This window comes from Massilia sp. Masssp94, assembly GCF_059491305.1.
Window position 1 is genome coordinate 1253691 of the sequence record NZ_CP168501.1, and the last position, 57671, is coordinate 1311361.

Annotated in this window: 48 protein-coding genes, 1 tRNA gene and 1 pseudogene (2 of these 50 cut by a window edge); 24 read left to right on the forward strand and 26 right to left on the reverse strand. The window is 66.9% G+C overall.

Annotated elements, in window-relative coordinates; all coding sequences use genetic code 11:
• The 4 genes in view from kdpB to kdpE are tightly spaced (at most 14 nt apart) and all read left to right on the forward strand, a layout consistent with a single transcriptional unit that may run on beyond the window.
• A protein-coding gene (kdpB, locus tag ACEN9G_RS05395) for a potassium-transporting ATPase subunit KdpB (RefSeq protein ID WP_483126459.1) crosses the window boundary here: on the forward strand, window positions 1–227 show its final stretch. 1891 nt of this gene lie to the left of the window's left edge; the window shows 227 of its 2118 coding nt (coding positions 1892–2118); the start codon falls outside the window, past its left edge; the stop codon is at window positions 225–227.
• Between the two features lie 14 nt (window positions 228–241).
• Window positions 242–817 carry a potassium-transporting ATPase subunit KdpC gene (kdpC, locus tag ACEN9G_RS05400; RefSeq protein ID WP_483126460.1) on the forward strand — a complete coding sequence of 192 codons (576 nt, stop codon included), beginning with the start codon at window positions 242–244 and terminating at the stop codon, window positions 815–817.
• Between the two features lie 10 nt (window positions 818–827).
• Complete coding sequence (locus tag ACEN9G_RS05405; RefSeq protein WP_483126461.1) at window positions 828–3521, forward strand: DUF4118 domain-containing protein; 2694 nt, start codon at window positions 828–830, stop codon at window positions 3519–3521.
• Complete coding sequence (gene kdpE, locus ACEN9G_RS05410; protein ID WP_483126462.1) at window positions 3514–4209, forward strand: two-component system response regulator KdpE; 696 nt, start codon at window positions 3514–3516, stop codon at window positions 4207–4209. The genes ACEN9G_RS05405 and kdpE overlap by 8 nt, the downstream gene beginning before the upstream one ends.
• On the opposite strand, the gene ACEN9G_RS05415 is transcribed toward kdpE, so the two are convergent.
• The gene (locus ACEN9G_RS05415) at window positions 4169–6052 is read right to left on the reverse strand and encodes a sensor domain-containing diguanylate cyclase (RefSeq protein WP_483126463.1); all 1884 of its coding nucleotides are present in this window, start codon (window positions 6050–6052) and stop codon (window positions 4169–4171) included. The two genes, kdpE and ACEN9G_RS05415, sit on opposite strands and share 41 nt — an antisense overlap.
• A gap of 446 nt (window positions 6053–6498) precedes the next feature.
• Between ACEN9G_RS05415 and ACEN9G_RS05420 the strand changes: the two genes are divergently transcribed.
• Entirely contained in the window at window positions 6499–10089 is a 3591-nt protein-coding gene (locus tag ACEN9G_RS05420; protein ID WP_483126464.1) for a GAF domain-containing protein, read from the forward strand.
• Here ACEN9G_RS05420 and hisN read toward each other — a convergent pair.
• A complete protein-coding gene (gene hisN, locus ACEN9G_RS05425) occupies window positions 10066–10857 on the reverse strand; it encodes a histidinol-phosphatase (protein WP_413345531.1) in 792 nt (263 codons plus the stop codon). The genes ACEN9G_RS05420 and hisN overlap by 24 nt on opposite strands.
• Before the next feature lie 42 nt (window positions 10858–10899).
• Window positions 10900–11700 (reverse strand): MBL fold metallo-hydrolase, encoded by an 801-nt coding sequence (locus tag ACEN9G_RS05430; RefSeq protein ID WP_413345529.1) that lies wholly within the window; start codon window positions 11698–11700, stop codon window positions 10900–10902.
• Between the two features lie 91 nt (window positions 11701–11791).
• On the opposite strand from ACEN9G_RS05430, the gene ACEN9G_RS05435 reads away from it, so the two are divergent.
• Window positions 11792–12775 carry a GlxA family transcriptional regulator gene (locus tag ACEN9G_RS05435; protein WP_483126465.1) on the forward strand — a complete coding sequence of 328 codons (984 nt, stop codon included), beginning with the start codon at window positions 11792–11794 and terminating at the stop codon, window positions 12773–12775.
• Between the two features lie 48 nt (window positions 12776–12823).
• On the opposite strand, the gene ACEN9G_RS05440 is transcribed toward ACEN9G_RS05435, so the two are convergent.
• The 8 genes from ACEN9G_RS05440 to ACEN9G_RS05475 form a co-directional block, all read right to left on the reverse strand.
• The gene (locus tag ACEN9G_RS05440; RefSeq protein WP_156403957.1) at window positions 12824–13288 is read right to left on the reverse strand and encodes a hypothetical protein; all 465 of its coding nucleotides are present in this window, start codon (window positions 13286–13288) and stop codon (window positions 12824–12826) included.
• The gene (locus tag ACEN9G_RS05445; RefSeq protein WP_413345253.1) at window positions 13285–13776 is read right to left on the reverse strand and encodes a BPSL0067 family protein; all 492 of its coding nucleotides are present in this window, start codon (window positions 13774–13776) and stop codon (window positions 13285–13287) included. The genes ACEN9G_RS05440 and ACEN9G_RS05445 overlap by 4 nt, the downstream gene beginning before the upstream one ends.
• A gap of 12 nt (window positions 13777–13788) precedes the next feature.
• Window positions 13789–14280, reverse strand: coding sequence for an Hcp family type VI secretion system effector (locus ACEN9G_RS05450; RefSeq protein WP_413345255.1), 492 nt, complete (start codon window positions 14278–14280; stop codon window positions 13789–13791).
• Between the two features lie 173 nt (window positions 14281–14453).
• Window positions 14454–17006, reverse strand: a complete 2553-nt coding sequence (locus ACEN9G_RS05455; protein ID WP_495605531.1) for a PAS domain-containing hybrid sensor histidine kinase/response regulator — start codon at window positions 17004–17006, stop codon at window positions 14454–14456.
• 106 nt (window positions 17007–17112) lie between these two features.
• Window positions 17113–17670, reverse strand: a complete 558-nt coding sequence (locus ACEN9G_RS05460) for a type II secretion system protein (protein WP_413345451.1) — start codon at window positions 17668–17670, stop codon at window positions 17113–17115.
• A gap of 118 nt (window positions 17671–17788) precedes the next feature.
• Window positions 17789–18001, reverse strand: a complete 213-nt coding sequence (locus ACEN9G_RS05465) for a tautomerase family protein (RefSeq protein ID WP_413345450.1) — start codon at window positions 17999–18001, stop codon at window positions 17789–17791.
• A gap of 120 nt (window positions 18002–18121) precedes the next feature.
• Window positions 18122–19159 (reverse strand): AraC family transcriptional regulator, encoded by a 1038-nt coding sequence (locus ACEN9G_RS05470; RefSeq protein WP_483126468.1) that lies wholly within the window; start codon window positions 19157–19159, stop codon window positions 18122–18124.
• Window positions 19135–19974: a GGDEF domain-containing protein gene (locus ACEN9G_RS05475; RefSeq protein ID WP_413345830.1), complete on the reverse strand. Its 840-nt coding sequence runs from the start codon at window positions 19972–19974 to the stop codon at window positions 19135–19137. The genes ACEN9G_RS05470 and ACEN9G_RS05475 overlap by 25 nt, the downstream gene beginning before the upstream one ends.
• 252 nt (window positions 19975–20226) lie before the next feature.
• Here ACEN9G_RS05475 and ACEN9G_RS05480 point away from each other — a divergent pair, with 252 nt between their 5' ends.
• The 6 genes from ACEN9G_RS05480 (at window position 20227) to ACEN9G_RS05505 (ending at window position 28353) form a co-directional block, all read left to right on the forward strand.
• Window positions 20227–22698 carry a TonB-dependent receptor gene (locus ACEN9G_RS05480; RefSeq protein WP_483126469.1) on the forward strand — a complete coding sequence of 824 codons (2472 nt, stop codon included), beginning with the start codon at window positions 20227–20229 and terminating at the stop codon, window positions 22696–22698.
• On the forward strand, window positions 22698–24485 hold the full coding sequence (locus ACEN9G_RS05485) for a phytase (protein ID WP_483126470.1): 1788 nt from the start codon (window positions 22698–22700) through the stop codon (window positions 24483–24485). Before ACEN9G_RS05480 ends, ACEN9G_RS05485 begins: the two co-directional genes overlap by 1 nt.
• Before the next feature lie 146 nt (window positions 24486–24631).
• A complete protein-coding gene (locus tag ACEN9G_RS05490) occupies window positions 24632–25432 on the forward strand; it encodes an alpha/beta hydrolase (protein WP_483126471.1) in 801 nt (266 codons plus the stop codon).
• Between the two features lie 7 nt (window positions 25433–25439).
• Window positions 25440–26120, forward strand: a complete 681-nt coding sequence (locus ACEN9G_RS05495; protein ID WP_413342232.1) for a GNAT family N-acetyltransferase — start codon at window positions 25440–25442, stop codon at window positions 26118–26120.
• Window positions 26121–26246: 126 nt separating this feature from the next.
• Complete coding sequence (locus ACEN9G_RS05500) at window positions 26247–27740, forward strand: PhoX family protein (protein WP_413342234.1); 1494 nt, start codon at window positions 26247–26249, stop codon at window positions 27738–27740.
• 22 nt (window positions 27741–27762) lie between these two features.
• Complete coding sequence (locus ACEN9G_RS05505) at window positions 27763–28353, forward strand: PEP-CTERM sorting domain-containing protein (RefSeq protein ID WP_413342236.1); 591 nt, start codon at window positions 27763–27765, stop codon at window positions 28351–28353.
• An 84-nt stretch (window positions 28354–28437) separates the two neighbouring features.
• Here ACEN9G_RS05505 and ACEN9G_RS05510 read toward each other — a convergent pair whose 3' ends face one another.
• Window positions 28438–29838: a GntP family permease gene (locus ACEN9G_RS05510; protein WP_413342238.1), complete on the reverse strand. Its 1401-nt coding sequence runs from the start codon at window positions 29836–29838 to the stop codon at window positions 28438–28440.
• Window positions 29839–30067: 229 nt separating this feature from the next.
• Here ACEN9G_RS05510 and ACEN9G_RS05515 point away from each other — a divergent pair, with 229 nt between their 5' ends.
• Together ACEN9G_RS05515 and fliD are read left to right on the forward strand one after the other, a co-directional pair.
• Window positions 30068–31000 carry a PAS domain-containing protein gene (locus ACEN9G_RS05515; RefSeq protein WP_413342239.1) on the forward strand — a complete coding sequence of 311 codons (933 nt, stop codon included), beginning with the start codon at window positions 30068–30070 and terminating at the stop codon, window positions 30998–31000.
• Between the two features lie 54 nt (window positions 31001–31054).
• Window positions 31055–32368 (forward strand): flagellar filament capping protein FliD, encoded by a 1314-nt coding sequence (fliD, locus tag ACEN9G_RS05520; protein WP_413342241.1) that lies wholly within the window; start codon window positions 31055–31057, stop codon window positions 32366–32368.
• Window positions 32369–32389: 21 nt separating this feature from the next.
• On the opposite strand, the gene ACEN9G_RS05525 is transcribed toward fliD, so the two are convergent.
• The 4 genes from ACEN9G_RS05525 to ACEN9G_RS05540 all read right to left on the reverse strand — a co-directional run bounded on the left by ACEN9G_RS05525 (window position 32390) and on the right by ACEN9G_RS05540 (window position 36827).
• The gene (locus tag ACEN9G_RS05525; RefSeq protein ID WP_483126472.1) at window positions 32390–34648 is read right to left on the reverse strand and encodes a putative bifunctional diguanylate cyclase/phosphodiesterase; all 2259 of its coding nucleotides are present in this window, start codon (window positions 34646–34648) and stop codon (window positions 32390–32392) included.
• Window position 34649: 1 nt separating this feature from the next.
• The gene (locus ACEN9G_RS05530) at window positions 34650–35303 is read right to left on the reverse strand and encodes a methylamine utilization protein (RefSeq protein ID WP_483126473.1); all 654 of its coding nucleotides are present in this window, start codon (window positions 35301–35303) and stop codon (window positions 34650–34652) included.
• The gene (locus ACEN9G_RS05535) at window positions 35300–35752 is read right to left on the reverse strand and encodes a nuclear transport factor 2 family protein (protein WP_413343408.1); all 453 of its coding nucleotides are present in this window, start codon (window positions 35750–35752) and stop codon (window positions 35300–35302) included. Before ACEN9G_RS05535 ends, ACEN9G_RS05530 begins: the two co-directional genes overlap by 4 nt.
• 109 nt (window positions 35753–35861) lie before the next feature.
• Entirely contained in the window at window positions 35862–36827 is a 966-nt protein-coding gene (locus tag ACEN9G_RS05540) for an HDOD domain-containing protein (RefSeq protein ID WP_413343411.1), read from the reverse strand.
• 229 nt (window positions 36828–37056) lie between these two features.
• Between ACEN9G_RS05540 and ACEN9G_RS05545 the strand changes: the two genes are divergently transcribed.
• Genes ACEN9G_RS05545 through ACEN9G_RS05570 form a run of 6 tightly spaced genes read left to right on the forward strand, consistent with a single transcriptional unit; the run spans window position 37057 to window position 42204 of the window.
• Window positions 37057–37776: a c-type cytochrome gene (locus ACEN9G_RS05545; RefSeq protein WP_413343413.1), complete on the forward strand. Its 720-nt coding sequence runs from the start codon at window positions 37057–37059 to the stop codon at window positions 37774–37776.
• A complete protein-coding gene (locus ACEN9G_RS05550; protein WP_413343415.1) occupies window positions 37773–39041 on the forward strand; it encodes a c-type cytochrome in 1269 nt (422 codons plus the stop codon). Before ACEN9G_RS05545 ends, ACEN9G_RS05550 begins: the two co-directional genes overlap by 4 nt.
• Before the next feature lie 12 nt (window positions 39042–39053).
• Window positions 39054–39233, forward strand: a complete 180-nt coding sequence (locus ACEN9G_RS05555; protein WP_160410615.1) for a hypothetical protein — start codon at window positions 39054–39056, stop codon at window positions 39231–39233.
• A 1-nt stretch (window position 39234) separates the two neighbouring features.
• Window positions 39235–39789 (forward strand): cupredoxin domain-containing protein, encoded by a 555-nt coding sequence (locus tag ACEN9G_RS05560; RefSeq protein ID WP_413343417.1) that lies wholly within the window; start codon window positions 39235–39237, stop codon window positions 39787–39789.
• A 16-nt stretch (window positions 39790–39805) separates the two neighbouring features.
• On the forward strand, window positions 39806–41410 hold the full coding sequence (locus tag ACEN9G_RS05565; RefSeq protein WP_483127728.1) for a cbb3-type cytochrome c oxidase subunit I: 1605 nt from the start codon (window positions 39806–39808) through the stop codon (window positions 41408–41410).
• Window positions 41407–42204, forward strand: a complete 798-nt coding sequence (locus ACEN9G_RS05570; protein ID WP_483126474.1) for a c-type cytochrome — start codon at window positions 41407–41409, stop codon at window positions 42202–42204. Before ACEN9G_RS05565 ends, ACEN9G_RS05570 begins: the two co-directional genes overlap by 4 nt.
• Here ACEN9G_RS05570 and ACEN9G_RS05575 read toward each other — a convergent pair whose 3' ends face one another.
• Window positions 42205–42948 (reverse strand): SDR family oxidoreductase, encoded by a 744-nt coding sequence (locus ACEN9G_RS05575; RefSeq protein WP_413345945.1) that lies wholly within the window; start codon window positions 42946–42948, stop codon window positions 42205–42207.
• Window positions 42949–43045: 97 nt separating this feature from the next.
• On the opposite strand from ACEN9G_RS05575, the gene ACEN9G_RS05580 reads away from it, so the two are divergent.
• Window positions 43046–43942, forward strand: coding sequence for an AraC family transcriptional regulator (locus ACEN9G_RS05580; protein WP_483126475.1), 897 nt, complete (start codon window positions 43046–43048; stop codon window positions 43940–43942).
• Between the two features lie 639 nt (window positions 43943–44581).
• Here ACEN9G_RS05580 and ACEN9G_RS05585 read toward each other — a convergent pair.
• On the reverse strand, window positions 44582–45262 hold the full coding sequence (locus ACEN9G_RS05585) for a dCTP deaminase domain-containing protein (RefSeq protein WP_413345146.1): 681 nt from the start codon (window positions 45260–45262) through the stop codon (window positions 44582–44584).
• A gap of 182 nt (window positions 45263–45444) precedes the next feature.
• Between ACEN9G_RS05585 and ACEN9G_RS05590 the strand changes: the two genes are divergently transcribed.
• Complete coding sequence (locus tag ACEN9G_RS05590) at window positions 45445–45921, forward strand: deoxycytidylate deaminase (RefSeq protein ID WP_483126476.1); 477 nt, start codon at window positions 45445–45447, stop codon at window positions 45919–45921.
• Between the two features lie 60 nt (window positions 45922–45981).
• Here the strand turns inward: ACEN9G_RS05590 and ACEN9G_RS05595 are convergent, their stop codons facing one another.
• From ACEN9G_RS05595 to ACEN9G_RS05620, 6 genes are all read right to left on the reverse strand, one after another.
• Window positions 45982–46518, reverse strand: coding sequence for an IS630 family transposase (locus tag ACEN9G_RS05595; protein WP_483126477.1), 537 nt, complete (start codon window positions 46516–46518; stop codon window positions 45982–45984).
• Window positions 46515–46982, reverse strand: a complete 468-nt coding sequence (locus tag ACEN9G_RS05600) for a helix-turn-helix domain-containing protein (protein ID WP_413346384.1) — start codon at window positions 46980–46982, stop codon at window positions 46515–46517. Before ACEN9G_RS05600 ends, ACEN9G_RS05595 begins: the two co-directional genes overlap by 4 nt.
• Window positions 46983–47160: 178 nt before the next feature.
• Window positions 47161–47694 (reverse strand): very short patch repair endonuclease, encoded by a 534-nt coding sequence (locus ACEN9G_RS05605; protein ID WP_413341331.1) that lies wholly within the window; start codon window positions 47692–47694, stop codon window positions 47161–47163.
• A gap of 152 nt (window positions 47695–47846) precedes the next feature.
• The gene (locus ACEN9G_RS05610) at window positions 47847–49289 is read right to left on the reverse strand and encodes an MvaI/BcnI family restriction endonuclease (protein WP_413341329.1); all 1443 of its coding nucleotides are present in this window, start codon (window positions 49287–49289) and stop codon (window positions 47847–47849) included.
• Between the two features lie 311 nt (window positions 49290–49600).
• On the reverse strand, window positions 49601–50989 hold the full coding sequence (gene dcm / locus ACEN9G_RS05615) for a DNA (cytosine-5-)-methyltransferase (RefSeq protein WP_413341327.1): 1389 nt from the start codon (window positions 50987–50989) through the stop codon (window positions 49601–49603).
• A gap of 1031 nt (window positions 50990–52020) precedes the next feature.
• A tRNA-Ser gene (locus ACEN9G_RS05620) sits at window positions 52021–52111 on the reverse strand.
• A gap of 171 nt (window positions 52112–52282) precedes the next feature.
• Between ACEN9G_RS05620 and ACEN9G_RS05625 the strand changes: the two are divergent.
• Window positions 52283–53604 (forward strand): annotated as a pseudogene (locus ACEN9G_RS05625) (ISNCY family transposase).
• Window positions 53605–53777: 173 nt separating this feature from the next.
• A complete protein-coding gene (locus ACEN9G_RS05630) occupies window positions 53778–56459 on the forward strand; it encodes a polysaccharide deacetylase family protein (RefSeq protein ID WP_413341325.1) in 2682 nt (893 codons plus the stop codon).
• Between the two features lie 71 nt (window positions 56460–56530).
• Here ACEN9G_RS05630 and ACEN9G_RS05635 read toward each other — a convergent pair whose 3' ends face one another.
• Together ACEN9G_RS05635 and ACEN9G_RS05640 are read right to left on the reverse strand one after the other, a co-directional pair.
• Complete coding sequence (locus ACEN9G_RS05635; protein WP_483126478.1) at window positions 56531–57442, reverse strand: lipase secretion chaperone; 912 nt, start codon at window positions 57440–57442, stop codon at window positions 56531–56533.
• On the reverse strand, window positions 57439–57671 hold the final stretch of the coding sequence (locus tag ACEN9G_RS05640) for a lipase family alpha/beta hydrolase (protein ID WP_413345341.1). Its footprint extends 694 nt past the window's final position; the window shows 233 of its 927 coding nt (coding positions 695–927); its start codon lies off the right edge, out of view; it ends in the stop codon at window positions 57439–57441. The genes ACEN9G_RS05635 and ACEN9G_RS05640 overlap by 4 nt, the downstream gene beginning before the upstream one ends.

A 57671-nucleotide genomic window follows, 5' to 3' on the forward strand; every position in this document is an offset into this window, starting at 1 on the left:
TGCATCTCGCGAGCCCGTCGTCGGCGATCATGTCCGCGCTGATCTTCAACGCGCTGATCATCGTGTTCCTGATCCCGCTCGCGCTGCGCGGCGTGCGCTTCCGCGCGATCGGCGCCACCGCCCTGCTGCGCCGCAACCTGCTCGTCTACGGCCTGGGCGGCATCGTCCTGCCGTTCATCGGCATCAAGCTGATCGACCTGCTGCTCGCGGCGCTGAACCTCGCCTGACCCTGGAGACCATCATGACATCCTTACTTCGTCCCACGCTCGTCCTGTTCGGCGCCCTGACCCTGCTGTGCGGCGTGCTGTACCCGGCCGCCGTCACCGGCGTCGGCCGCGTCGCCTTCGCGCACCAGGCCGGCGGCAGCCTGATCGAAGCGAACGGCAAGACCGTCGGCTCGACCCTGATCGGCCAGCCGTTCTCCTCGCCCGGCCACTTCTGGGGCCGCCCGTCCGCGACCGCGCCGATGGCCGACAACGCGGCCGGCTCGGGCGGCTCCAACCAGGGGCCGACCAATCCCGCGCTGCTCGACGCCGTCAAGGCGCGGGTCGACGCGCTCAAGGCGCTCGACCCCGGCAACGACGCGCCGATCCCCGTCGACCTCGTCACCGCGTCCGCCAGCGGACTCGATCCCGAGATCAGCGTGGCGGCCGCCGAGTACCAGGCCGCGCGCGTCGCCGCAGCGCGCAAGCTGCCCGTGGCGCAGGTGCGCGCGCTGATCGACCGCTACCGCCGGGACCCGGCCCTGGGCTTCCTCGGCGAGGCGCGTGTGAACGTGCTGGCGCTGAATCTCGCCCTGGACGGCAAGGCGCCATGAGGACGAACGCATGAGCGTGCCCGGCGACGAGGTACGGCGCGATCCGGACGCGCTGCTGGCCCGCGTGCAGGAAGAAGAACGGCGCGCCGCGCGCGGCCGGCTGCGCATCTACTTCGGCGCGTCGGCCGGTGTCGGCAAGACGTACGCGATGCTGTCGGCCGCGCGCCAGCTCGCGGCCGCGCGCACGGTGCTGGTCGGCGTCGTCGAGACCCACGGCCGCGCCGAAACGGAAGCGCTGCTGGACGGGTTGCAGGTGCTGCCTCGCCACCAGATCGCCTACCGCGGCAAGGTTCTGTCCGAGTTCGACATCGACGCGGCGCTGGAACGGCGCCCGGAACTGGTGCTCGTCGACGAGCTGGCGCATTCGAACGTCCCGGGATCGCGCCACCCGAAACGCTGGCAGGACATCGACGAGCTGCTGGCCGCCGGCATCGACGTGTTCACGACGGTGAACGTGCAGCACCTGGAGAGCCTGAACGACGTGGTCGGCGGCATCACCGGCGTGCGCGTCGGAGAGACGGTGCCGGACTCCGTGTTCGATGCGGCCGACGAGGTCGTGCTGGTCGACCTGCCCGCCGACGAGCTGCTGGCGCGGCTGAAACTCGGCAAGGTGTACCAGCCGGTGCAGGCCGAGCGGGCCGGCCGCAACTTCTTCCGCAAGGGGAATCTCATCGCCCTGCGCGAGCTGGCGCTGCGACGCACGGCGGAACGCATCGGCGACGACGTGCGCGCGTACCGGGTCGAGCAATCGATCGACACCGTGTGGCGCACCGGAACGACGTTCCTCGCCTGCGTCGGTCCCGGTCCCGGCGCGGAAGGCGTCGTGCGCAGCGCGGCGCGCCTCGCGGCCCAGCTGGGCGCGGACTGGCACGCCGTCTATGTCGAGACGCCGGCCCTGCAGCGCCTCGACGCGGGCCGGCGCGCGCGCACCCTGGACGCCCTGAAGCTGGCGCGCGACCTCGGCGCCGTCGCCGCCGTACTGTCCGGCGACAGCGTGGAATCGGCCGCGGTCGACTACGCGCGCAGCCACAACCTGGGGCGAATCGCGCTGGGCCGCGGCGACCCGCGCTGGCCGTGGCAGGCGACGCGCGCCCGGCGTATCGCGCGCCTCGCGCCGGACGTCGAACTGCTGGAAGTGGCCATGCCGCCGGCCTCCGCCGCACCGCCCATGCCGGCCGCGCGGCGCACGACCACCCGCATGGACATCGCCGCACACGGCGTGGCGGTGCTGTCGAGCGTCGGCATGGCGCTGGCGCTGACGCCCACCGTCGGCCACCTGGACCTCGCCAACATCGCCATGCTGTTCCTGCTGGTCGTGCTGATGGTGGCGGTGCGCCTGGGCCGTGGCCCGTCCGTCACCGCGACCTGCGTCAGCGTCGCGTGCTTCGACTTCTTCTTCGTCCCGCCGCGCTTCACGTTCGCGATCTCGGACGTCCAGTACCTGGTGGCGTTCGGCGTCATGCTGGCGGTCGGCCTGATCACGGGCCACCTTACGGCCGGCCTGCGCTTCCAGGCGCACGTGGCGGCGCGCCGCGAGAGCCGCACGCGCGCGCTGTACGAATTCGCCCGGGCCTTGTCGGGCGTGCTCCAGACGGACCAGATCCAGGAAGCGACGCGCGACGCGATCGGGCGCACGTTCGGCGCGCGCACCGTCCTGCTGGTGCCGGACGCCGCCGGGCGCGTGGCCGTGGCCGGCGACGACGCCATCGCCGCGCTCGACACCGGCATCGCGCAATGGGCGTTCGACCAAGGCGCCAGCGCCGGGATGGGCACCGACACCCTGCCCGGCAGCCCCGTCTTCTACCTGCCGCTCGTGGCGCCGATGCGCACGCGCGGCGTGCTGGCGATCGAGGCCGCGACGCCGCACTGGCTCACGGCGCCGGAACAACGCCAGCAGCTCGACACGTTCGCGGCGCTGGCCGCCATCGCGCTGGAACGGGTGCACTACATCGAGGTGGCGCAGGACGCCCTGGTGCGCATCGAATCGGAACGGCTGCGCAACTCCCTGCTGGCGGCGCTGTCGCACGACCTGCGCACGCCGCTCACGTCGCTGATGGCGCAGGCCGAGGCGCTGGCCGGCTCCACGCCGCCGCTGGCCGCGGGGCAGCGCGCGATGGCCGACGCGCTGCGCGAGGAAACGGTGCGCATGGGCCGCCTCGTGACGAACCTGCTCGACATGGCCCGCATCGAGAGCGGCGACGTCAAGCTCAGGCTCCAGTGGCAACCGGTCGAGGAAGTCATCGGCAGCGCCCTGGCGGCCAGCCGCGCCGCGCTGGCCGGCCACGTGGTCGCGACCCGGGTACCGGCGGACCTGCCGCTCGTGCAGTACGACGCGGTGCTGGTCGAACGGGTGCTGTCCAACCTGCTGGAAAACGCGGGCAAGTACACGCCGCCCGGCAGCACGGTGACCGTCGCCGCGGAGCAGCACGGACAGTGGCTGAACGTCGCCGTGACGGACGACGGGCCGGGCCTGCCGCCCGACCAGGAAGAAGCCGTGTTCGAGAAATTCACGCGCGGCGAACGGGAATCGGCCAAGCCCGGCGTGGGCCTCGGGCTCGCCATCTGCCGCGCGATCGTGGGCGCGCACGGCGGCACCATCCGCGCGGCCAACCGCCCGGGCGGCGGCGCCGCGTTCACGTTCACGCTGCCCGTGGGCACGCCGCCGGCGCCGCCGCCGGACGACATGGAGAACGACGATGAGTGATTTCACCGGTATCGCCCTGCTCGTGGAAGACGAGCCCCACATCCGCCGCTTCGTGCGCGCCGCGCTGGAACGGGAAGGATGGCAGGTCCACGAGGCGGCGACGCTCGAACGCGGCCTGACGGAGGCGGGCACGCGCAAGCCGGATGTCGTCATCCTCGACCTCGGCCTGCCCGACGGCGACGGCGCCGACTTCATCGCCGACCTGCGCACATGGTCCGCCGTGCCGGTGATCGTGCTGTCGGCGCGCGTCGACGAGGAGGAAAAAATCCGCGCGCTCGACCGCGGCGCGGACGACTACCTGACGAAACCGTTCGGCGTGGGCGAACTGCTGGCGCGCGTACGCGCCTCCCAGCGGCGCCAGCGCGGCCCGGCGACGGGCGGCGACGGCAAGGTGCGCTTCGGCGACGTCGTCGTGGACGTGCACAACCGCCAGGTGACGAAAGGCGGCGCCACCGTGCGGCTCACGCCGACGGAGCACCGGCTGCTGGCGGTGCTCGTCGCGAACGCGGGCAAGGTGATGAGCACGCCGCAGCTCCTGCGCGGCGTGTGGGGACCGAACCAGTCCGACCAGGCGCACTACCTGCGCATCTACATGGGCCACCTGCGCCACAAGCTGGAAGACAATCCCGCCCAGCCCCGCTACCTGGTCACCGAGACGGGTGTCGGCTACCGCTTCCAGCTGCCGTAGTCTCCTCGACGACGAGCACGGACACCGTATCGCGCCCCGCGTGCTTCGAGCGGTACAAGCCGTCGTCCGCCGCATGGGCCAGCGCGACCTGCTCCGGCCGTGCGCTCCACGCGATGCCGATGCTGCTGGTGACCGCGAGCGTGTGCCCGTCCAGCAGGAACGGCGCGCGGATCGCGTCGAGCAGCTTGGCCCCGATGCGTTCGCATTCCAGCGGCGAGCCGACCTGCTCCAGCACGATGACGAATTCGTCGCCAGCCAGGCGCGCCACCGTGTCGGTGGCGCGCACCGTGGCGCCGAGACGGCGCGCGAGCTCGCGCAGCACGGCGTCGCCCACCGCGTGGCCGAGGCTGTCGTTGATCTGCTTGAAGTGGTCGACGTCGAGGTAGGCCAGCGCCAGCGGCGTGGCGCCGCGGCGCGCGCGCGCGATGGCCTGCGCGAAGCGCTCCTCGTAGCTGCGCCGGTTCGGCAGGCCGGTCAGGTGGTCGGAATGGGCGAGCGCGTGCAGCTGGCGCTCGTATTCGCGCGCGGAGGTCGCATCGGTCGACAGCACGTAGATGCCCTGCACGATGCCGTCGCGGATGTGCGGCAGATAGGTCGAGCTGATCACGCGCGTGCGGCCGCGGCGCTGTTCCTCGATCTCCAGGTGCGACGCGTGCCCGGCCAGGCAGCGCTCCAGCGCTTCGCGGCGCGACGCGTAGAACCCCTCGCCCATCGCGTCGAGCACGGTCCTGCCGATCATGTCGGTCGTCTTCACGCCGAACCATTCGCGATAGCGTTCGTTGGCGAAGCGGTAGCGCAGGTCGGTGTCGACGTAGGCGATCAGCGCCGGCACGTTGTCGGCGATGGTGCGCAGCCATTCGCCGCTTTCGGCCAGGCGTGCGCGCGACGCATCCAGTTCCGTCACGTCCTTCATCGCGACGACGGCGCCCAGCGGCTCGCCGGTGGTGCCGTGCAGCGCGCGGCCGCTCGCGAGCAGGCGGCGCGGCGGCTCGCCCGCCACGTGGATCGTCATGCCGGCGTCCATCACGCGCTCGCCGCGCAGCGCGCGCACCAGCGGGATGTCGTCCGGCGCCAGCGGCGTGAGGCCGTCCTCGCCGTACAAATCGTAGTGCGCGGGCCAGGCGGCCTGCGGCAAGGCGCTGTCCGCGTCGAGGCCGTGGAAGGCGCGCGCGGCGCGGTTGAACAGCATCAGGTGGCCGTCGGCGTCGCACGCGACCACGCCCACGTCCACCGTTTCCAGCACGGCGTCCAGCAATTCCTGCTTCTGGCGCAGGGCCTGCTCGGCCGCCTCGCGCAGGCGCATCGTCAGTTCGAGGGCGGCGTTCTTGTCCTGCAGTTCGCGCGTGCGGTTGGCGACCAGCACGTCGCGGTTCAATTCGTCCTGCACCAGTTGCGCGAGGTCGCGCAGCATGCGCCGGTCGGCGTCGCCGAACGTGCGGGGACGCCTGTCGATGATGCACAGGGTGCCGAGCGGCTGGCCGTCCACGCTGTGCAGCGGCTGGCCGGCATAGAAGCGGATACGGGGCGTGCCCGTCACGTGCGGGTGCGCGGCGAACCGCTCGTCGAGGAGCGTGTCCGGGACGACCAGCATGTCGTCCAAAGCGATGGCATGGCTGCAGAAGGCGAGCGAGCGCGGCGTTTCGCAGTAGTCGAGGCCTGCCTGCGACTTGAACCACTGGCGCTCGCGGTCGACGAGCGACACGAGGGCGATCGGGACGTCGAACGCGGCGGTGGCGAGGCGGGTGAACCGGTCGAACCGGTCTTCGCGGGGCGTGTCGAGCAACCCCAGCGCGTGAAGGGCCTGGAGGCGTGCTTCTTCAGCGAGATCTTGTTGACTGAGCATGGGCATCCTTGATCGGCGAAGCACGCAGCCTGTGCAGCAAATTCTATCCGATTATCACCAATCTGTGCGATAGAGCCACATTCGTTGCATCCCGGGTACACCCCGTGCCGTCGTAAAACTTTGAAAACATTCTACTTCGAAATAATTGATGAGAATTCACCTTTTATGCATAATCCATGCGGACTGCTGCACAAATGACACACTGCATTGCCACATGATCGCACCGTGTGGGAGCGAACCGGGCGGCGGCATCGTGGTCGCGAAGTGCCTGTCGGAAAGTAAAGATTTTCCATCCGGAATTTGAATCGTCGCATCGGCAACACGGGGCAAACGAAATCTCTCGAAAACTCATCTTTCGCTTGCCCAGCGAAACAATCTGACCCTATTCTTCCCGTTCGCGGTTCACCCGCGGAGAGTCTGCCCGGAATGACAACGGACGAGAAGACATGACGCATAACGACACGGGCAATGTCGAGGTGACCCTCGACGAAGTCTTGATCACGCACGAACTCGCACGCCGCCCGGCGCGTGCACCCGATCACCGCGCGGAGAGCCGCGCCCTCACGCTGCTCGGCCAGGAGCTCGTGACCCATCCGCGCGGCGTCCTGCAGCGGCTTGCCGAACTCGCGCTGCAGCTGTGCCGCGCCGGCACCGCCGGCGTCAGCATTCTCGAACATGGCGCGAAGGGCGACGTGTTCCGCTGGCACGCGATGGCCGGCGTGTATGCGAACGCGGTGGGCAGCGCAGTGCCGCGCGGGGACAGCCCGTGCGGCGCCGTCATCGAACGCAATACGACCTTGCTGTTCGACGGGCCCGGGCGCCGCTTCGCCTCGCTGCGCTGCGACGGCCCGCCGCTGCTCGAATGCCTGCTCGTACCCTGGGCGATCGACGACCAGCCGATCGGCACGGTCTGGATCCTCTCCCACGATCCCGAGCGCCAGTTCGATGCCGAGGATGCGCGCCTGCTGGCGGAACTGTCGTCCTTTGCCGCCGCGGCGCACCAGGTCGTGAAGGCGCTGGACGAGGCGCAGGCGGCAAGCCATGTCGAGCGCGGTCTCGCGACGCTGCGCCACCATGTCGAAACGCGTGCCGGGGGCACCGCCGAAGCCGCGCTGCTGGCCAGTCCCGCCATCCTGCGGCCGCTGCTCGAACTCCACGTGGCGCCGCCCGGCCAGGCCGACCTGCCCGCGGCATTGGCCCCGGTGCTGAACCGCGCCTGCGCATTGGCGGGGGCCGCCTACGGCCGCATCGAACTGGCCGCCGGCGCGGATGCGGGGCGCGCCATCGTGGCCCAGCGCACGCACGGCACCGCCGCCGGCTACCGCAACGACGTCGTCCCCGTAGCGCGCGCCGCCGCGACGGATGCGCCGTATGCGCTGCCCCTGACGGCCCACGACGGCACCACGCTGGGCACCTTGCGCCTCGCACTCGTGCGGCCGCCCGCGGCGGACGGCACGGGCCTGCTCGACCTGCTCGTGCGCACGGCGGCCGGCGCCATCGAACGCCACCGCAGCCATGCGGCAAGGCGTGACGACGAGCGGCGCCAGGCCTTCCTGCTGCGCCTGAACGATACCCTGCGCCCGCTGGCCGACCCGCGCCGCATCCAGGAAGAAGCCGCGCGCGTGCTGCGCGCCCATCTCGGCGTCGACCGGATCGGCTATGCGGCCGATTGCGGCGACGGCGAGCACGTGATCGTCACCCATGCGGACGGCACGCGCGCGTCCGCGTTCGGCAGCAAGATGCGCTACGCCGACTTCGGTCCCGGCCTGCTGGCCGCGCTGCGCAAGGGCCGGCCGGTCGTGCGGCCGGATATCCTGTCCGATCCCGAGCTCGACGCGGCCGCACGCGAGGCGCATGCCTTGCTCGGCGCCCTCTCCGTGGCCGACGTGCCGCTGGTGAAGGACGGCCGCCTCGTCGCCATCCTGTTCGCGCACCACGGCAGCGCGCACGCGTGGAACGATGCCGACCTGGCCGTCATGCAGGAGACGGCCGAGCGCACCTGGGCCGCCGTCGAGCGCGCGCAGGCGCAGGCCGAGCGCGAGGCCGCGCACGCGGAACTGATGCGCCAGTCGCGCTTCGTCGCGACGACGATGGATGCGCTGCCCGACTTCGTCTACGCGTTCGACCGCGCGCACCGCTTTGTCTACGTCAACCGCGCGATGGAAGAACTGTACGGCATGGAAGCCGGCGCGCTCGTGGGCCGCAGCTTCGCCGACCTGGACTTCCCGTCCGACCTGGCCGCGCGCCTGGACGGCCACCTCGACACCATCTTCCGCACCGGCGTCACCATCCAGGACGAGGTGTATTTCACGAGCCCCACCGGCACGAGCGCCTATTTCCAGTTCCGCTGGGGCCCCGTGCTGGCCGAGGACGGATCGGTCGAGCAGGTCGTGGGCGTCTCGCGCGACACGACCGGCCGGCGCATGCTGGAAGCGCGCCTGCGCGAGAGCGAGGAACGGGCGGCCTTCCTGCTGCGCCTGTCCGACGCGATGCGCTCGCTGGACGATGCCGACGCGATCGAGGCGACGGCCACGCGCATGGTGGCCGCGCACCTGGACGCAAGCCGCGTGCTGATCGGCGAATTCGAGGAAGGCCGCGTCCACATCCGGCGCGACCACGTGGACGGTGTCGCGTCGCTGGCCGGCACGTATCCGATGCCCTCGCTGGGTGCGCGGGCGCTCGCCGCGTTCGAGCGGGGCGAGCCCTTCGTCGTCGAGGACACCGCGCGCGACCCGCACATGGACAGCGCCACGCGCGCCGGCTGGATCAGCGTCGGCATCGCTTCCCACGTCGGCGTCGGGCTGTATTCCGGCGGGCGCATCGCCGGCGTGTTCTGCGTGCACCACGCGGCGCCGCGGCACTGGAACGCGGCCGAAGTGAACCTCGTGCGCGAAGCGGCCGAACGCACGTGGGCCGCGATCGAGCGCGTGCGCGCCGAGCAGGCGCTGAAGGACGCGGACCGGCGCAAGGACGAGTTCCTCGCCACGCTGGCGCACGAGTTGCGCAATCCGCTCGCACCGATCAGCAACGCGATCCAGCTGATGCGCCGCGCCGACAGCCGCGATGCCGCCGATCGTCTCACGGGCATCGTCGAGCGCCAGGTACGGCAGATCGTCAAGCTCGTCGACGACCTGATGGAGATCGCGCGCATCTCGCGCGGCAAGATCGAACTGGACCGGCGCGCGCTGGCCCTGACCGACATCGTGCGCGACGCCGTCGAAGCGAGCCGGCCGCAGGCCGAACGCGCCGGTCACGTCCTCGACGTGACGGAGCCGGACGCGTCCCTCGTCGTGCACGGCGACGCGGTGCGCCTCACGCAGGTGCTCACGAATCTGATCAACAACGCCGCCAAGTACACCGGCGCGGGCGGCCGCATCGACCTGCTCGCCCGGCGCGAAGGCAGCGCCGTCGCGCTGCGGGTGCGCGACAACGGCCGCGGCATCCCGGCCGCGCAGCTGCCGCACGTGTTCGACATGTTCGCGCAGCCGCACCTGGGCGACCGGGGCGACGGCGACGGCCTGGGCATCGGCCTCGCCATCGTGCGCAAGCTCGTCGAGATGCACGACGGGACCGTGGAGGCCCACAGCGCGGGCCCGGGCTGCGGCAGCGAATTCGTCGTGCGGCTTCCCCTGCTGCACGACACGGCGCCGGACGGCGAAGCGGGGACGACGTGTGCGGCGCTGGCCGGCCACCGCGTGCTCGTCGTCGACGACAACGCCGACGCGGCCGACACGCTGGCCCAGCTGCTGGACACGCACGGGGCGCGGGCGCGGGCCGTGTACGGCGGCCCGGCCGCGCTGGCGGCGCTGCCGGCGTTCGCGCCCACCGTCGTGCTGCTCGACCTGGGCATGCCGGAGATGGACGGTTTCGACGTCGCGCGCGCCATCCGCGCGGAAGGCCATGCGCACGTGCGCGTCGTCGCCCTCACGGGCTGGGGCCAGCAGGCCGACCGCGAGCGCACGCGCGCGGCCGGGTTCGATCATCACATGACCAAGCCGGTCGATCTGGCGGCGCTAGCCGCGTGGCTGGGCGCGTAACTCGTCCATCAACTGCGCGTGCAGGCGCCGGTCGCCGCACGCCAGCACCGTGCCGCCGTGCTGCGCGTCGCCGCCATCCCACGCGGTGATGACGCCGCCCGCCCCTTCGATGATGGGCACCAGCGCCTGCACATCCCACGGCTGCAGGCCCGCTTCGATGACGGCGTCGACGAGACCGGACGCGAGCATGCAGTAGGCGTAGCAGTCGCCGCCATAGCGCAGCAGCCGCGCGCGGCTTGCGACGGCGTCGAACGCGATGCGCTGGGCGGGATCGAAAATGTCGGGCGACGTGCACATCACGTGCGCGTCCGCCAGTTGCGCGCACGGGCGCGTGTGCAGCACGTGGCCGCCGTTCCACGCGCAGTGCGCCGTGCCGACGAAGCGCTCGCGCGTGAAGGGCTGGTTCATCAGGCCCAGCACCGGACGCGTGCCGTCGTTCAGCGCGATCAGCGTGCCCCACAGCGGCAGGCCGAGGAGGAACGCTTTCGTGCCGTCGATGGGATCGAGCACCCAGGTGAGGCCATCGCCGGCCTGCGCCCCTTCCTCTTCGCCGAGGATGCCGTGATGCGGATAGCGCGCGCGGATCAGCGCCCGCATCACGCGCTCGGCGCCGCGGTCGGCCGCCGTCACCGGATCGAAGCCGTGCGCGCTCTTGTTCTCGGCGCCGCTGCCGGCGCGGAAATGCGGCAGGATGGCGCCGGCGGCCGCGTCGGCCAGCTCGTTGGCGAACTGCAGGTACTCGTCGAATTCAGCGGCATCGATGGGCATCGGCTATCTCGCAGGAAGGCGGCACGGCGCCGCCTCCCGATACTACATCGAACCTGCGCCGGCTTGGGTAAATACGCATGCCTCGCCATCGTCGGGCACGAGAACCCGCCCCACCAGATCCTGCGTGTCCACCCACGCCCGCAGCTCGGCCCGCGACAGCATGCAGTGATTCACGGCTTCCAGGTGGCTCGCGACGATGGCCGCCCGCGGCGCCGCCTTCACTACACTGGCCACGTCGTCCAGGTCCATGATGATGGGCCCCAGGCCCGGCACCTGCGCGTCGCCGCAGTTCAGCACGACGACGTCCGGATCGTACGTCTCCAGCGCCGCCGCCACGTGCGCGTTCCACACCGTGTCGCCGGCGATGTACAGCGTGGGCTCGTCCGGATGGCGCAGCACGAGGCCGCTCACTTCGCCCATGCGCGCGCCGATGGCGGCCATGACGGTGTCGCTGCCGTGCTGGCCGCGGGTCTGGGCGATGCGGACGCCGTCGAACAGGGTGTCGCCTTGCGCCGACAGCGTGCGCACGTCGGTGAAGCCGTCGGCGCGGATGGCCCGCGCATCGGCGTCGTTCTGCGCGAACACGGTCAATGCGCGCGGCAGCGCGCGCCGCGCGGCGTCGTCCCAGTGGTCGGCGTGCAGGTGCGTGACGAGCACGGCGTCCACGTCGAACAGGGTCGCCAGAGGCACGGGCAGGTCGACGAGCGGATTCGCGAGGTGGCTGTTGGCCGTGCCGGCAAAGCCGGGGTAGGCGCCCTTGTCGCCCAGCAGCGGGTCGACGAGGAAGGTCTTGCCGGCGTACTCGATGAGCAGCGTGGCGTTGCGGATCTGGGTCACTTGCATGGTGTCTCTCCTTGGTTGTGTGACGCCATTCTCGCGGTGCGGACGGTTGCCCGACAGTGGCCCGAAGGACAACCTTCGATATAATCGGGCCATGACCCGACATGATCACTCCACCTGGCGCGTGGCCGTCATCGCCTTCGACGGCATGACGCCCTTCCACCTGTCCGTGCCCTGCCTCGTGTTCGGCGGCCGTCCCGGCGCGGATGCGAGATCGCGCTTCGCGCTGACGGTGTGCGGCGCCGGATCGGCCTCGCCGCTGGCCACGAGCGCCGGCTTCGGCATCGTGCCGGGCCACGGCCTGGAAGCGCTGCGGGATGCCGACATCGTCGTCATGCCCGCCTGGTACGACGACTGCCGCCCCGCGCCGCCCGCGCTGCTGGACGCGCTGCGTGCGGCGCATGCGCGCGGCGCCTGCATCGTCGCGCTGTGCCTCGGCGCGTTCCCGGTGGCCGAGGCGGGCCTGCTGGACGGCCGTACGGTCGCCACGCACTGGGCCCTCGCCGCCGAGCTGGCGCGGCGCCACCCGCGCGTAAAAGTCGATCCGGACGTGCTGTACGTGGACGATGGCGACGTGCTGACGTCGGCCGGCGTGGCGGCCGGCATCGACTGCTGCCTGCACCTGATGCGCCGGCTGTGCGGCGCGGATGCGGCCAACCACGTGGCGCGCATGCTCGTCGTGGCGCCGCACCGGCAAGGGGGCCAGGCCCAGTTCATCGAACGGCCGGTGCCCGTGTCGCCCAGCGACGGCCGCCTGTCCGCGGTGCTGGAGTGGGTGACGCGCCACCTCGGCGAGGAACACGGCATCGACGACCTGGCCCAGCGCGCCGCCATGAGCCGGCGTAACTTCACGCGCCACTTCCGCCAGGCGACGGGCACGTCGTTCAAGCAATGGCTGCTGGCCCAGCGGCTGGCGCACGCGCGCTGGATGCTGGAGACATCCGATGCGGCCGTCGAGGTCGTGGCGCAGGAGGCCGGCTTCGGCTCCGCGCTGTCGCTGCGCCAGCACTTCCGCGCCGCGCTGCAGACGTCACCGGCGGCGTATCGCAAGGCCTTCCGGCGTGGCGCGGACGGCTAGGTGATTTCTGCTGAAACGAACATCGCGCGTTCTCTCGCGGGTATCGCTTCATGGCTGACCTGTACAAGTCGCCGTTACCGTCCATGCACTGGGCTTGCGTGACTTGATTTCCCGGGTTTGCTGCGTACAGTTTACGTCTTCGGGGGCCAGCCGAATAAACCACGACTCTTTTCCGTGGCCCTCCATGTATTGTCCCCATTCGTGCCCGTCGTGGAAACGGCCCTTGATTCGCTTATGCGAGCCGTACTCACAGACGAGCCAATTCGGCTCTGGAGGCTCAGAAAGACCGTAAAGGATGTCGATGCCGTCCTTGGCGGGGCGATCGTCCCCCCTCAACCAGCCGCTTGGATAGATTGTTCCGTCAGTAGGTCTCTCGCCCCACATCATCATTGCGCTAGTGAGCGGAAGTCCCGGCGACTCCTTGCCGGGGTAGGTCGAAGGGCACTTGTAGACGCCAGCATGGGCGGTGGCGGAAGTCGACAGGATGAGTGCTGCAATGAGGTTTCGTTTCATGGGACGAGCACCACGTAGAATTCTTCCGCCCTGTCGCATGGTTGCCTTGGCGATGATGCAGATTGCGCCTTCACCCACCGAGGGCTAGGCCATTTTCCCTCGCCACTGCGCCACTGGTCGAACATCTGGATGCGCAACGCCTTGCCGCCGCTGTACGAGTCCGCTCCCATGAATAAAGCGGCATGGTGTCCATGCACGATGGCGGGAGGGCGAGGATAGTGCCACTTTCCGTCGATGAGCTTGAAATTCGCAATAACGGTCCCCGGCTTGAGCGTCTTTGCGACATCAATGACGCGGTCACCCCGTTGCCATCGTCCAGTCCAGCCAACACTCGTTAATCCTTGCGGCAGAGCTACACATTCGCCGTTTCCGATCCTCAGGTGTTTCAATCCTTCTGTTCCCTGTTCCTTGAACGTCTGCCTCCACTTACCTTCCCACTCCATGACTAGCGCGTTCATGTCGCCAGTGTAGACAACCGGATGCGGCATGGTGGCCTCCCATCAGGCGCAGATTCGATTCGCTGCTGAATCCCAGCCTCCCGCCGTGCTACCACCAGCACCGCCGCCGATCTTCTGCTGAGTGTACGTGCATTTGAACTTGGACGACGCCAAGTGAACCTTTTCCGTGATGATTCCGCCATTTCCGCTAGTCGGGAGGACGCTGGACAGCATCACATTCTCAAGTTCGATTTCGAAGTATTTGACGCGGGAACCGTCGCCGTCGGCCCTGAAGAAATGAAACGTGGCTTTGGGTAGCGTCTTTCCTGCCGCACAGGTTTGGAAGAGGACAGGTGAGGCGATGTCGGCCAGCTTGTCAAACACGACTTCGTGAACCTCAGCCTTGCCGCTGGTGTGTCCACCGGCCGTCGATATGGCCGTGGCTCTCGGCTGAGTTACACCCCACGAAACGTTGTGGACTTCTATCCACTGGCGATGCTTATCGTCCATCGATTCGCCCTTGATGTCCCCGATCTGCAAATAAGCGTCAAGCATGTGTTCCTCCGTTGCGAGTGAAACGGGGATTTTTGCTCTACGGCGCGGCACCGACGTTGGCTGGAGTCAGTGTATTGAAGGAGGCAAATCAACAGTCCTGCCACATCGCAGCTAGAGGGGAAATCTATTAAGGGTGAACGGGTGATTAACGGCTGGCCGGGGTGCGGAGGCACCTACGCACGGCCCGCGCCGAGCCACGCGTGCAGCACGTCCAGGTCGACCGGCTTGGTGAGGTGAAAATCGAACCCGGCCCCGCGCGTGCGTTCGCGGTCGCTCTCCTGCCCCCACCCCGTCAGCGCGACGATGCGCACGCCGGACCAGGCGGGATCGGCGCGGATGCGGCGCGCCACTTCGAGGCCGTCCATGTCCGGCATGCCCAGGTCGAGCAGCACCGTGTGCGGGCGCAGGACCGGCAACGCGGCCAGCGCCGACGGGCCGTCGTACACGGCGCGCGCCTGGGCGCCGTCCGCGTCCAGCAGCATCGCGAGCGTGTCGGCGGCGTCCTGGTTGTCGTCCACGACGAGGATGTGCTGTCCCGCCAGCGGCGCCGTGCCCGCCCCCGCGGCGTCGGGCGGTTCGGCCAGCGGCAGGCGCACGACGAATTCGCTGCCCAGCCCCGTCCCGGGACTCTTCGCCTCCACGGTCCCGCCATGCATCTGCACGAGGCTGCGCACCATGGCGAGACCGATCCCGAGCCCGCCCTGCCCGCGCCCGGCCGCGCGATGCGCCTGCGTGAACATGTCGAACACCGCGGGCAGGTGGCCGGCCGGGATGCCGATGCCGTTGTCGCGCACCGCGATCTCGACTTCCTGGCCGTCGCGCCGCGCCTCCAGCGTGATCCTGCCGCCCTGGTCGGTGTACTTGGCCGCGTTGTTCAGGAGGTTCGCGAGCACCTGCGTGAGGCGCACGCTGTCCGCGTTCAGCGTCAGCGCTTCGTCGGGCAGGCGCACGTCCAGATGGTGGTGGTGCTGGTCGATCAGCGGCCGGCTCGTCTCGACGGCGCCGTGCACGACGTCGGCCAGCAGCAGCGGCTGGCGGTGCAGCTCGATCTTGTCGCGCGTGATGCGCGAGATCTCGAGCAGGTCGTCGACGAGCTTGATCATCTGGCGCACCTGGCGGCCCAGCATCTCGACGAGGCGGTCGGCGCGGCGGCGGCCGTCCGGATGGCGCAGCAAATGCACCGCGTTGCTGATCGGCGCGAGCGGGTTGCGCAGCTCGTGCGCCAGCACGGCGAGGAATTCGTCCTTGCGGCGGTCCGTTTCCTTCAGCGCCTGCTCGGCCAGCACGGCGTCCGTGATGTCGAGCGAAGCGCCGACGTGGCCCGCGTAGCTGCCGTCCGGCGCGAACAGCGGTTGCCCGTAACTGTCGAACCAGCGCCACTGGCCGTCGCGGCGGCGCACGCGGTCGACGTTGCGCCAGGGCCGGCGCGTGCGCACGGCATCCATGTAGTCGGCGATGTACGCGGGCGCGTCGTCCGGATGCACCAGTTCGTGCCAGCCCATGCCCATCACGTCCTCGAATGCCTTGCCCGTGAAATCGAGGTAGTACTGGTTGACGAACACGTTGCGGCCTGCTTCGTCGTTCTGCCAGATCAGCACGGGCACGGTATTCGCCAGCGTCCGGAAGCGCTGTTCCGACACCCGCAGCTCGTCCTCGACGCGCTTGCGCGCCGTGATGTCCTGGACGATGTTGACGGCGCCCGTGACGGCGCCCGCATGGTCGCGCAGCGGCGTGATGGTGAGCAGGACGTCGATGCGGCTGCCGTCCGGCCGCTCGATCGTCAGTTCGCGGTCGACGACGGGCTGCCCCCCGGCCAGCACCTCGCGCAGCGGCGCCGTGAAGTTTTCCAGCCGGTGGCCGTTGTTCGCGCATGCTTCCGGGCCCCAGCACGCGGGCGCCTCGCCGGGCGGGCCGCCGCACAACGCGTCGGCGCAGGCGTTGTGGAACACGACCGTCCCCGCCGCATCGCAGGCGACGACGCCGGCCGGAATCGCGCCGATCAGGTCGCGGTAGCGCTGCTCGCTGGCGCGCAGCGCGTCGTCGGCCTGGCGGCGCTGCGCGATCTCGTGTTCGAGCATGCGGTTGTGCTCCGCCAGCACGCGCGTGCGTTCCTCGGCCGCCTGCTCCAGTTCGCGCCGGCCCTCGGCCGTTTCATCGAGCGCGACGATGGCCTGGTAGGCGGCAGCCGCGAAGTCGGCCAGGTTGCGCAGCACGCGCGCATCCTCGGCATCGAATTCGCGGTCGGGGCGATGGCTGATTACCCATACCGTGCCCACCGCGCGGCCCTGGGCCGTCCACGGCACGAGCAGGTTTTCGATCATCGGCGGGTCGAAGCCGGCCATCGCCGCGAAGCAGCGCTCGCCGTACCGCATGAGCATGGTTTGATTGCGGTCGACTACGACGCCGCATGGACTGATGTCGAAAGCGATCGTGCCGCCAAGATGGTCCGCGAACAGCCCGGCCGCCGCGTGCCAGCGGAAGTAGCGGCGCCCGTCCTGTTCCTCGAGAAGGCTGATGCCGGCCGAACCGGCGTCGCACAATTCGAGCACCAGTTCGGCGAGTGTCCGGGGGACGCCGTGCGGATCGGCGGCCAATTGGCGGGCGAGCGCAGCCATCGCGCGGTTTTCCGCCGCGTAGTCGGGCGCCCGGCGCGGACGCCGCTCCAGTTCCTTTGTGATGAGCACGTCGTCCACGCAGGACGCGGCGGCTGCGGGTGGGATCTCCATCGGCACTGTATCGCTCGTATTGACACCCCATGCTATCGAAAAGCACGCCGCCGTGGCGCGCTAATGCATTGCAGGCGCAATCAAGCTGTGCCGCGTTTCCCGCGGCTCAACACCCGTCGGTATTGGCCTTGACGGTCGGAACGCCGGTGCCGGCATACGAGTACTGCACGGAACATTGCGTGGGATTCGGTGCGCTTTCGATGCGCCATCCGGCATCGCCGTTCGGGATCTTGTTGTTGCCGTAGCCATAGAACGTGTAGCCGTCGGCCTCGACTGCCGCCGCGGACAGGTAGCAGCCGTTGGCCGGCACCGTCAGGCCTTGCACCACCGAGCCGATGCCGTCGCACCACCGGTCGGGGTAGCCGCTCCAGACACGGATCTTGGTGCCGTCCATGTCGACGTTCGTCAGGTTCGCGATGGCGAGCGGCGTGCCGGCGCCGCGGATCGCGGTCAGCGACTTGACCAGCTTGATGCCCGTGTTGACGGAACCGGTCAGCGACTGGATCGACGCCTTGCGGCTGTCGCCCCCGAGGTCGGCGAATTTCGGCAACGCGACCGCGGACAGGACGCCCAGGATGACGATGACGACGATCAGTTCGATCAGCGTGAAGCCCCGGGTCCGTGCTGCGGTCGGGGCGTGAATTCCATTTTGATGTCGATACATGGCGCGAGCTCGGTAGATAAGCCGGTTACATTCTTTTCCACAAAGAATTATTTCAGTATATCAATACACTCGCCACATATCTATCATTTGGTTGGCCGACCGTTGTAACCTTGCGTCTCTACGGCTTGGCGAGGCCCATCCTGGCCAGGGTCAGCGTCTCGTCCGCCCTGCCCCAGCCGCCGTCGGCGACCTCTTCCACCAGCACCATCGAATAAGGCCGGGCCTGCTCGCCGAAATACTCGACGAACATCGCCGTCGTGCGGTGGATGATCTCTTCCTTGCGGGCCGCGTCGACGACGCCCTCCGGGAATTTGAAATTTGCGAATGGCATGATGCCTCCTTGTCGTGAATGGCGACGAATGTCGCCGGTGCAGGCATTGTCGGCATTCGCGCCAATGCGATAAATGTGGAGAAATGGCGAAGTCTGTTCAACCTCGCCCAACAATCATGCTCACAGGGCCGCGTCCAGCGCCAGCCGCAGCGGTCCCGGCGTGATGCCCGTCCAGCGCTTGAACGAGCGGCGGAAATTGGCGGCATCGTGGAAGCCCAGGTAGGCCGCGGCCGCTTCATTGTCGAGGCGGCGGGCCTGGAACAGCCATAGCGCGACGTGCGTGCGCACCTGGTCCAGCTCGGCCTGGAAATGCGTGTGATGGCGCAGCAGCTGGCGCTTCAGCGTGGCCGGGCTGGCGCCGAAATCGTGGGCCGTGCGCTCCAGCGAGGGCGCGGCGCGCACCCGTTCCAGCAGGTAGTCGTACAGCGCCGCCAGCAGGCCTGGCGGCCGTTCGGGCTCCGCCGCGGCCGCCGCCTGCGCGAGGCCGGTCGCGATGCCGTTCCCGCGCGGCCAGGGGCGGTCAAGCCATGCCGCGTCGATCAACATGGCGTCCAGCTGGCAGTCGAAGCGCAGCGCGCTCCCCAGGTGGACGTGGTGCTGCTCGACGTGGCGCGGGGCCGCGCGGTTGAAGCAGAAGCGCCACGGCAGCCGCTCCCCACCGAGCCAGCGGCACAGCGCGACGACGGCCGTCATGTGCATCTCGACCAGCGCGGGACGCAGCCCCGGCGCGCCGTGGCTGTCCACCCAGTACAGCAGCGCGACGTCGCCCCACGTCTCCAGGCGCGGACGCAGCAGGGGCGTGAGGCGCGCATGCCAGCGGCACAGCGTCTCGAGGAGCGTGCGCAACGTGGGCGCCTGCACGAGCGCGTGGCTGGCCGCGCCGTCGTGGCCGGGCAGCAGTTGCTGGCCCAGCATGAACGATGTGTCAGGGCTCTCCAGCGCGCGCAATGTGTTCGCGAGCAGGCGCAGGAGCTGGCTCGCCGACACCAGCGCCGCCGGGTCGAGCGCATCGGCCAGGCCCGTGTCGCGCAGCAGGACAGCGTCGTCCGCGTCGGCCGCGCGGCCGTATTCGAGCACGAGCGCCGGCTGCAGATAGCCCGGGATAGCCGGGTCGGCCGCCGCGCACCAGGCGATCACGCCGCGTCCATCCGGCGGCACAGGTCCGCCAGCAGGATGTCGGGCGCGCCGTCCGCCGGCGCGCAGTCGTGGCGCAGGCTCAATGCGACGCGGCGCTCGCCCGCGTGGTGATGCATGGCGCCGACCATCGCGCACAGGTGACGCGCGGCGTCCGCAGCCGCGTCCACGGCGAGGCCCGGCATCAGCACGGCGAAGCGGTCGCCCGCGTAGCGGCACAGCAGGTCGTCGTTGCGCAGGTTCAGCAGCAGCATGTGCGCGACGGCCTGCAGCACGCGGTCGCCTTCCGCCCTGCCGTGCTCGCGGTTGATGCGGTGGAAGCCGTCGATGTCGAGCAGGACGACGGTCCCTGTCGTGCGGCGCAGCTGTTCGCGCAGGTAGTTGGCGTCGGCCAGTTGCGTGACGCGGTCGAACGGCCGGTGGCTGCGGAACAGGCGCTCGCGCTTGCGCAGGTGGTCCGTCAGCAGCGCCTGTTCGCGGCGCCAGTAGTACAGCCCCGCCGTCAGCACGAGCATCCCGAACGGCACGAGTCCTTCCAGTGCGTTGTCCCACAGCGCGTCCTTGTCGATGCGCCAGAACTCGTCCAGGCAATCGGCCCACGAACCGAGCGTGATGCACGCAAGGCCGCCGGCCAGCAGCCGCGTCACGCGCCCGGCCGGCCGGCTCGCCAGCACGATCAGGCACCACACGAGCGCCATCAGCGCGGTGCCGCCCTCGTCGACGATGTCCATCCAGTGCCAGCTCGCGAACGGTTTTGGAGTCCCGGCGGACGCATACAGCGCGGCGAATGCGGCCATTGCGCAGGCGAAGACGATGAGCGGACGGACGAAGGCGGGCATAGCGGCGCGGTAGCGAAAATGACGGCCGAAGGTAGCGCGGGCGCATGACAGGTTGATGACAGGTGCACGGGTCTGAACGGCTCATGATGCGCAGGTCTACAGCACGCCGGGGGATGTCTGCCCGCGGGCCTGCCGGGTCAATTCGGCTCATTGCCGTGTCGTACACGCCTTGCGTGGCGTTGGACGTCACCGACCCGTCATATTCGGTGCCGAGAATGCGCCGCATTCCAACCACGTCCTGACAGAACAACAATGCGACCTCTCGATCTTCCCAAGACCTTGACAGCGCTCGGCGCGGGCCTGCTGGCCGCCGGCGGCGTCCACGCGGCCGACACCGTCGTCGTCACCGGCCAGCGCGCCAGCCTCGCGCATGCCATCGCGGCGCAGGAAAAGGCCGACAACATCGTCTCCGTCGTCAGCAGCGACGACATCGGCGGCCTGCCGGACAAGAACGCCGCCGAGGCGCTGGCCCGCCTGCCGGGCGTCGCGGTGCAGCGCGACCAGGGCGAAGGCCGCTACGTCGTCGTGCGCGGCCTCGATGCCGATTACAACAGCGTCACCATCAACGGCGCGACCGTGCCGTCGCCGGAAGCGTCGCGCCGCGCCGTCGCGCTGGACGTGCTGCCGGCGGGCCTGATCCGCGAACTGGCCGTCGCCAAGACCCTCACGCCCGACCAGGACGCGAACGCGCTGGGCGGCAGCATCGACGTCAAGACCCTGTCCGCGTTCGACCTGCCGGGCCGCCTGCTCAGCGTGGGCACGGCCGCCAGCCACGACGACCTCACGCACCGCACCAGCCCATCCGCCAACGCCCTGTGGGCGCAGCGCTTCGCGGGCGGGACGCTGGGCGTCGCGGCCGGCCTGTCGGGAGAGAAGCGCAGGTTCGGCTCGGACAACGTGGAGACGGGCGGCGCGTGGAGCGGCAACCGCTTGTCCGGCTTCGAATTGCGCGACTACCTGCCGGCACGCACGCGCCGCGCGGCCGCGCTGAACGTCGACTGGCGTCCCGATGCCGACACCAGCGTCGCCCTGCGCAGCTTCCTGTCGCGCTTTTCGGACGACGAGGTGCGCGACCGCCTCACGGTCAGCAACGTCAAGGGCGGCGCGCTGGCCGAGGGAACGACGGATACGGCCCGCGTCGAACGCCGCATCCGCCAGCGCAAGTACACGCAGGAGATCCGCTCGGTCAGCCTCGCCGCCGACCACCGCATCGACGCGTGGAAGGTCCATGCGGAAGCGGCCGGCACCCGCGCCAGCGAAGACACGCCGGAGTCGCTGAACGACGGCCGTTTCCGCGGCACGTCCAGCTTTGCCGGCATCGGCTTCACGGACGGCGTGCAGCCGCACCTGATCGCACCAGGCGCCGTGTTCGATCCGGCCAGCTACGCGCTGAACGCCATCACGCTGCAGCAGCGCTACTCGTCCGACCGCACGCACCAGCTGCGCGTGGACCTCGCGCGCGACGTCGACGCCCGCGACTGGCGCGGCAACGTGAAATTCGGCGCCAAGGCGATCCGGCGCGACAAGGACAACGACACGAACCAGTGGGCCTACAACAGCGGCAAAACCACGAGCGGCAACTACTGGGGTCCGGGTTCGACATCGATGTCCGCGTTCACGAACGGCGCCTCCTTGGACTATGCGCCGGGCACGATCGGCGCCGCGCTCGACCCAGCATTGATTCGCGCCCGCGTGGCGGGGCTCGATCGCGCCACAGCGCGCCTGGTCGCCGAATCGGCGCTGAACGACTACGGCATGCGCGAAGACATCGATGCCGGCTACGTGCAAACGAGCCTCATGCGCGGCCCGTGGACGATCCTGGCCGGCGTGCGCGCCGAACGGACGCGCTTCGCGGCCGACGGCAACGAAGTGGCCGGCACCACGATCACGCCGCGCCACGCAGATCGCAATTACACCAACTGGCTGCCCGGCGTGCAGGTGCGCTACGACATCGACCGCGCCACGAGCGTGCGTGCCGCGTGGACGAACGCCGTCGTGCGCGCCAACTTCAGCCAGCTCGCGCCCGGCATCAGCCTGGCCAGCGCGACCGAGGCGACGATCGGCAACCCGGACCTCGCGCCGCTGAAAGCACACGACCTCGACGCCGGCATCGAGCGCATCCTGGGCAGCGGCGGCGTCGTGTCGGCCTATGCGTTCTACAAGGACATCCGCAATTTCACGTATGCCGCCAACCTCGCGGGCACGGGCCGGTGGGTGGGCTATACGACGGCCACGTCATACGCGAACGGCGACGATGCCGACGTGCGCGGCCTCGAACTGGCGTGGCAGCAGCCGCTGCGCATGCTGCCCGCGCCGTTCAACGGCCTGCTCGTCGGCGCCAACGCGACGCTCACGTCGTCCAGCGCCGACATCGGCGGTCGCGGCATCCGCATGCCGGGCCAGGCGAAGCGCATGGCCAACCTGATGCTGGGGTACGAAGCGGGTCCGCTGTCCACGCGCATCGCCGTCAACTACAAGTCGCCGTATCTGCTGGAGCTGGGCGGGGACGTGAACGACCCGATGCAGGACCACATCGTCGACACGCAGAAGCAGGTCGATTTCTCGCTCGCCTGGCAACTGGGCAAGCGCTGGCAGCTGTCGTTCGACGCCGCGAACCTGAACAACGAAACCTATTACGTGTACCAGGGCGTGAAGGGCCACAACGTCCAGTACGAACGCTACGGGCGCACGTACAAGATCGGCCTGAAAGCGAGCCTGTTCTGATGAAAACGATCCTCCTGTACGCCGCGCTGCTCGCCACGACGGCCCACGCGCAAGTCATCCCGCCCGCGCTGCACGGTGCGAACGAACTGGCCGCGCTGCCCGGCGGCGGCTGGCTCGCGCTGGACAAGCACGCGCTGCGCCTCGTCGATGGCACCGGTAACGAGCGCGCCAGCGTCGCCGTGCGCGGCCGCCAGTTCGACGTGCGCGGCGGCCTGGCGCTCGTCGTCGATGCGAACGCCGAACGCGCGGTCCCCGTCCGCATCGACGGGGGCGGCCTGCACGCCCTGCCCCCGTTGCCGGAGACCGGCTTCGGCATCGAAGCGGCCTGCCTGTACCGCGACGCGCAGCACCTCGACCACGCGTTCCTGATCGCGAAGGATGGCCAGGCGCAGCAATGGCTGCTGGGCGAGCCGGCCCGCCTCGTGCGCCACATGGCGCTGCCGCCGCACGTGAAGCATTGCCGCGTGGACGATGCGGAGGCGACGCTGTACGTGGCCGAGAGCGGCTTCGGGCTGTGGGCCTACGACGCCGCTCCGGAGAGCGCCGGCGCCCGGACGCCGGTCGCGCTGGCGGCGCCGTTCGGCAAGCTGGCCAAGGGTGCCGGCGCCATCGTCGTATTGCCCGGCGGCGTGGCCGCGCTGGATGGCCGGGGCACGCTGCACGCATGGCGGCGCGCGGGCGACACGTGGCGCGAACAGGCTGCGCTGCCTTTGCATGCACACACGCTGGCGTCCGGCGCGCGCCTGCTCGCGCGCACGGGCGCCGGCTGGAAGGATGCCGGCCTGGCGTGGAAAGCGACGGCATCGAAGCCCGCGGCGCTGCCGATCGTGCTGCCGCGCGCGCAGACGGACCCCGTCGCGCGCGCAGGCGACGCTGCCGACGATCCCGCGATCTGGATCCACCCGTCGGACCCGGACGGCGCCCGCATCCTCGGCACGAACAAGAAACAGGGCCTGCTCGTGTACGACCTGGCGGGCCGCCAGACGCAGTTGCTGGAAGCGGGCCGCCTGAACAACGTCGATGTGCGCCAGGACCTCGCGTTCGGCGCCGGCGTCCGCGTCGATCTCGCGATGGCCACGCAGCGCGACGAGAACGCGATCGTGCTGTTCGCCATCGACGGGAACGGCACCGTCACGGAAGCCGCGCGCCTGCCCACGACGCTGTCCGACATCTACGGCGCCTGCCTCTATCGCACGCCGCAGGGCGGGCTGGATGCGATCGTCAACGACAAGGACGGACGCTTCCAGCAATACCGCATCACGCGCACGGACGGCCGCTTCGGCGCGACGCTGGCGCGCAGCTGGCGCCTCGCGAGCCAGCCGGAAGGCTGCGTGGCCGACGAGCGCACCGGCTTGCTGTTCATGGGCGAGGAAAAGCGCGGCCTGTGGGTGGCGGACGCCGATGCGGCGAAGCCGATGTCGCCGCGCCTCGTGCTGCCGGTGGGCGGCCCGCTGCATGCGGACGTCGAAGGCATGGGCATTTATCACGGCAAGACGGGCAGCTGGGTCGTCGTGTCGAGCCAGGGCAACGACAGCTATGTCGTGCTGGATGCCACGGCGCCGTTCACGGTGCGCGGCGCGTTCCGGATCGGCACCGATGCGGCGCGGGGCATCGACGGGACGTCCGAGACGGATGGCCTGGACGTGACGTCCGCGCGGCTGGGCGGGCCATATGGCCAAGGCCTGCTCGTCGTGCAGGATGGCCACAAGCGGCTGCCGGACGGGCCCCAGAACTTCAAGCTGGTGGCGTGGGAGGACGTCGCGAAGGCGTTGAGGCTCGGCGACTGAAGTGACCGTCGTCCCCGCGCAGGCGGGGACCCATACTGAGGTGACCAGGACGCTCTGCATGGGTTCCCGCTTCCGCGGGAACGACAGTATTACATGGTCATGACGTTTGCGCTACCATACAGTCGAGAGCGACTCACGACGACCGCATGGAACTCGAACTGATCACGCGCCGCCCGGCGACGCCCCGTCCGGACAGTCCGCGCCTGCTGCTGGTGCACGGCATCTGCGTGGGCGCCTGGGTGTGGGAGGAACACGTCCTGCCCTGGTTCGCCGACGCCGGCTTCGAAGTGCATGCGCTCAGCCTGCGCGGCCATGGCGGCAGCGGCGGGCGCGAACGGCTGAACGACTGGCGCCTGGCCGACTACACCGAGGACCTGCGCACGACCATCGCGCGGCTGGGCGACGGGCCGCTCGTCGTCGTCGGCCACTCGCTCGGCGGCGCCGTCGTGCAGGACTGGATCCGCAGCGGCGGGCACGCGGCCGGCGTCGCGCTGCTCGCGTCCGTGCCGCCGTGGGGCCTCGCGTATTCCGCGTGGCAGATGATGCTGTCCTCGCCCGACCTGTTCCAGCAGCTGGCGCGCCTATCCTTCGCCGAACCGCGGACGCTCGACCCGGACGTCATGCGCCGCCACCTCTTTTCCGACGACCTGCCCGATGCCGACTATGCCCGCTTCGAGCGCCGCGTGCAGGGCGAGTCGCGCCACGTGGGCATCGAACTGCAGGGCTGGCGGCCGTTCGCGCCGATGCCCTGGCAGGCGCCGCCCATGTTCGTGCTGGGCGGCCAGGACGACCGCTTCATCCGTCCCGACGCCGTGCGCGGCACCGCGACCTACTACGGCGTGAAACCGCACCTCGTGCCGCAGCTGGCGCACGCGCTGATGCTCGATCCGCACTGGGAAGGCGCAGCCCGGCCGCTGCTGGACTGGATCCTGAAGCTGCCTGCATAATGACAGCATGACCCACCCGCTCGACAACATCTTCTGGAACTGCCTCGACGGCCCGCACCGCCATCTTTCCACCGGCACCGACCGGGCGCGCCGCTATGCGCCCGGGTTGTCGCCCATCGTCGGCTTTCCCGATCCCGAGCGGCCCGATTTCGCCGCGCTGCGCCCGTTCTGCACGCCCGGCGAGCAGTTCTATTGCGACGTCTGGTCCGGTCCCGCGCCGGACGGCTGGCGCATCGAGGTCGATGCGAAGATGTTCCGCCTCGCGTGGGATGGCCGCCCGGGCCCGGCCGACGATCCCGCACCGGACGCCCTGCCGCTGGGCCCCGCCAACGCGGAAGAGGCACTGGCGCTGGCCCGGCTGACGCGCCCCGGCCCGTTCGGCCTGCGCACGATCGAGATGGGCGAATACTTCGGCCTGTTCGAGGACGGGCGCCTCGTCGCGATGGCCGGCGAACGCACGACGGCGGGCCGCTATCGCGAAATCAGCGGCGTCTGCACGCACCCCGACCACCAGGGCCGCGGCCATGCGAAACGCCTGATGCAAAAGCTCATCATGCGCCAGCTCGCGCGCGGCGAGATCCCGTTCCTGCACGTGATGAGCGCCAACCAGGCCGCCCACGACTTTTACCTGCGCATGGGCTTCCGCGACTATGGCGAGACGGTCGTACGGGTCGTCACGCCCGTCTGATTATTGTCTTTTTGCTGTCATCGAACGGTAGTTTTCGTTTGTTTTAATGCATGAGCACGTGCCATCCCGGCACGCAAACCGGCCGCCAAGTGCCGGTGCAATCCATCCCTATGGAGAAAGCTCAGCATGACACACAACGACATCTCGCCGTCGCGACGCAATCTGCTCAAGAGCATGGGCACGTTACCTTTCGTCGGCGCCTTCGCCGCCCTGCAGGCGCGCGAAGCGCTGGCCGCGGGCGGCGTCAGCGCCCTGATCGACAGCCCATACGGCCCCATCGCCCCCGTCAACGACCTGACGACCGGCCTGCCGCTGCTGCAGCTGCCGGCCGGCTTCACGTACAAGAGCTTCGGCTGGACCGGCGACACCATGACCGACGGTAAGCGCTGCCCCGCCGCGCACGACGGCATGGGCGTCGTCCTGGCGCGCAAGGTGGGCCGCAGCACGGAGCTCGTCCTGATCCGCAACCACGAGGCGCACGCCGTCAGCCCGAACAAATTCATCAACGCGTTCGGCGCGTACGACACGGGCGCGAGCAGCGCCGGCGCGACCACGGTGCTCGGCGGCGGCACGACGAATCTGCTGTTCCGCGACGGCGCGTGGGTCAGCGTGACCCCGAGCCTGGGCGGCACGGACGGCAACTGCGCGGGCGGCATCACGCCGTGGGGCACGTGGCTGTCGTGCGAGGAAATCGGCTCGGATGGAGTCTCTGCCTCGGGCAAGAAGCATGGTTATGTGTTCGAAGTGTCGCCGGACACGACGCAGACGACGGGCCAGCCGATCGTCGGCATGGGACGCTTCGCGCACGAAGCGGCGGCCGTCGATCCGGCCACGAGCATCGTCTACATGACGGAGGATTCGTCGGGCAAGTCGGGCTTCTATCGCTACATCCCGGACGACAGGAATGGCGGCTACGGCGCGCTGGCGCGCGGCGGCGTGCTGCAGATGGCGCGGGTGCAAGGGACGCCGAACGCCAACGTGGCAGGTGCGCTGAAGGGCGACGCCTATGTGCTGGAATGGGTCCCGATCGCAAATCCCGACCAGAACCGCGGCAACGCGACGGGGCCGTCCGGCACGACGATCAACAACGCGGCCGGCCCGTTCGTGCAGGGCTGGCTGCAGGGCGCGCTGCGCATGAACCGCGGCGAAGGCATCTGGTACGCGCAGGGCAAGATGTACGTGATGGACACGTCGGGCGGCAGCGTGGCGCGCGGCGCGATCTGGGAACTGGACCTCGCCACGCAGGTCTTCCGCTGCATCTATTCGAGCCCGAACACGACGGTGGGCAATATGGGCGACAACCTCACGGTCAGCCCGCGCAACGCCATCCTGATCTGCGAGGACGCGTCCACGGCCACGACCGACGCCTTCGGCTACGGCCAGCGCCTGATGGGCATCACGCAGGGCGGTGACGCCTACATTTTCGCCAAGAACAACGTGCAGCTGACGACGTCGCAACTGAACGCAGCCGGCAAGCTGGATACGCTGGCCGGCGACCACCGCGGCAACGAGTTCGCGGGCGCCTGCTTCGACCCGACGGGCCGCTACCTGTTCGTGAACATCCAGACGCCGGGCATCACGTTCGCGATCTCCGGTCCGTGGGCCAAGGGCCCGCTCTGATCCGCCATCGAAAGGAACCGACATGAACAACAAACTGATGGGCGCATTCGCCCTGGCGGCCGCGCTGGCACTGCCGCAACTGTCCCAGGCCGCGATCCTGACCGGCACCACGGGATCGAATACGGTGACGGATTACAGCGGCGCGGGCCTGGCCTCGTTCGACCTCGACCTCGCCACGTTCACGCCGACGACGTTCAGCTTCGTGCTGGAAGCCGGCGACCTGGCAGCGCCCCTCGCCTTCAACGCGCTCGTGCGCAACCTGGCCGGCACCGCACTCGATGAATTCAGCTTCTCGTTGAACGGCATCGCCTTCTTCACGGCCGGCAGCGTGACGCCGGCGTTCGGCACGGTCGGCTCGACGACGTACGGTGCGCACATGGCGAACGTCGTGTTCAGCGCGCCGGAGTGGGCCGAGTTCCAGTTCGGGAATGCGCTGGGTGAGCCGGGTGCCAGCGACTGGCTGCTGGATACGCGCGGCCTGCGCGCGGGCGACACGTTCACGATCACCGCCGCCACCGCGGCGGCGGCCGAGGTGCCGGAGCCGTCGAGCGCATTGCTCGCGATGACGGCGTTGCTGGGCATGGCGGCGGCGTACAAGCGCAAGCGCGGCTGAGCGTCATCCCCGCGAACGCGGGGATCCATGCTGAGCTGAATCCTGATGCTCAGTATGGGTTCCCGCTTTCGCGGGAACGACGAGTTATACAAGTCCCGTGACGTAATAAAACGCGATCACGAAGAACACCGCCAGCGTCTTGATGACGGTCACCGCGAAAATCTCGCGATACGATTCCTTGTGCGTCAGCCCCGTCACCGCGAGCAAGGTGATGACGGCACCGTTGTGCGGCAACGTATCCATGCCGCCGCTCGCCATCGACACCACGCGGTGCAGCACTTCGAGCGGGATCTGCGCGGCCTGCGCGCCCTTGATGAACAGGTCCGACATCGCGGCCAGCGCGATGCTCATGCCGCCCGACGCCGACCCCGTGATGCCCGCGAGGGAGCTGACCGACACGGCCGCATTCACGAGCGGATTCGGAATGCTTTTCAAGGCATCGCTGACGACGATGAAGCCCGGCAGCGCCGCGATCACGCCGCCGAAGCCATACTCCGACGCCGTGTTCATCGCGGCCAGCAGCGCACCGCCGACCGCGGCCTTCGAGCCATCCGCGAAACGCGCGCTCACGCGCCGGAACGCGGTCAGGATCACGACGACGATCCCCAGCAGCAGCGCCGCTTCCACCGCCCAGATCGCGACGACGGTCTTGATGGTCGCCGTCACCGGCGTGTGCACGCCCGGCAGGATCTCGGCCGGCACCGTGAACGAATCGCCATACCATTGCGGGATCATGCGCGTGAGGATGAAGTTGGCCACGCCCACGACGATCAGCGGCAGGATCGCCAGCGCCGGATGCGGCAGCGACGTCGCCTGCGTGCGTTCCGGCTCGTTGACGAGCGACGTGCCGTAGCCCTCGCCGCGCGCCAGCGCCGCGCGGCGGCGCCACTCCAGGTACGACAGCCCCACGACGATGATGAACAGCGAGCCTACGGTGCCCAGCACGGGTGCGGCCCACGACGTCGTCCTGAAGAACGTCGTCGGGATGATGTTCTGGATTTGCGGCGTGCCCGGCAGCGAATCCATCGTGAACGAGAACGCGCCCAGCGCGATGGCGCCCGGCATCAGCCGTTTCGGGATGTTGCTCTGGCGGTAGAGCTCCGCCGCGAACGGGTACACCGCGAACACGACGACGAACAGCGACACGCCGCCATAGGTCAGCAGCGCACACACGGCCACGATCACCGCGTTCGCGCGCGAGCGGCCGATGTAGCGGATGGCGGCGTTGACGATGGATTCCGAAAAGCCGGACAGCTCGATCACCTTGCCGAACACGGCGCCCAGCATGAACACGGGGAAGTACAGCTTGACGAAGCCGACCATCTTTTCCATGAAGATGCCGGTGAATACGGGTGCGACGGCGTCCGGCGCCGTGAGCAGCACCGCGCCCAGGGCGGCGATCGGGGCGAACAGGATGACGCTGTAGCCGCGGTAGGCGGCGAACATCAGGAACGCCAGCGCGGCGAGAACGATCAGGAATGACATGGGTCTCCTCTTTCTTCTTGATGCAGCCGATTATTATTGATCGGACAAATCTTTGAAATACGTAAAATTACTGTTACATAGATTCCGGGTGATGTTGCGTCGCCACATATGTAAAGGTTTGCATTTCCACTTCCCTCATTCAGCGTCGCCGCCGGTGTACATACATTAGGAATTTCGCAAAAGAAATGATATTTTGTGAAACACCCATCGATGTATTGCGGAGACCGCCGTGCCCGTTGTCAGTGCTGAACTCCTGTTGATGTTGATGCCGCTCGCGGCAGTCATCGCCATCCTGCTGGGATGGCAGCAGCAGCGTCTGGGCGACGCCCGGCGCGACAGCCTGGACACGCACCGCGCCATCCTGACCCTGGAAGCTGCGTTCGCCCACGTGCCGGTCGGACTGGCCGTGCTGGACCTCGACCTGCGCTACGTGCGCATCAACCGCCTGCTCGCCGAGATCAACGGCCTGTCGGCCGAGGACCACATCGGCAAATCGATCCACGACGTCATTCCGGACATCGCCCCCGCCGCCGAAGTGCGCATCCGCCAGGTCATGGCGCGCAGCACGCCCCTCCTCGGTTTCGTGTTCGAAGGCGCGACGCCGGCCCAGGCGCATGTGCGTCGCGTATGGCGCGAAAGCATCTACCCGGTCGTCGACCGTAACGGCGCCCTGCTGGGCGTGACCGTGGTCGTCGAGGAGATCACCGAACAGCAGCGTCTCGCCGGCGCCCTGAAGGACAGCGAGCGGCGCGAGCAGCGCCGCACGAACGAGCTGGAAGGCCTGATGAAGGCGGCGCCCGCCGCGCTGTTCGTCGCCAGCGACCGCGAATGCCGGCGCATCAAGGCGAATCCCGCCGCCGAGCGCCTGCTGCGCCTGCGCCGCGGCGAGAATCCCACGGCGGACATGCCCGGCCACCGCGCCTTCGCCGTGTATGCGGGCGGCACGCTGCTGGCCCTCGACCAGTTGCCGCTGCAGCGCGCCGCCGCCACCGGCGAGGAAGTGCGCGACGAGACGCTGACGGTGCGCTTTGCGGACGACGAGCGGCTGCACGTCGTCATGAACGCCCTGCCCCTGCGCGACGAAGCGGGTGAAGTCGTCGGCGCCGTCGCTTGCTTCGTCGAGGCACCCACCGCTGCGGCAAACGCGGAGATTGACGGGTAAACCGGACGATGTTCGGTAAATGAAACGGCAAGCTTGCAGCGATAATATCGAGCCATGACGACCACCATTTCATCGAGGACGACGGCGAACGCCAACCAGGGCCTGGCCGACCTGTACGGCGCCGCCGTGAAGTCGCTGAGCGCCCGCAACACGGGCCTGCAGGGCATCGACGCGCAGATCAAACGCGACGACGCGCGCCTGTCCACGCTCGGGCGCCTGGCCAACGTGCTGGACGAGGTCAGGTCCGTCGCCGGAACCCTCGCCGCGAGCGGCCTGAAACTCGCGACGCAGGTCGACGGCAAGGTCCTCGACGCGCGCATCACCGCTTCCGGCGCGACTGCCGGCACGCACAAGATCGACGTCAAGCAGCTGGCCCAGGCCCAGCAACTGGTCACGATCCGCGTGCCGACGGCCACGACGACGATCGGCAGCGGCGCGCCGACCGTCGTCAGGATCGAAGCGGGCGGCAGCACCAGGACCATCCGCATCGGCGCGCCCGACAACACGCCGGACGGCATCGCCGCCGCGTTCAAGGCGGCCGGCATCGATGCGAAGCTCGTATCCGACGACAAGGGCGTCGCGCTGAGCCTCACCGGCCAGCCCGGCGCGGCGAATGCCATGCGCATCGGCGTGTCCGGCGATCCGGCCCTGCAGGCGCTGCTGTCTTACCAGCCGGGCGCGCGCGGCGCGGTGACGCAGGCGAGTGCCGCGCAGGATGCGGTCGTCAACGTCGACGGCAAGACCGTCACCAGCGGCAGCAACAAGCTCACGGGCGCCATCGCCGGCGTCACGCTCGACCTCAAGGCCAAGGGTGCCGGCACCGTGACGCTGGCCGGCGACAACACGGCCATCGCGAAGAACGTCAAGGCGTTCGCCGACGCCGTCAACGCGCTGCCGGGCCGCCTGGCCGCGCTGAAGTCGGGAGACACCGCCTCCGACCGCACGCTTGCCCAGATCCAGGACCAGGTCACGCGCCTCGTCGGCGGCGTCGATCCGGCCGCGCTGGCGGCCATTGGCGTGAGTACGAAGAACGGCAAGCTGGCGGTCGATGCGGCGAAGCTTGACGCCGCCATCGCCGCCGACCCGGACCGGGTGGCCAAGCTGTTCGCGAACGGCGGCTCGGGACTCGCGGACAAGGTGGGCACCGGCATCGCGCAGCAGCTGGCGACGGGCGGCACGCTGGCCGGCCAGGCCGCGGCCGTGGCGAAGGACCGCGACACGCTCGCCGACAAGAAGACGCAGATGACGCAGGCGGTCAACGCGCAGGCCAGCAACCTGGTGCAGCAGTACGCGAATGCCGGCAGCAATTCGCTGTTCGGGCTGATGAACGGTGGCCGCCCGATGTCGGCGTTCGACTTCCTCGCCTGACGTTCTTCAGGCGACGGCAGTTCAAACCACAGTATGGCGCGCGAACCCGGCGAGCCAGTCCTGCAGCTGCGCCGCCGTCATTGGCCGGCCGATACCGTAACCCTGCGCGATGTCGCAGCCGTGCTCGCGCAGCCAGCGCAGTTCCGCCGGCGTTTCCACGCCCTCCGCGACGACCGTCAATCCCAGTGCGTGGCTCAGCATGATGGTCGATTCGACGATGGCCGCGTTGCGCGGCGACTCCGTGATCGCGGTGATGAAGCTGCGGTCGAGCTTCAGTTCGTCCACGGGCAGGCTTTTCAGGTAGGCCAGCGACGCCTGGCCGACGCCGTAGTCGTCGATCGACAGCTTGATCCCGAGGCCCGCCAGTTCATCGAGGTGCGCCTGCGCCAGCGCCGGATCGTCCATCAGCGCGCTTTCCGTGATCTCCAGGCACAGGCGGCGCGCCGGTACGGCATGCCGCTCCAGCAGGCCGCGCACGCGCCGGCCCAGGTGCGGATCGAGCAGGTCCAGGGTCGACAGGTTCGCCGACACGGCGATGTCCAGTCCCGCCGCATGCCACACGGCGGCCTGGCGCACCGCGGATTCCAGCACCCACGGCGTGATCTCGCGGATGAAACCCGTCTGTTCGGCGAACGGGATGAAGCGCGCCGGCGCGATGCTGCCGCGCTCCGGATGCTGCCAGCGCAGCAGCGCTTCCACCGCCACGATGCGCCCGCTCCCCAGCGCCAGCTTGGGTTGATAAGCGAGCGTGAATTCGCCGGCCGCCAGCGCACGCCGCATGTCGCCGATGAGGGACAGCTGCTCGTGCGCGGACTCCCCGCCCGTCTCCTGCGCGAACGCGATACCGGCATGGCGCCGCTTGGCGGCGGCCAGCGCCAGCTCCGCGCGCCGCAGCAGCGTCGCCGCACCGAGGCCGTCGTCCGGATACAGCGCGATGCCGACGCTGGCTTCGATGTCGAGGCGCTGGCCGTCCAGCGTGACCGGGTCGCGCAGCGCGGCCAGCACGGTGTCGGCGAAACGGCGCGCGGCCTCGGGGCCGGCGCCCTCCAGCAGGAACGCGAACTGGTCGCCCCACAGGCGCGCCAGCATGCCGCACTCCGGCACCAGCGGCTGCAACTGGCCCGCGACGGCGCGCAGCAGGCGGTCGCCGACGACGTGGCCCAGCGCATTGTTGATGAGGGCGAAGCGGTCGACGTTCACGACCAGCACGGCACCGCCCGCGCCCGGCGAGAGGCGGCCGAACGCTTCCAGGAAGCGCGTGCGGTTGGGCAGGTCGGTCAAGGCATCGACGTAGGCCAGCCGGGCGATGCGCTCCTCGCGGCACGCGATCTCCGTGCGCATCTGCTCGAAACTGCCGGCCAGCTGGCCGATCTCGTCGCGCGGTGCGGGCGGCAGCGGCTGCGCGTAATCGCCCTGCGCGATGCGGCGCGCGGCGGCGGACAATTCGTGCAGGGGCCGGACGATGCGCCCGGCCAGCATCACGCTGCCCGCCGCGAACACCGCGATGGCCGCGACGATCACGCCCAGCAGCCGTCCCTGCAACTGTTCGAACGGCGCCCGCACCTGCGCGACGGGCAGCCGCAGCACGGCCTGCAGGCCGCCGTCCAGCGGCACCGCCACGGACGCATCGCGCGTGCCGACGGGTGCGCCGGAGGACGCGAGCACGCCGGGCGTCCCGGTCCGCACGATCTGCACGCCCAGGCCCGTGATGCCGGCCATGTCGGCCGCCCAGCCGTCGTCCACGTGGAAGCCCATCGCCACCCACGCGATGCGCGTGGGCGCCAGGATCGGCACGAGCACGACTTGATAAAGTTGGCCACTGAGCTGGCCATTGCGCATCTGGCGCAAGCCCGCGCTGCGTCCGGACGCCTCGGCGGCGGCGATGAGGTCGGGGAACGGGAACGGGTCGCCGGCCGCGCTGGCGCGCTGCGTGGTGGCGATCAGCCTGCCGTCGGTGCCCGCGACCATCATCACCTGCGCGTGGATGCGCTGGCCGTGGTTGCGGATCACGGAGCGCACGGTGGGCTGGTCCTGCGTCGCGATCGCCTCGCGGAACGCGAAGTCGGCGGCCAGCACGGCGGCCGCCGTCTCGAGCTGGCGCTGGTTCTGTTCGAGCAGGCGCTGGAACACCTTGGCGCCGACGGCCAGTTCGCGCCGCGTCTCGCGCTCCACGATCCGCTCGCTGCTGTGGTGGACGAGCGCCAGCACGAGCCCCATGACCAGCACGAGCAGGCCCACGAAGACGATGGCGATCCGATGCCGCAGCGATCTCGATGACATGTCAGTAACGGTCCGGGTCGTCCTCGGTATGCGGCTTCGGTTGGCGGGCGCGCGCGTCCAGCACGAGCGTCATGCGCACCGGCGCCTCCTCGATCTCGATGTCTTGCGGCGCCACGGCCACCTTCTGCAGCGGATGCCACGGCCGCACGCGATAATGGCCCGCCGGGACGTTCGTGACGGCCGCACGGCCATCCGCGCCCGTGCGGACAAAGTATGGCGTGTCGACGACCAGCACGTGGGCCTCCATCCAGTCGTGGATATTGCAGCCGATGTCGACCTGGCCCGGCTTGTCGAACACGACGGGCTGGCCGGGCTTGCCGGCATACAGCTTGATCTCGAAGCGCTTCGGCTCGGAGAACGAATACACGTGGTGGCGGATCGTGTCGTTGTTGGGGAAATCGACGCTGGTGCCGGTCTGCACGACGGTCATCCACGGGATGAATTCGCGGCCCCGCTGCTCGATTGCTACCCCTTTCGCGGCAGGGGCGCGTGCACGTGCGCGCGCAGGCGTGCCCGCGAGGGGCTCGACGAGCACGGCGGCGTCGGCCAGCGGCGTGCCGGCCGGCGTCTGCACGAGCACCTCGACGGTCGCGGCGCTCGCGCTACCCGCCATCAGCGCCGCTGCGCACAACAGCGGCGGCAGCGCGCGTCTCACGGATCGATCTGCAGCGCGGGCGCGATCTGCCACAGCTCGGTGGTCAAATCGCCGTCGCGGTAGGTCAGCGCATGCCAGACTTTCACGGGAACGGTGCCGCCGTAGTCGGCCTTCGCCTGCAGCGACGTGCCGCGCGGATTGCCGAGCGCCGTCAGCTTGCCGAAAGACGCGGGACGGGGCTTGCCGGCATTCGCCGCGATGAACTTCTGCCAGACGGCGCGGATCGCGGCCTTGCCGCGGTAGCGGCCGTCGAGCGGTCCGCCGACCCACTCCATATAAGCGTCATCGGCATAGTCGCGCATCAGCGCTTCCAGGTCGCCGGCGGCGACGGCGTCGAGGTGGGCCTTCGCCTTCGCCTCGTCCAGCGGTCCGGCCACGGCCTGGCCGCCGCACACGGGCAGCAATGCGCATGCCAGCAGCAGGGATGCAACCTTCGTCTTGCGAATCATGGTGTCTCCTCCACGTGTATTTATTGCCCGAGCAAAAGTTTCGTGTCCGAAAATCATAATTACACGGAAACCCTGCCGTGGCAACACGGAAGAAGAACGGTGGGGCGGATCAGCTTTCGACGGTGCCCAGCTTGCCGAGGCAGCGGCGCTGGAAGTTGTCCAGGCCGTCGGTGACGAAATCGTCGTCCTCGTCGATCACATGGCCGTCGATCAGCATGCGCAGCTTGGCGATGCGGTCGCCCAGCGCGAGCGCCTGCGCCAGGTTCTCCTCGCCCGGATCGCCGGCGTGCGCGATCGCGTCGGCGACTTCCTGCGGGAAGTCCCAGTGCTTCGCGATGGCGGCCGACAGCAGGCGGCCTTCGGCCAGCAACTGCACGCCGAATTCGCTGGAACCGGGCACCTTGTTCTCTTCGCACAGGCGGTCGGCCAGGCGGAAGCCGACGACGAGCCCCAGGTTCTGCATCAGGCCGGACAGATACGCTTCGAACGGCCCGGCCGTCAGGCCCGGCGCCATCAGGCTCGCGGCCAGCGCGCATTTCTCGGACTGGGCCCAGACGTGCGGCGCCGCCAGGCGCGTGAAACCCGTCGTCTGCAGCTTGATAATCGGGCGGAAGGCGATGCGCGCCAGCAGCATGCGCAAGCCATTCTGGCCCAGCATCATGAGGGCCGCTTCGACCGTCTTCACGGGCGACATCGGCCGGTAGTACGCGCTGTTCGCCTCGCGGATCACCTCGGCCACGAGGACGACGTCCTGCGCGACCTGGCGCGCCAGCTCGGCGTTCGACGCTTCGTCCTGGAGGCTGCGCAGCAGTTGCGGGATCACTTCCGGCACGCGCGGCACCAGCTCGGCCGCACTGGCCGGATCGCGCGCGAGCGCGCGCACCTGGTCGAGGATCGCCGCCTGGACGGCGTCCGACGCCTCGTAGCCGGAGGACGCCGTCAGCCAGCGGTAATACGCGGCCTCGATTTCGGCGGGAATGCCGCCCGGGTGTTCGTCCGCCTCCGCCGCGGGAGCGGGTTTCGTGTCGGCGGTATTGTCGGCACCGCCACGGAGGCGGCTGATCCAGTTTTTCATAGGCGTTGGGACTGCGCTGCGATGATGGCTTCATTGTAGCCTGACGGGTGTCATCCAGGCGTTGCGGGCACGATCATTTTTCCGCAGCCGCCCACTCCGGGAATGCCCTCCCATGTGAAAAAAACAAATATTGACTGTCGCAATCGATCTCGCATGAACAACTCGTGCGTCGTCATCGGGTGCACTTGTGTTAATTTTCACACCGACAGAGGGCTGCGGAGTTTATTCGATGAAAATAATTCTCGGCATAATCGGAGTCGGTAGCGCGTTCCTGGCATGCCACGCGCACGCTCAGGCAACAGCGGCGGACCGTATTCCCGATACGATGGAAGCGCGGGTGCAGGCTTGTACCGGATGCCATGGCGCCCAGGGCCGCGGCGTGGAAAACGTCTATTTCCCGCGCCTCGCGGGCAAGCCGGCCGGCTATCTCTACAACCAGCTGGTGGCATTCCGCGACGGCCGGCGCAAGTACGTGCCGATGAATTACCTGCTGGCCTACCTGCCCGACGACTACCTGATGCGCATGGCCGAGCACTTCGCGTCGCTCAATCCGCCGCCCCTCGTGCAACCGGCGGTGCAGCGGTCGCCGGAGCAGGTGCACGCCGGCCAGCGCATCGTCACGCAGGGCATCCCCGCCAAGAAGATCCCCGCCTGCGTCACGTGCCACGGCGCGGAACTGGGCGGCCGCGAACCCGGCATTCCAGGCCTGCTGGGCCTGCGCGCGGACTACGTCAGTGCGCAACTGGGCGCGTGGCGCTTCGGCGTGCGCACGGCGCTGGCGCCGGACTGCATGCAGCTCATCGCCTCCAGCCTCTCCGAGCCGGAAGTCGCCGCCGTGTCGGCGTATCTCGCCTCGCTGCCCGTCACCGCGGCCCGTCCGCTGCGCCAGCCCGGCATGAAGCTGCCGCTCGCGTGCGGCAGCCAGCCGCAGAAAGGAGGCCAGCCATGAACGCCGTGATCCGCAGGATCGCGCTCGCCGCCGTCCCCTTGGCGCTGCTCGCGGCGGCCGCGTGGGCGCAGACCAATGCGGCGAAAGCGCCCGCGCAACAGTCGATCGTGGAACGGGGCCGCTACCTCGCGCAGGCCGGCGACTGCATCGCGTGCCACACGGTCCCGGGTGCGAAGATCTTTTCCGGCAACCGGGCGATGCCAACGCCGTTCGGCACCCTGTACGCCCCGAACATCACGCCCGACCGCGACACGGGCATCGGCAGCTGGAGTGCGGACGACTTCTACAACATGATGCACACGGGACGCTCGCCGAAAGGCTATCTGCTGTATCCGGCGATGCCGTTCGCGTCGTACACCAAGGTCACGCGCGCCGACAGCGACGCCATCTTCGCCTACCTGCGCTCGGTGCCGCCGGTACGCCTGGCGTCACGCGAGCACGACCTGCGCTTCCCGTACAACAACCGCTCGCTGCTGATCGGCTGGCGCACCCTGTACTTCAAGGAAGGAGAGTACCAGCCGGACCGCAGCAAGTCGGTCGAATGGAACCGCGGCGCCTACCTCGTGCAGGGCCTCGGCCACTGCGCGATGTGCCACACGCCGATCAACGCGCTGGGCGGCTCGTCGCAGGAAAAGGCATTCCAGGGCGGCCTGATCCCGATGCAGAACTGGTACGCCCCGTCGCTGACGTCGAACCGCGAGGCGGGCCTGGGCGACTGGGCGCTGCAGGACATCGTCGACCTGCTGCAGAAAGGCGTGTCGAACCGCGGCACCGTGTACGGGCCGATGGCCGAGGTCACGTTCAACAGCCTGCAGTACATGACGGACGACGACGTGCGCGCGATGGCCGTCTACCTGAAGAGTCTTCCGGCCGACCAGGGCCCCGCGTCCGATCCGGCCGGCGCGCCCGCGCGCGCCGACGTGGGCCAGGCCTTCACGGAAGGCCGCCGCATCTACGCCGCGCGCTGCGCGTCGTGCCACGGTGCGGAAGGCCGCGGCAAGTTGCCCCACTACCCGCCGCTGGCGCGCAACCAGTCGATCGGCATGAGCTCCGCCGTGAATCCGATCCGCATGGTGCTCAACGGCGGCTACCCGCCCGGCACGAAGCGCAATCCGATGCCGTACGGGATGCCGCCGTTCGCGCAGGACCTGAACGACAACGAGATCGCATCGGTGGTGACGTTCATCCGCACCGCGTGGGGCAACCGGGGCGCGCCCGTGACGGCACGCGAAGTCAACCAGCTGCGCTCGGCCACGGTCGAGTAAAAAGGGGAAGCCATGTTTCTGGAACCGACAGACCAAGACCTGGACGGCGGGGAGCAGCAGCGCCGCGTCGACGCCATCGTCGCGCGCGGCCCCGGCGGCGCATTCGCCCTGGCCGGTATCGCGGTGGCGATCGTGATGGCGATCTGGCTCGCCTTCTACTTCCTCGTGTTCGTCGCACGCGGAGGCGATTGACATGGCAGGTACCGCACACGACATCGCCGCGAAAGCGGAAGCGCGCTGGGCGTGGATCGTCGGCGGCATCATCGCCTTCCTCGTCGCGATGATGGCGTACATGAGCCTCCACTGGGCCGCGATGCCGCCCGTGCGCACGGAAACCATCGACCCGACCACGCTGCACATTGCCGGCGAATTCGTCGAGACGAACCTGGGCAGCGCCGCGGAGCCGGACGGCTCCGTCACGGTGCGCGTGCTCGCGAACCAGTACTCGTTCACGCCGCAATGCCTCGTCGTCCCCGCCAACACATGGCTGCACTTCCGCGGCACGGCGGCCGACGTCGTGCACGGCTTCTCGGTCAGTCACAGCAACGTGAACCTGATGCTGATCCCGGGGTACATCTCGAACTTCCAGACCCGGTTCGAAGCGCCCGGCGAGCACGTGATGCCTTGTCACGAATTCTGCGGCAACGGCCACGCCGCGATGTGGGCCCATGTGCAGGTCATCCCGCGCGAAGAATTCATGCGCAGGGCGAACTCCCAGCCAGGAAGGAGGTTGAGCTGTGTTCAGTAACGATTCCCGCCGCCTCGTGCTGGCCCACTTCTGGGTCGCCTTCGCCGCCTTCTTCGTCGCCCTGCTGCTGGGCGAATGGCAGATGGTGATCCGCAGCCCGCTGATCGACTGGATCGGCAACCCGGAGCTGTACTACCGCTCCGTCACCGCGCACGGCTCCGCGATGGGCTATGTGTTCCCCACGCTGGTGGCGATGGGCTTCGGCTACGCCATCGTCGAACTCGCGCTGAAGCAGCCGCTCGCGGGCAAGCGCTGGGCCTGGATCGGTTTTACCCTCGTCGTCCTCGGCACGGTCGTCGCGATGATCCCCGTCTCGCTGGGCAAGGCCTCGGTGCTGTACACGTTCTACCCGCCGCTGATCGCGCACTGGGCCTACTACATCGGCATCGTGCTGGTCGTCGTCGGCTCGTGGATCTGGGTCGCGCTCATGTCGATCAATCTGCGCGTGTGGAAGAAAGCGCATCCCGGCGCAGCCGTGCCGCTGCCGATGTTCGCCAATCTCGCAGGGGCGTATTTGTGGGCATGGACGTCGGTCGGCGCCGCCGTCGAGATCCTGTTCCTGATCCTGCCCGTGGCCCTCGGCTTCAAGTCGACGATCGACGCCGGCCTGTCGCGCGTGTTCTTTTCCTGGACGCTGCACGCGATCGTCTACTTCTGGCTGATGCCGGCCTACATCGCGTTCTACACGCTGGTGCCGCGCGCCATCGGCGGCCGCCTGTACAGCGACGTGATGGGCCGCATCTCGTTCGTGCTGTTCCTCGTGTTCTCGATGCCGATCGGTATCCACCACCTGTTCCAGGACCCGCAGGTCGGCGCGGGCGTGAAATTCCTGCACGCCGTGTTCACCGCGATGGTCTCGGTCCCCACCTTGCTGACCGTCTTCACGATCACCGCGTCGGTCGAAATCGCGGGACGCCTGCGCGGCGGCACGGGCGCCCTCGGCTGGGTGAAGGCCCTGCCCTGGCATAACCCGATGATGCTCGCCGTCGCGTTCTCCTTCATCCTGCTGGGCTTCGGCGGCGCGGGTGGCCTCATCAACATGAGCTACCAGCTCGACTTCGCCATCCACAACACGCAGTGGATCACCGGCCACTTCCACCTGATCTTCGCGGGCGCCATCGTCATCATGTACTTCGCCGTCGCGTACGACCTGTGGCCGCACCTGACGGGCCGCACACTCGTCCAGGGCGGCATGATGAAGGCGCAGCTGTGGCTGTGGTTCGTCGGCATGATCATCCTGACGTTCCCGTGGCACGTCGTCGGCGTGATGGGCATGCCGCGCCGCATGGCCTATTTCGACTACACCAACCCGGAGATCGCGCCGCAGGCAATCACCGTGATCCTCAGCGCCATCGGCGGTTTGCTGCTCGTGATCTCGGGCGTGCTGTTTTTGCTCGTCCTGCTGCGCGGCCATCGCGGCAGCCTCGTCGAGCTGCCCGAGTTCCGCTTCAGCCAGCCGGTGCACGCCGTCGCGCGCGTGCCGGTCGCCCTGAACAGCTACGCGCTGTGGCTCGCGCTGATGATCGGCCTGTCGCTCGTCAACTACGGCTACCCGATCGCGCAGCTGATCGCGCTGAAGCAGACGTCCGTGCCCGCCGTCCCGATCGGAGGTACGCCATGAACGAGCCCCTGTTTTCGACGAAGAACCGCTGGTTCACGATCAGCGTCGCGGCCGTCGTGATCATCGCCGCCGCCGCCGCCGCCGTCGGCTTCGTGTGGCTCCCGCGCGCCCACGCGCGCGACGCGATGGCGTCGATCTGGGAATCGATCTGCAGCGCGGCCGGCGCGCCGGCGCCCTACCGCAGTCCCGACCAGCCGGACGAGAAGGCCGTCTACCCGACGAGCGTGATCGTGAGCAGCGAATTCACGGGTCCGATCGACAACGTGGCCGTCGGCCGCGGCGCCACGCTGGCCCTGCAATGCAGCATGTGCCACGGCGCGCGCGGCACGGCATCGGCCGGCACGAACGCGCCGCACCTGGCGGGCCAGCCCCCGTCGTCCACCTACAAGCAGCTGCGCGACTTCAAGTCCGGCCACCGCCCGAGCGCCGTCATGCAGCCGCTGGCGACGAACCTGTCCGACCAGGACATGCGCGACCTGGCCGCGTTTTACTCGCAGCAGCAGCGCGAGACCCTGGTGGGGCATGCGGGCATCCAGGTCGAGGTGCCGCGCATCGTCAGCAACGGGTCGCCGATGCGCAACGTGGGGGCATGCGCGACCTGCCATAGCCCGGGCGTGGCGCGCGTGGCGACGCCCATCATCGACGGGCTGCCGGCGGCGTACATCGTCGACCAGCTGAACGCCTTCAAATCGGGGCGGCGCGCCAACGACATCAACCAGCAGATGCGCAATGCGGTGCATGGGTTGACGGACCAGGAGATCGAGGTGGTGGCGAAGTATTACGCCAGCCGCTGATCAGAGCGAGGCCGCCAGCGCCTCGGCATCCGCCCCGGCGGGAATGCGCATCGGCGCCGCGGGATCCGTCACGGCACGCCACACGGCTTGCGCGACGTCTTGCGCCTGCGTGACCGGTCCCGGCTCGCGCATGCGCTTGAACACGTCGTCCATCAACGGCGCGTAATCCGACGGGATCTCGCCCTGCATGAGCGGGCGGGCGTTCTCGCCGAAGCGCGTGTCCGGCGCGCGGCCCGGCAGCACCAGGCGCGTCCGGATGCCCAGCGGCGCCAGTTCCAGCGCGAGCGATTCCGTGAACGCATTCACGGCTGCCTTGCTGGCCCTGTAGACCGACAGCAGCGGCCGCGGCGCGAGCGTGACGGTCGATGTCACGTTCACGATCACGCCCGCGCGCCGGGCGCGCATCGCGGGCAGCACGGCCTGCGTCATGGCGATCGTGCCGAGTGTGTTCGTCTCGAACACCGCACGGATCGTGTCCGTCGACACGGCTTCCAGCGGATTGATCAGGCCGACGCCGGCATTGTTGACGAGCGCATCGATCGGCCCCGCGGCGGCGATGGCCGCGCGGACGCTGTCCGCGTCCGTCACGTCCAGCGCGACGACGCGCAGGCGGCTCGACGCCGGCAGCAGGTCGGTGCGCGGCGTACGCATCGTGGCGACGACCTGCCAGTCGCGGTCGAGGAAATGGCGGGCGATTTCGAGGCCGAAGCCGGACGAGCAGCCGGTGATCATGACGGTTTTCATGTGAACTCCTGTGTGGGTTGGCAATACCGTTACGATAGCGGCCGACGTCCGGACGCGCTACAATCGTTAGTCCACACATCTTTTGCGAGAGTCCGGAATGATCGATCCCTTGGCCGACGTGGTCGGCCTGCTGCGGCCGGGCGTGCGCTACACGAAGATCGTCGGCGCGGCGGGCCGCTGGGGCGTGCGGCGCACGGAAGCGGGCGAGCCGTCGTATTGCGTCGTACTCGACGGCGCCTGCCTGCTCACGGCCGCGGACATGGATCCCATCGCGCTCGAACCGGGCGACTTCGTGCTGATCCCTGCCACGTACGACTTCTCGATGTCGAGCCTGCGCCCGCCGCCCGCACGCGACTTCGACAAGCCGCCCGCGCAGGTCGCACCCGGCGAAGTCCGCCACGGCACGCGCGACGGCCCGCCGGACGTGCGCTTCCTCATCGGCCACTGCGAGTTCGCGGCGCCCGACGCGGCCCTACTCGTGTCGCTGCTGCCGCGCGTCGTGCACGTGCGCGGCGAGGCACGCCTGGCCACGCTCGTGCAGTTGGTGAACGACGAAGCGCGCGCCGGGCGTCCCGCGCGCGACGTCGTGCTGGCGCGCCTGCTGGAAGTGCTGCTGATCGAAGCGTTGCGCGGCGCCGGTGGCACGGACGCGTCGCCGGGGCTCGTGCGCGGTCTCGCGGACGCACGCCTCGCGCACGCGTTGCGCGCGCTGCACGCGGCGCCGGAACGCGCGTGGACGGTGGCCGACCTCGCGCGGGAAGCGGCGCTGTCGCGCTCCACGTTCTTCGAGCGTTTCAGCCGCACAGTGGGGGTGGCGCCGATGGCCTACCTGCTCACCTGGCGGATGGCGCTGGCGCAGGACCTGCTGCGGCGCGGCGCGGGCAGCGTCGCCGAGGTGGCCGAGCGCGTGGGCTACAGTTCCGCGAGTACGTTCACCGTTGCCTTCGCGCGGCATGTGGGGCAACCGCCGGGGAGGTATGCGCGGGCGGCCTAACGCTGAGGGTTTCAGGATGAACATCATGCGCGCACCGCGTAATTCTTATCGATTAACGCTTTGCATGTGCGATATCAGTGTCTTGTACACGAGTGAAAACTCGACGAATCCATGGCTCGCCAAGAAATGTCTCCCGTGTCGAAGATAATGAATTCCGCGCCGATATGCTCAGCCAGTTGCCGGGTGAGAACGTAAGGAACCAGCATCGGCCCGTGCCGCGATGAAACTTCGGCAACGTGCTAGATCCTTGCCACGCTCAGGCGCGCCGTGCTCCCGACAAAGCCGTCAAGAGGATGTGTATGCATATCGGAGACCTTTCACGTCTTACGAATGCAGAAACCACTGGCCCAGCAGTGACGAGCTGCGGCATCCTGACAGGATTACGCGCCATTAACGCCGCGAGAAAAAATCGACGTCGTGAAAACGACACTGTGCTGGCTTCGGCCGGTGCGCGCGGTGTTGGCCTGACTGGCATAGGGGTATTGCTCGCGCGTTGTTCGGCCGCGCGCTCCTCAATGCCCCCGGTCCTAAATTTGAGGCTCTCATCGAGAGCGGCAGTGCCAGTCACGTAATCAACCTCTACCTTCGCATTTAACAAATCACAGTTAGGTCACCCTATAATCTAAGCCGTTCTTATGATCACGGGGATACTGGCGCAGTAGTGCCATTTACGCTTTCTTTGGCTGACGCCCCCCGCCCACTCGCTTGCTTATCTTCAGTTTTATCGTTCAGCTTATCAAGCTTCGTTTCCGATGTTCTGGATGACTGCTCCTTCTCGAGTTGTTCAACGCGCTGCTGCAGTTTCGCGACGGCAATCCTGTCATCATAAACACCCGTCCATACGGAAACTGCCATAGGCACAAATATTGCCAGTACGGCAATCAGAACACCGGCCCAAGTGGCTACGACAGCAATTTTTGGAGCGTTAAAGATTTTTCGTGCGACATCGTCGACGAGCGAGTTCATGTTCAAGAATGAATCCGAAAGATTGCGAGAATTTTTCTTGATCTTTTTTACATACTCATCCCGGGTCTCCGGTATCAATGTAGCCTGAGTAGGCAAATGTTCAAAGAACATAAGCCTCATAAACGGGTCGCCAGGACTGACTTTAAAGTCTTCTGTGCTAAAGTTTACAAGTGCGGTGGCAACGGGCCCTTTCCATCCCGGATCAACCACCCCAACATTAAGCGCAAAAATTCCTTTATGTGCCCAAGTAGTTCTTAGTGCAGCCACGGCAGTTGTGTCTGAAGCAAGATGGAAGTCTTCTTGGGATATTACCCAGACAACGCCTCTAGGCTCAAGCGTGAATGTGGTGTTCACTTCCTTACCGTTGCTGATGATGACACCAACGGTCGCGTCGTACGTTGAGTCTCGTTCCCCGCTTTGACTTGCCTGCTGGGACTGTCGTGGTTGCTGTACAATCCTACGCGTGGCGATTTCACTTTTTGTTAACAAATTCCCTCCTTCACATCAAAGTGACCGAAAATAAATTCGAAAATAAAATGGATGCTGACAGCTACTTTATGTCTGAAGCCCTGTCAGAACGACAGAAAACAGATGATCCTAAAGGTAAGATTGTACAACAGTCGGCTGTAGGTGCCGTGATAACAAAGGAAGAGAAGATTTTAAGCCGTTCCGCAAATATTCTTCCTCCTGCATTAAAGAGCCAAATGCAGAGAAACGGGGAAGCGGTCACGGAAGAGAGCCGATATCACCTTATCGAGCATGCCGAAAGGGCAGCTATTTTCAAGGCGCATTTGTCAAACTCTGATTTATCAGGAGCCACCATTTATTGCACGCGTTTTCCCTGTAGCGACTGTGCCAGAGCAATTGTATGGGCAGGCATCAAGCGTGCAGTATTTGCAGGAGGTTTTGCCGGGGAGCAGCGTTGGCTAGCTTCCCAACGCGCTGCATTAAAAATTTTACGCGACAGCGGTGTCACCGTACGCTATCTTTCGCCACTTAAGATTAAACTTTGAATCCGGACCATCAGCTCGGCGGTGAATTTCCGAGCCGCGGAAAAGTGTACGACTAAGTAGTCATGCAAAATTTATCGTGAACTTGCTGCCGAAGCCTCTCATCAAGGATTGAATCTCGTCGAGCAAATCTGCGCCGTTCCTGGCAACGAAGCGGCGCCAGAAATGCTTGGCATGCTTCCACAAGATCTCAATCCGATTGAGCTCCGGGCTATAGGGAGGCAAGTAGTACAGATACAGCCCGTGTTTGGCCCACTGGCGTCGCTTCTTCTCCATCAGGTCGCCCTTGTGAATACCGGCATTGTCGATCAAGACGATGCGTGGAACCGCGTAAGGCTGGAGCGCAATCCGATCGAAGAATGCGATCACATCGTCGCGTGTCGTCGGCCGTTGCTGAGTGCTCCAGGTCAGTTGGCCGTCGTGACGCAAGGCTCCAAGCACATTCACGCGCTGTCGGTGCGCGAGCGGTTCGACGGCCCGGGTCTCGCCGATCCTGCCCCAGCCGTACTGCACGGGAGGATTTGGACTGAAGCCTGATTCGTCGAAGTACAGCAGCTCGCAGCGTTGTTCATGGTCGAGCTTGGCCAGTGCGTTGATCACTTTTCTGGCGTACTCGAACGCCACCTGATTTCGCTTTTTTTTAGAGCGTACCGATAGCGCTTGTACGTGAAATTCATCTCCTTGAGATACCGTTTGGCTGTGCTTTCGCTGATCGACGCATGGTCTCGGCATTGCTCGATCTGGCGCAGCAGTGCAACCACGCTTCCGCCCTCGGAATGCGCCAACTCGCCAAGAGCCTGCTGCTGCTGAGGCGTCCACTTCCTTGGTCGACCGGTATGACGCCCCTCGTACAATCCGGCCAGGCCAAGCTTGTTCCAGCGTTGCCTCCACTGCTCGACGCTGTTCAGGTGCACCCCGAACTCATCCGCCGTTTTCTGCAGCGTTAATCCCTGACTCAACCGCAAAATTCCCTGTGCGCGCATCCGTGTCCGCGGATGCGGGTGGAACACGCCCATCTCACGCAGCGTGCGCCGCTCGTCTTCGGACAACTCCAAGTGCTTCATCGCCCAACCCCTGCTGCGTGATCAATTTAGCTTTGACAGCAAAAATTGGGCGACTACTTAGATCGCCGATTGCATATACAGGGAAGGCAAGAATCCCCAAGCGCCGCGACGACTGACGCGGCGGTGGACGGATGCCGGTGACCGGCCCACGCGGGGATCCGATTTCTGCGGGCTCGCATCAGGACCGCGCCGACCGGCCTGCAGGAAACTCGAAATCCCTACTAGAAACCGAAACCACCTCCGGCATCGCGGCAGGAGCCCTGACCGCGCCACGCAGTTCGATGCCCCCCGCGTCACTGCGCAGCCACTCCGCCAACGCATCAACGGTACCAGACAGGTCCCTGTCGCGTCCACGCAGTGCACATTCCCAGACGATTCCGACCCGCCACCCGGCATCCAGCAGCGCCCGCGTTACCCTAGCGTCGTTTTCACGGTTCCGGCCAATCTTCTGCGCCCAGAATTCCGTCCGCGTTCCCGGCAATCTGAAAAGTGGACAGTCATGCCCATGCCAGAAGCACCCGTGCACAAGGATGACTGCTTTCAGTCCCGGGAAAACGATATCCGGCTTGCCTGGAAGATCGCGGCGGTTAACGCGGAACCGGAAGCCCTTCCGGTGCAGCAGGCTGCGGATGACTTTTTCTGGCTTTGTGTCGCGTCCGCGAATTCCGGACATCATGCGACTGCGTGTCGTGCTGTCTACGATATCGACCATTGAATGCCTGAAAGAACGTTCAATCCCATGATACATCCGAGGCATATCCGGTGGCGCATCTCAGGCATACACTAACTCCTGTCCGGGCCGTCGGCCTCCGGCCTCCGGATCATGCTGCCTTGCGCACAATGCGCCGGCCATAGCGGTTACGCTCATGCAGCCCTGCGATCAGCCGGAGCATCCACGACCGTTTTCATCTCGACCACGGAGTACAACGCATGGGCGGCCTTAGTGATGTCATTAACGCGCCACTGGGCGCGGCGCTTGTTTTTGGAAGCGTCGGTTGCGTGCAGCTTGGGAGCCGGATCCAGATAGATCACACCGTCCTCGATTGCCTGCAGCAGACGTTCGGTGGTCGTGTCGCGGCACCACATCACTGTCCGCCCGAAGGTGACATGGTGTTCATAGCCCTCGGCGCACTCTGCCGTATTGGAGTTGGATACCTTGGTGGCTGGAATGTACACCACCTCATTGTGTTTGGCCCCCCAGCAGTTCATCAGCCGCTGGAGGCTCCATGAGGCGGCAACGGCGCCATCGGCGGCCACCAAGGCGACGTCGATGCGGTCAAGCTTGGGCGTCAGGGGCGTGGTGCGGTCGTAAGGAAAAACCTGAATGGAACCATCCGGCCCCGGGTGCAGCTCCCGGATGCGCAGTGTCAGCCCGGATTTGCCGCACTGCTCATTCGCCCGGTGGATGCCAGTCACGCGGTAGTCTCCGTCGGCGTCGCGGTATCCGTAAGTCTTCATGAATGCGGAAAAGTCGGCCGCGTAAAGCCCCCCGTCGGGCTCTGGCGTAAACAGCGTGACCTTAAGCTGGGTATGGGTCTTCAGCTCGATACCATACAGGTCCCCATCCTTGTTCGAGTTCGGGATGATGCCGAGCGCATGTTCAAGCGTGTAACCACATACCTGGGTACCGGAGAAAGGCAGTGTCTGGCCATAGGCATCCAGCCGGCAACCGCGCAGTCTCCGCCCCAGTACGCCGGCCAGTTTCATTTCGAGCATGTAACGACTGCCGGTGTTGAGCTGCAGGCGCTTGCATGCCGATGCCCGCGGCATGCCGGGAAGGGCGGCAACGCTGGCGGCGAAAGCCGGCGTCAGGCCAACACAGACGATTCCGACGCACCGGCCGAGCGGCAGACGCGCCAGCACCAGCACGCGCTTGGCATCGCCATACTGCTTTGTATAGGCAACGGATAGGCTGACTGGCATGCTGCCGTCGGCCGCCTGCAGTCCGGAGAGGCGCGCCTCAGGATATTGGGTATAGATGATCGCCTTGACCCGTTTCGCCGGCACGAGTGTGCCATCACAGCGCAGCCACGCAAAGTCGTTGAAGACCGCCTCGGGAATCCGTTTGCCTGGAGCCGAGCGGTCCTTGGTCAGACTTGTACTCTCACCCCTCTCAGACAGGGTCAAGTCAAAGTCATCAAACAGGACGCCGAAGTCAGCCGCAATGTAGATCTGGTTCTTGTCGTTGGCGTTTTTCGGAAGAACCTTGAGCAGAGCCCGCTCCGCCCCGATGGAAGCGAGAAGGCCGTTCAGCTCTTCGATATTCTGAAAGGTGTACTCGTACTGGGACAGGACCGGGGCATTCATCGATATCTCCTTGTAAAGTCACAAGATAACATCAATTTTTCTCATGGTCCATTTATTTTATGAAGTTTTTTTTATAAAAAATATCTTAGATTATTATTTCTCCTTTAAAATCAATTGCTTAAAGAATTTTTACTAGGAATACTCTGGCCATAACCGGGGCTTTGCTTGGTGAAAATTGACCGATTTTTGTCGCTATTGGGACTTGGACCTGAACGTGACCTTTCAGGATGACCGCGAGGCCATAAAAAAAGACCGGGCATATGCCCGGTCTTCCTTAACGACAGTCAGCAGAGGCGGCCACGTGGCCGGTGTCATGCGGCAAGCTTGCCCTCCGCCTTCTGCCGTTCACGCAGTATGCGCCGGCCACTCACCACACGGTCCTTCATCAGCTTTGCTACCGCCGTAAACACAGGAACCACGACCGAGTTGCCAAACTGCCGGTATGCCTGCGTATCCGACACTGGAATACGGAACTTCGACTCTCCCGGAGCGTCATAGCCCATCAAGCGTGCACATTCCCGCGGCGTGAGCCTGCGCGGCCGGTTCTTCTGGTTCTCCTCGTTATGCAGCCCGAGCGCCGGATCAAATCCGCGGTCAACAAGAATTTCCGAGCCATCCTTGTGGTAACGCGCCGAAAGCGTGCGCGTAACGTCACTGTCGCGGACAAGACCATACCCGAAGCCGTTTCCCTTTTCCTTGTGCTTTATAGAATAGTTAAACAGGTACTCCCACAATTTCGGCGTGAGGACATACTGTGGATCAACGTCACGGTCGAGAATGTCGCCCAGCTTCGGTTTTGAGGAAGGAAATTCCTTTGAAATATCCTTGAGAGTGAATCCGTCGTGGACGCCGAGGTCCTTGCGGAAGCCGACGAGCACGATACGTTCACGGTGCTGGGGCACGAAATGAGCACCGTCAATAACTTTCGGATCCAGAGAACCGCTAGCATCCGCATCGGCAACCCAGTACCCGAGTTCATCGAGCGCAGACATGATGACCCTGAACGTTTTGCCTTTGTCATGGCTCTTCAAGTTCTTGACATTCTCGAGCACGAAAGCCACCGGACGCTTGGCCGCAATGATCCTCGCGACATCGAAAAACAGCGTACCTTGAGTGTCGCATTCGAACCCGTGCTTGCGACCGAGCGAGTTCTTCTTCGATACGCCCGCGATGGAAAATGGCTGGCAGGGGAATCCGGCCAGCAGCACGTCATGATCGGGAATCTTTTCGTCGATGTGACGGTATGCCTCTTCCTCGCTGACGTCTTCCCTGCTGGTGAGTGTTACCTCTCGAATGTCCTCATTAAAGGTGTGAACACTTTCATCCGAGTAGTGGTTGGCCTTGTAGGTACGGACCGCGAACGGGTTCCATTCGCTTGTGAACACGCAGCGACCGCCCGCATGCTCGAACCCCTTGCGGATCCCACCGATACCGGCAAACAGGTCGATGAAGTCAAAATCGTACTTCCGGTCAGGCGGCGGCGCTTCGGGCAACAGCTGCTGCAAATGCTTGTATTCGGCATCACTGAACTCCAGTGGCAGTTTACCGTCTGCACGGCGCTTCAGCAGCTCACGCGTCCATACTCCCGGAGAAACTCGGTTCAAGTGCTCGGCAACGGATTTGGGATCGTAGCTCTCTAGGACCTTGCGGAGAAGGCACAAGTTGTCGCTTTCGGGGGATGTGGTGTTTTTCTCGGACATTATAAAACTCGATTCCTGGCAGCTGCCGGCCTGCCCCTGAAGGGAGAACGGAAAACGCAACATTATACTGGATGTTAACACAGCCTCTGCGCCATCAATGATCCCTGTACTATCAAACGACGAAACATTCTCATGGATCCGCGCCGGTCGGAGACCCTACGCACATGTCCGTTGATGTCAGCCGTTAAGTTGCCAGAAAGATGCCTAGGTTGTCCGTCTCCGTCAAAAATTTGGGCTACCGGCATCGAGCACAGCACCGCGCTCCAGACAGCAAGAGCCGACATCCACTACCGCCAGTTTCCGGCAGTAGTAGATGTCGCATGCATGCGGTCTGCTGAAAGGCATTTGGCAAGCGACATCACGACATAATCTCTTGCTTCGAACGATAAGGCGCCTCACGCCGGCACCTTCTGCCCGGTATCTCGCCAGCCGAGTGGACGGCTACCCTTACCTTACGCCGGCGGTTATCTGGTGGGCGCGCCGTAGCACGAAACATGATACCCGGATTTCGCAGCACTAGAGCCGGTGACCGGATCCAGCAGCACAGTTCCGAACTCCGGAACCTTGCTCGTGGCGGCCGACCCGGCTGGCCGCAGTTTGCAGTAGCCAAAGAGCGCGAGTTCCAGCCCTCAAGCTTGGCTCTTCGGCCAGCCCGTACCGCTTTACCGAACTCCTGTAACCGATTATCCAGCCCCACTGCCGTCGACCAAGCACTCGACTGCGTCACGGCATCTATTTCCACTTCATCCCGTCATTCGGACCTACCGACGCTTAGGTCACACTCTGTCTCAGGAACGGAATCAAACCAGCGCGCCTGCCTAGCAGCTCGGCCATAGCCTACAAGGCTTCTTTCTGATGTACGTAAAATGGATCAGCAGCAGTGACGATCGGGCTGAGGTGACGAAACTTGACAACGAGATTCGGCAAAAAACCCAACGTGACCTAAAGCTCAACGCTAGACGCGCAGACAACGCTACGAACCATTAACTAAGAAGTAAAAAGCCCTTGAAAATCAAGGGCTTCCATATTTTTGGCGGAGAGAGGGGGATTCGAACCCCCGATAGGCTATGAACCTATACACGCTTTCCAGGCGTGCGACTTAAACCACTCATCCATCTCTCCTGATGGGTTCACGAGCCAGCTGCTCGCGAAGCCGCCTATTATAACAAGGATTCTCGGCAGTACAAGGGTGTCATGCCACCGTGTGTTAGCGCAAAGAAGTAATGTCCCCCCTCCGCAAAGTAGAGATGTCCCCTAGGATTCGTCGTAGGGGAGGATGGGATAGTGATAGTGATGACGGCCAAGGATGTGTTGCGCGGCCAGGTGATGGCGCAAGTACTGGAGGGGAAGCTGGATCAGGGGAGCGCTGCAGGAAGGCTGGGGATCAGCGTCCGGCAAATCAAGCGGCTGAAGCGGCGAATGCTGGACGGGGGAACCGAAGGCTTGTTGAGCAGGAAGCGCGGCAAGCCGTCAAACCGGCGCACGCCGGCTGATGTTCTGGAGAAGGCGGTAGCCTTGATTGGGGCGCACTACGCCGACTTCGGGCCGACGCTGGCGTGCGAAAAGCTGGAGGAAATCCACGAGATCAAACTGTCGGTGGAGACGGTGCGTCAGGCCATGCTGCGCGCCGGCTTATGGAAGGCCCGGCGCGGCGCGGGAGCCCGTACCCATGCGATGCGCGAGAGGCGCGCCCGGCGCGGCGAACTGATCCAGATCGACGGTTCCCCGCACGACTGGTTCGAAGGACGAGCGCCACGTTGTTGCCTGCTGGTGTTCATCGACGATGCCACCAGCGAACTGATGGCGTTGCGCTTTGTCGATGCCGAAAACGACGCTCGGCTACATGGCGCTGCTGGAAGAGCATGTTCTTGCACACGGCCTGCCTGCCGCCATCTACAGCGATCGTCACAGTATCTTCCAGGTCAACCGGGGCGACTACAAGGACGTCAGCCACGCGCAAACGCAGTTTGCGCGTGCTTTGGAGCAATTGGGGATCGAGGGCATCCAGGCCAACAGTCAGCAGGCCAAGGGACGGGTCGAGCGGGCGGGCCAACCAGACCCTGCAGGATCGTCTGGTCAAGGAAATGCGGCTGCAGGGCATCAGCAGTCAGGAAGCGGCCAATGCCTGGCTACCGCAGTTCATCCGAGCCTTCAACCGTCGCCTTGCCGTCGTGCCAGCGACGCCTGACGACGCGCACATCCCCTTCGCCGGCACACATGCAGCCTTGCGGCGCATCCTGTCTGTCCACACCAGGCGCCGCCTGTCGGGCAACCTGAGCTGCCAACTGGATGGCATGCTCTATCAGGTTCAGGCGACGGGACAGGGGTTGGCCCTGCGCGGCGCCGATGTGGACATCGTGACGCATCCCGCCAGTGCGACGGAACTGCTCTGGCAGGGACGCGTGCTGCCCCATACGTGCAACAGCAAACCCATCAAGCAACGCGAGGCCGTCGACGCCAAGGACGTCAACACCAAAGTCGAGCAGGCGCTGACACGGCGCACGCCACCTCAGCCGATCGGGCACCCGTGGAAAAAACGCATGGCCACGCCACCCGGCACAGCGCAAGTACGCGCCGAATTCGCGCACCCCAAAGCCCACCTGGCCCCGGGCTGATCACCTTCCAAGGGGACATTTCTATTTGGGGCTGACCAGGTGTCGTGCCACCGGAGTCTGGGCCATGTCACGAAACGGCCAGTGCTTGCGCCACCACAAACGTTAAGTTTTCGTTAGCAAAAGTCACGCCGTTAGTGATATTGTTGCCGCGATATAACTTTTTCAACACCGCCGTGAAACGCAAAGCCCTTTACCTCGTCATCTTCGCCATCGCCGCAGCCGGCGCCGCCAGTGGGACCTGGATCGCCAACCGCAAGCCAGCTCCACCACCACAGGCAGCGCAGGCCACTGGGCCGACTAAAGAAGCCACCGCCATCGCCACCGACATGCAGCAGGTGCTGGCCGTCTACCGCAAGATGATCGTGCTGACCCAGGACGAAGCCGGGCTCTCCTCGACAGGTCAGGAAGAGGTCAACCGCGTCGGCCAGCAGCTGTTCCATGAAAACCAGGAGCGCATCAACAAGATCGACGATGCGCTGGCGAGCCTCGTCGGGTCGCAGAATCCGCGTCGTTTCGAGGCGGTCGGCGGCCTGCTCGATTACGTCGAGTCGGGCGAAGGCCTGTACGATGCGGACCGCCTCGCGTTCCGCGAACTGATGCAGTCGTTGCTGGCCAGCGTGGCGAAGGATTCGTCGCTGCCCGCGATCAAGCTGCACAAGCGGATCTCGGAAGACGTCGACGCGCTGGCCGAGATCGAGCGCAATTACGAGAAGGAGATCCGTGCCGTCTTCGGGCGCTTCGAGACGCGCTCCATCACGCTCAAGCGCGAGAAGTGGGACAGCTACGTCGCCTACCTGAAGACGCTCTACCAGCGCGACCGCATCCTCAAGGATTACGGTGTCGTGCTGCCCTACCCCGCCAGGCCGGAACCGCCGAACCAGGACAACAGCCCGACCGCGCAAAAGGAAGAGGACGAGATCTTCGGCAAGGGCCTGCCGAAGAAGACGATCGTGCTGACCTTCGACGACGGTCCGCACCGCCGCTACAGCGAGGAGATCGCCGCGATCCTCAAGCAGTACGACGCGCCGGCCGTGTTCTTCAGCGTCGGCCGCAACCTCGGTACGCTCGACGCGCATGGCGCCGCGCGGCTCAACGCGGGCGCGGAAGTCAGCCGCAAGCTGAAGGCCGCGGGCTATGTGCTGGCGAACCACAGCTTCTCGCACGCGCAGTTGTCGAAGGAGAGCGGCGACAGTCTGAAAGCCGAGATCCTCGATACGGACACGCTGCTGAAGGCCGTCGATCCGCAACGCTCCGCGCTGTTCCGCTTTCCCTACGGCGCGCGCAACAAGGAGGGCATGCACCTGCTGGCCGACGCGCATTTAAAATCCGTGATGTGGAACATCGATTCGCTCGACTGGGCCGATCCGGTGCCCTCGTCCATCGCCGATCGCGTGCTGCGCGCGGTCGACAAGGAAGGCCGCGGCATCATCCTGTTCCACGACATCCACGAGCGCACCGTGAAGGCGCTGCCGGCGATCCTCGACCGGCTCGTCGCCGAGGGCTACCAGTTCGCCGGCTGGGATGGCAACACGTTCCGCGTGAGCGGCGGTGCGCATGCGGCGCCGGTGCCGGTCGCGCGCGCGGCTGCGACGGGGTATGCGTCCTCGTGGGCGATCGTCGTCGGCGTCGACGGTTATCCGAAATGGCCGCGCCTGCAGTACGCCGTGCGCGATGCGGAAGGCGTCGGGCAGGCGCTCGTGCAAAAGTTCGGTTTCGCGCCCGACCACGTGGTCACGCTGAAGAACGAGCAAGCCACGCGCCGCGGCATCCTTGCCGCGTTCCACGATGTCGTGGGCCACGGCCTGCAGCCGAACGACCGCGTGTTCGTGTTCTTCGCCGGCCACGGCGCCACGCGCAAGCTGAGTTCCGGCCGCGACCTCGGCTACATCGTGCCGTACGACGCCGATCCGGAGAATCTCGCCAGCGACGCGATCCCGATGACCGAAATCCAGAATATCGCCGAGAGCCTGCCCGCGAAACACGTGCTGTTCGTGATGGACGCCTGCTACAGCGGCCTGGGTCTCACGCGCGGCGGCGCCAACGCGGCCTTTTTGCGCGATAACGCCAAGCGCCTCGGCCGCCAGATGCTGACGGCGGGCGGCACGGACCAGATGGTGTCCGACGGCGGTCCGAACGGCCATTCCGTGTTCACGTGGACGCTGCTGCAGGGCCTCGGCGGCAAGGCCGACCTGAATGGCGATGGCCTGATCACGGCGACTGAGCTGGCGGCGTACGTGGCGCCGGCGGTGGCCAGCGTGTCGCAGCAGACGCCCGCCTTCGGCAGCCTGCCCGGGTCCGAAGGCGGCGACTTCGTGTTCGAACTGCCGGAGGAAAGCGAATTCCTGAACACGAACACGGCGCAGCTGTCGAACGATGCCATCGCGCTCAACACGAAGCTGGACGCGAAGGCGTCGGCGCCGACCGCGCCCGTCGTCGTGAAGGACCTACAGGGCGGCGAGCAGACGATCAAGGCGCCGGTCGCGGTGCCGGTGTCGAGCCGCCAGCAGGCGCAGCGCGCCAACGACCACGGGCTGCAGCTGTACAAGGAAAAGCAGTACGCGCAGGCGGAGGCGCAGTTCACGGAAGCGCTGAAGCTGCGGCCGAACTTCGCGCTGGCGGCGAACAATCTCGGCTTCGTCTTCTACAAGCAGGACAAGTTTGCCCAGGCGGCGCGCTGGTTCGAGAACGCCATCAAGATGGATCCGTCGCGCGCGATCGCGTACATGAACCTGGGCGACGCGTATGCGCGCGCGGGGGATGGCGAGAAGGCGAAGGCCGCGTACAAGACTTATCTCGAGCTGGCGCCGACCGGGTCGGGGGCTGGATACGCAAAGCAGCAGGTGGAGAAATTGTAGGGTGGGCGGCCCTCCGCCCACGCGGACGCTTGCGATGCGTTGACGTCACGCGTGGGCACGGGGTGCCCACCCTACGGAGTTTCGTATGCTGGTAGTCTCCGCTGCTCGTCTTCGCTGAACATCCGGCCGCGCAGCGCCGCCACGGCTGCCTCGTCGTTCAGTCCGCGGCGCTGAACCAGATACGCTTCGATCCGCCGCTTCCACGCCGCCTCCTCCCGATCGACATCCGCCAGCCGCTGCGCCGCATCCGCGCCAAACGCCTCCGCGCGCAGGCGGAAGACATCTTCCTCGCCCGCACCGCCGGCCCGCAGCCGTTCCGCCTCCTCCTGCACGCGCACGATTTTCAGAGGCGCCTCGCGCGCCGCGCGCACATCGGCAGGCAAGCCGGCATCCAGCGCGGCCAGGCGCGCCTGCTTCTGCTGCGCGTCCAAAGTGCGGTCGTCGCGGATCGCCATGCGTGCCAGGGCCTCCGCATTGGCGGCATCCTCGCGGCCGAAGATCGCGGCGATCTCGCGCTGGCTGAAATACCGCGCACGCAGTCCGCGCAGCGCGTCGAGCCGGCGCTTCAGGGCCGCGGCGTCCTGGCCGGCCAGCCTGCGGTCGGCGCCAAGGCCCGCCAGCGCCTGCCGGTACGCGATGTAGCGCGTCAGCACGCGCTTCGCTGCCGCGGCGGCCGCCGGCCGCAAGGTGCGGTCCAGTTCACGCTCGATTTCCGCCCGCACCGCGGCGGGCGATTTCTCGCCCACGGTGCTCAGGTAGTAGTCGAACAGTTCGATCAACTGGGCGTCCGCGACGACGCTGTCGTCCGGCGCCACGTGCACGGCGCCGTCCGGCCGCGTGCCCAGCAGCGATGGTGCGAACGACTTCGCCGGCGGGGTGACGGTCACGGTTTGCATTGCCGGCGCAGGCTGCCCGGCCAGCATGGCAAGCCACAGCGTGCCGGCCGCGCCGAGCGCCAGGACGATGGTCGGACTGCGGTTCACAGGCCCATCTCGCGCAGGCGGTTGGCGTGCTGGCGGTACAGCGTGACGGGATTCGTCTCGAACAGGTTGACGAGGCCCGCCACCTGGTTCACTTCGTCCAGGTGGTTCAGCGCGTAGTCGTCGCGGATCACGCGGCCCAGGTGGCTGGAGCAGCTGCCGACGAGGCCATCGTTCTTTTCGCCGCGGAACGCCAGCGACACGAGGCCGAGCGGCGCGTCGATCGGGTCGA

Bases quoted from the DNA above. Each gene is read 5' to 3' on its own strand.
- kdpC (WP_483126460.1), top strand. From the start codon at position 242: ATGACATCCTTACTTCGTCCCACGCTCGTCCTGTTCGGCGCCCTGACC.
- ACEN9G_RS05405 (WP_483126461.1), top strand. From the start codon at position 828: ATGAGCGTGCCCGGCGACGAGGTACGGCGCGATCCGGACGCGCTGCTG.
- kdpE (WP_483126462.1), top strand. From the start codon at position 3,514: ATGAGTGATTTCACCGGTATCGCCCTGCTCGTGGAAGACGAGCCCCAC.
- ACEN9G_RS05415 (WP_483126463.1), bottom strand. From the start codon at position 6,052: ATGCTCAGTCAACAAGATCTCGCTGAAGAAGCACGCCTCCAGGCCCTT.
- ACEN9G_RS05420 (WP_483126464.1), top strand. From the start codon at position 6,499: ATGACGCATAACGACACGGGCAATGTCGAGGTGACCCTCGACGAAGTC.
- hisN (WP_413345531.1), bottom strand. From the start codon at position 10,857: ATGCCCATCGATGCCGCTGAATTCGACGAGTACCTGCAGTTCGCCAAC.
- ACEN9G_RS05430 (WP_413345529.1), bottom strand. From the start codon at position 11,700: ATGCAAGTGACCCAGATCCGCAACGCCACGCTGCTCATCGAGTACGCC.
- ACEN9G_RS05435 (WP_483126465.1), top strand. From the start codon at position 11,792: ATGACCCGACATGATCACTCCACCTGGCGCGTGGCCGTCATCGCCTTC.
- ACEN9G_RS05440 (WP_156403957.1), bottom strand. From the start codon at position 13,288: ATGAAACGAAACCTCATTGCAGCACTCATCCTGTCGACTTCCGCCACC.
- ACEN9G_RS05445 (WP_413345253.1), bottom strand. From the start codon at position 13,776: ATGCCGCATCCGGTTGTCTACACTGGCGACATGAACGCGCTAGTCATG.
- ACEN9G_RS05450 (WP_413345255.1), bottom strand. From the start codon at position 14,280: ATGCTTGACGCTTATTTGCAGATCGGGGACATCAAGGGCGAATCGATG.
- ACEN9G_RS05455 (WP_495605531.1), bottom strand. From the start codon at position 17,006: ATGGAGATCCCACCCGCAGCCGCCGCGTCCTGCGTGGACGACGTGCTC.
- ACEN9G_RS05460 (WP_413345451.1), bottom strand. From the start codon at position 17,670: ATGTATCGACATCAAAATGGAATTCACGCCCCGACCGCAGCACGGACC.
- ACEN9G_RS05465 (WP_413345450.1), bottom strand. From the start codon at position 18,001: ATGCCATTCGCAAATTTCAAATTCCCGGAGGGCGTCGTCGACGCGGCC.
- ACEN9G_RS05475 (WP_413345830.1), bottom strand. From the start codon at position 19,974: ATGCCCGCCTTCGTCCGTCCGCTCATCGTCTTCGCCTGCGCAATGGCC.
- ACEN9G_RS05480 (WP_483126469.1), top strand. From the start codon at position 20,227: ATGCGACCTCTCGATCTTCCCAAGACCTTGACAGCGCTCGGCGCGGGC.
- ACEN9G_RS05485 (WP_483126470.1), top strand. From the start codon at position 22,698: ATGAAAACGATCCTCCTGTACGCCGCGCTGCTCGCCACGACGGCCCAC.
- ACEN9G_RS05490 (WP_483126471.1), top strand. From the start codon at position 24,632: ATGGAACTCGAACTGATCACGCGCCGCCCGGCGACGCCCCGTCCGGAC.
- ACEN9G_RS05495 (WP_413342232.1), top strand. From the start codon at position 25,440: ATGACCCACCCGCTCGACAACATCTTCTGGAACTGCCTCGACGGCCCG.
- ACEN9G_RS05500 (WP_413342234.1), top strand. From the start codon at position 26,247: ATGACACACAACGACATCTCGCCGTCGCGACGCAATCTGCTCAAGAGC.
- ACEN9G_RS05505 (WP_413342236.1), top strand. From the start codon at position 27,763: ATGAACAACAAACTGATGGGCGCATTCGCCCTGGCGGCCGCGCTGGCA.
- ACEN9G_RS05510 (WP_413342238.1), bottom strand. From the start codon at position 29,838: ATGTCATTCCTGATCGTTCTCGCCGCGCTGGCGTTCCTGATGTTCGCC.
- fliD (WP_413342241.1), top strand. From the start codon at position 31,055: ATGACGACCACCATTTCATCGAGGACGACGGCGAACGCCAACCAGGGC.
- ACEN9G_RS05525 (WP_483126472.1), bottom strand. From the start codon at position 34,648: ATGTCATCGAGATCGCTGCGGCATCGGATCGCCATCGTCTTCGTGGGC.
- ACEN9G_RS05535 (WP_413343408.1), bottom strand. From the start codon at position 35,752: ATGATTCGCAAGACGAAGGTTGCATCCCTGCTGCTGGCATGCGCATTG.
- ACEN9G_RS05540 (WP_413343411.1), bottom strand. From the start codon at position 36,827: ATGAAAAACTGGATCAGCCGCCTCCGTGGCGGTGCCGACAATACCGCC.
- ACEN9G_RS05545 (WP_413343413.1), top strand. From the start codon at position 37,057: ATGAAAATAATTCTCGGCATAATCGGAGTCGGTAGCGCGTTCCTGGCA.
- ACEN9G_RS05550 (WP_413343415.1), top strand. From the start codon at position 37,773: ATGAACGCCGTGATCCGCAGGATCGCGCTCGCCGCCGTCCCCTTGGCG.
- ACEN9G_RS05555 (WP_160410615.1), top strand. From the start codon at position 39,054: ATGTTTCTGGAACCGACAGACCAAGACCTGGACGGCGGGGAGCAGCAG.
- ACEN9G_RS05560 (WP_413343417.1), top strand. From the start codon at position 39,235: ATGGCAGGTACCGCACACGACATCGCCGCGAAAGCGGAAGCGCGCTGG.
- ACEN9G_RS05570 (WP_483126474.1), top strand. From the start codon at position 41,407: ATGAACGAGCCCCTGTTTTCGACGAAGAACCGCTGGTTCACGATCAGC.
- ACEN9G_RS05575 (WP_413345945.1), bottom strand. From the start codon at position 42,948: ATGAAAACCGTCATGATCACCGGCTGCTCGTCCGGCTTCGGCCTCGAA.
- ACEN9G_RS05580 (WP_483126475.1), top strand. From the start codon at position 43,046: ATGATCGATCCCTTGGCCGACGTGGTCGGCCTGCTGCGGCCGGGCGTG.
- ACEN9G_RS05590 (WP_483126476.1), top strand. From the start codon at position 45,445: ATGGATGCTGACAGCTACTTTATGTCTGAAGCCCTGTCAGAACGACAG.
- ACEN9G_RS05600 (WP_413346384.1), bottom strand. From the start codon at position 46,982: ATGAAGCACTTGGAGTTGTCCGAAGACGAGCGGCGCACGCTGCGTGAG.
- ACEN9G_RS05605 (WP_413341331.1), bottom strand. From the start codon at position 47,694: ATGGTCGATATCGTAGACAGCACGACACGCAGTCGCATGATGTCCGGA.
- ACEN9G_RS05610 (WP_413341329.1), bottom strand. From the start codon at position 49,289: ATGAATGCCCCGGTCCTGTCCCAGTACGAGTACACCTTTCAGAATATC.
- dcm (WP_413341327.1), bottom strand. From the start codon at position 50,989: ATGTCCGAGAAAAACACCACATCCCCCGAAAGCGACAACTTGTGCCTT.